Consider the following 57671-nt stretch of genomic DNA (forward strand, 5'->3'; position numbering starts at 1 on the left):
TAAAGTTTATTTAATAAATTCATATTCTATTAAGTCTGATATATTTTGCCTAACGTTGATGTGTATGATTAGTGGCGTGTTTAAGCACCTAATTTAGCAAATAAAAACAGAATAGAAAATCCGCTAGGATTTTCGTAAGCAAGCCAAAACTAGCCATTAATTACACACGGTGTTGGCAACAGTTTTTATTTTTCTATAATTTTTCATTCAAATCTTGCCTACCAACAATCGCCATAATTTCAATAACATTCTCATTTACTTTGAAGTAAATACTATCAATCCCGCAAACACAGCGTCTATAATCTTTTTTTATATAATCAACGGATTCGAAAGAATAGGGTCTTTGAGCAATAATGTCAAAATATTCAAAAAATGATTCAAAGTATTTATCCGCTTGAGTCATCCCAAACTTTCTTACTCCGTAATGATGAATTCTTATCAAGTCATTTTTCGCTTCGTTACTTAATTTGTATTTAGTCATTAAGTAAAGACTTTGATTGAGCTAGAATTTCATTTTTCCTATCGCTTGTAAATCCACTGTTTTCAGCTTTTTCCAATTTAGCACGAACCCAATTAATTTCAACTTGTTGTTTTCGGGCTTGTCTGATTAAGTCATTTACGAGTTCACTCTTGCTAGAATATTCTTTTTTGTCCACTTGAGTTTTTAGCCATTCATCGTTTGGTTTTGTGAATGATATGCTTTGTCTTGCCATAATTTAATTATTTGATGTAAATATACACCAAATACGCATCTTTTCCAAATGTCTTGTCCTGAAATATGGCTACAGGTTAAAATTGATTTTTAAGCTGATAATTTATATACCATATTAGGTGTTTTATAGTCTAAAGATAAATGTAATCTTATTTCGTTGTATAAATTAATTGCATTTTTTGCAGCTCTCTGAGCGTGTGCTACGTTATCAAAGGTTTGGTCGAGATAGAACTCATCTTTTAAGATGCCGTTTACACGTTCGGCCATGGCATTTTCATAACAATGATTTTCTTCAGTCATGCTAATATCTATCTTATTTCTTTTTAATGTTTGTGTGTATACATTGCTACAATATTGTATACCTCTATCCGAATGATGGATAAGATGTTTAATGTCTTTAGCTTGATAAATAGCCTTATTAAGTGCTCTGACACATCCATTAAGTTCTAGGCTATCACTTAGGTCGTATCCTACGATTTTACGAGAATACATGTCTGTAATAAGCGCGAGATAGCAAAACCCTTTTATGGTTCGGATATAGGTAATATCAGATACCCAAACTTGGTTTGGTCCAGTAACTTCCATGTCTTTTATGAGGTTATTATACTTATAAAAACGATGATGTGAATTGGTTGTTCTAGCACTAGTTTTCTTTCTAAGTGTAAGCATATTGTATTTTCTAAGCACGTTAAACAAGGTGTCTCTACCAACTTTAAGATTGGCTTTAGTAAATTCATTATCCAATGATTTTACAAGTTTACGAACCCCTTCTCTAGGAAGGGATTTACGTTTTTTACCGACTATGTTTATAATCTGTTGTTCTAGTTTTAAACACTTATCAGCTCTAGATTTGTATTTATAATACGCATCACGTTTAAGTCCAAAACAATGAGTTATAGTCTGTAAAGAAGCAAATCCCTTAGATTTTTCTTTAGCTTTAATTAAGGCTTTATACTTAACTTTTTTTTTAGTTCAGCCACAGATTTATAGCCAAGATCTTCAGCAGCTACTTCCAGGTATGAATCTAATACCATAGCATCGAGATCCTTTTTAAGTAACAGTTTTTTTAGCTGTTCAATCTCTTTTTGAAGCGCTTTAATTCTAGATATTTCGTCTTTTGTTTCCACTTTTACTCTGGTGTTCATTAAGTCTTTACGATTGTACTTTTTAATCCACTCATTTACAGTTGTAGGTGCGATAGAGTAGAGTTTACAAAGTTCGCTCTTTGTGTGCTTTCCGGTTGTAAGTTCGGCTAAAATTTTTAATTTAAAAGGTTCTGAATACCGTCTAATTACTTTGTCATTTCTGTACATAATGTTTAAAATTATGTAGCCTTTATTCAGGACGGGTCATAATTGGCTATAACGTTGATGTATATGGTTTGTTGCGTGGTTAAGCACCTAATTTAGCAAATAAAAACCGAATAGAAAATCCGCGAGGATTTTCGTAAGTAGGCTAGAACTAGCAATAAATTATATACGGTGTTAGCCTTTCGTTATTTTTAATTCCTTAATATTTGCTCAGTGTTTTTTGAATACTTGTTATAAGTTCATCTGAAATACAAAAGTTTGGTAAAGTCATTATAGGACGAATTGCTAAAGTAGAATTTTGGCCAATCCATTTTTAATATTCAAGACAATAAAGTTAATATTAGATTTTGATTTGTCCCTTTTTACTTCAGTTTGAGCTTCTTTGTATTGTGACTTTTTAGTTTCAGAACTGTGAGAAACTACTAGATTTGCTAGCGTAGAATAAAATTTATTTCGTTGTTTGTGCGTTTTATTAAGGATGCTTATTTTAATATCTGTATAATCCACTTTTAAATCAATTGTGGAGTTATTTTTATTGCCAGAAATTGTATAGTATAATTTTTTAAACTCCCCAGACATCACCGTATTAAGATTAGGAGTACAGAAGGTATTTATCTCGTTTAAATCTAAAGCATCTATCTCTGATTTAAAAGTGAAGTTGTCATTTTGGTTGTAGAGGTCAAAGTTCCATTCTGCCGTAACGGGAAATTTACCATAAAAGTTAGAGTGAATATTTATTTTTAAAGGACTAATACTATCTATATTGGTTAAGTTTTGAATATTGATATTACTATTTGTAAAAATCAATTCACCGCCTGAGTTATAAGAGTGTACACGTTCTTTATAACGTACTCCCGCATTTTTAATATTAAAACTGTCAATTTTGAATCTTAAAGGAATATTCCTAATCATTTCACTAATCATGGGTTTATTAGTTAAATCATCAGAAACTAGTTTATCTCTGTAAATTTTTAAATTTGGATTAATTAGATCTAAAACATGAAGATTTATAGTTGGCTGATCTAAATTCAAATCTAATGCAATATGCGCTAGACTAATGGTGTCAATTCCGAGGTCATAATGATCGCGCTCAGTTGAAATATGGTGGTGTAATTCTTGTGGCTTATATTTTGTCTTTAATTCAACCTCACTTAATATGGTATTTAAATGTGTTCCTTTAATTTGTTTAATTTTTAGGTTCTCAAAAGGACCTAACTTCATTAAAATAGAATCAGAGTTTATCGTATAGCTTTTATATATAAGTCCTGGGTTCGTACTGATGTCAGATATGCTAATGTCATCTACTTTTAGGTTGAAATTAGTTGCAGAAAGTTTTAGCGAATCTTTGGTGTCATCAATTAGTTTTAAGTTAGCATTTTCAATAATAAAATGGTTTAATGTAATAGCTTCAATGATCTTATCATCATTTGAAATAGTCGTGTTTTTATCATCTCTTAGATTGAAATTATTATGAATAAAACCTTTTGGTGTGTTTAGTAAAATAGTGTTGAAAGAAATATTCTTATTAAAAATATAATCAATAAGACCAAAATTCTTGATAGCGATTTCTTTTATTGTAATAGCCCCTACAATAATATGTCCAGTAGTGTCCGTTAATTGTAAGTTAGGCTCATTGATGGTAAAAGATCGTGCAAAGGTGTTTAGGCTAATGTCTTTGTATTTTAAATGTATTTGTTGGGGTAGTTTTTCAGACAGCGTTGCTTCAATTTCACTAATTATAAAGCTTTTTGAGACCAAAGCTGCAAGACATAAAGTTACAATAATGATTAAAGCGAATTTGATAATTTTTGACAGTGAAATTTTCATAACGAAATTTACAAAAAATTATTAATGAAAATAACGTTGCGTTAATTTACTTGTTTTAAGATTGGTTAAAGGTCATTCAAAATGTCTTGTCCTGAAATATGGCTACAGGTTAAAATTGATTTTTTAATAATTTTAATTTTTAACTCTAGTAACTTCTTTTACGTCGACGCTTTTTAAATTTACGAACCATTTTACTAATTAGGCTATATACAAAATGATTGGTTTTTGCATAATGGAAAGATATAAAGCAAACAACAATCATGAAAATTAATGCACCTAAAACAGCTTCCAAAGGTTCTAATGATTTATTAAAATAACGTTTAAGGCCATATCCAGTATAGCTTCCGTAAAGTAAAACAAAATGAATTACATAGATAGAAAGTGTTTTTTCTCCAATTTTTGTTATTAATGATTGTTTTAAAAAGCGTTCTAAGCCATAAAATATACCAAACAAAATAAACACATTACCAAGTCTGATAAACAAATAATTAAAATCTGCGCTTAACTGAAATAATTCAATATTTGTAATTTTTGAAAGAAAAATTAATAATGGAGTTGATACATAAATTAAAAGCAAACCAACTACAAAAAATGTGGTGACTGTTATGTTTTTAAAATGGTATTTATTTGAGTGCCTAAAAAATATAGTTGATAAAAAAGCGCCAAAGGCAGAGTAACCAAACCATGGTAAAATTGTAAAAACAGACCCATTGGCTTTGGATATGTAATTAGCAAAAAATGAAGGCACATCTTCTATAACTAAAGCTCTATAAAGTGGTTCAGTTACAAAACATAAGCATCCAATGGTAAAAAGTACTATTGAGAAAATATAACTGTGTTTTTTAAATAGACTATGTAATAGTACCAGCAATAAAAGGGACAAGCCAATACATTGCAAAACATCAACCACCAAAAAGTACGAACTAAAATAACCATCTAACCAGCTTAAAAGATTGATGCGCAAACTATACCCAATAACAAGGAGCAACAAACCTCTAAAAATGCCTTTTTTCATTCTTTCTTTATCAGCACCTTTAGCATAAGCACGCAATAATAAATAAGCAAAAACTAACCCCGAAATAGTAAAAAAAACAGGAGCCGTAATACCTCTAAAGTAACTCCAAATATTATAAATTGTGTAGTTAGGATTTCTGTAAACGGGATTTAAAAGGGTATCTATAAAATGCCCTTGAAGCATCATTAAAATAGCAAATGCTCTAACAGCATCTATGAAGTATAAACGATTAGTTTGCAAGATTAGTTAGTTTATTAAGTATAAATATAGTTTTAAATATTAAAAGTTTATGTTGGTTATATGATATATTTATAAAATTAAAACTTAAAACGACACTATTGATGAATGAGCTTATTAAAACCTTTTCAGATTTAGCTTGGGGGATACCATTAGTAATTTTGTTAATAGGAGGCGGTTTATATCTTTTAATACTATCTAGATTTTTACCTTTCAGGTATTTGGGGCATGCTATTCAAGTGTTACGCGGTAAGTATGATAATGTATACGATGCAGGAGAGATTAGTCATTTTAAAGCCTTAACTACCGCATTATCTTCCACTATTGGTATGGGAAATATTGCAGGTGTAGCAGTAGCTATTTCTGTTGGCGGACCAGGAGCCATGTTTTGGATGTGGGTAAGTGCCATAGTTGGTATGTCCACTAAATTTTTTACTTGCACACTAGCCATTATGTATCGTGGTAAAGATAGTGCTGGTTATTTGCAAGGCGGACCCATGTATTTTATAATGGAAGGTTTAGGTAAATCTTGGAAACCATTGGCAGCTATGTTTTGTTTATTTGGCATGCTAGGTGCTTTACCAGTTGTTAATGTTAATCAACTAACACAGGCCATAAACGACATTATCTTAATCCCTAATGGTGTAGAAGTAGGTTTTAAATCGAATCTTATTTTTGCATTTATATTGGTTATTTTAACGGCTTCAATTATTTTGGGAGGCTTAAAACGAATAAGTCATACAGCTTCTAAAATGGTGCCGAGTATGGTAATACTATATTTTGCTTTGGTAGTCTTTATTTTGATATCAAATTATGAAGTAGTTCCAAAATATTTCATGATGATTTTTACGGATGCTTTTTCTGCTGAAAACTATAAAGGCGATTCTTTTTACGGAGGTATTTTGGGAGCTTTAATTTTATTAGGTATCCGAAGAGGTGCTTTTTCAAACGAGGCAGGAATTGGTACAGCACCCATGGCGCATGGTGCAGCTAAAACAAACGAACCTATTCGCGAAGGCTTAGTAGCCATGTTAGGACCTGCTATTGATACATTAGTAGTTTGTACACTAACTGCTTTAGCCATTTTAGTTACAGGCGTTTGGGAAACGACTTCAGATAATGGTGTAAGTTTAACAGCTGCTGCATTTACACATACGATGCCTTTATATGGTAAATACTTGTTAATGGTTTGTGTTGCTATTTTTAGTATTTCTTCATTGTTTTCTTATTCGTATTATGGAACCAAGTGTCTTTCTTTTTTAATAGGAGACCATAACAAACACTATTACAATTACATCTATATCATCAGCATTATTTTGGCAGCAACCACACCATTCAGTATGATGCTTAATTTAATTGATGGGGTATTTGCACTTATGGCTATTCCAACCATGTTATCCACAATTATATTAGCACCAAAAGTTATAAAAGAATTTAGAGCATATTTAAAACGAATTTGAAATTTTAGACCTAATACTACCTTGTTTTAGATGGATATACACCTCCTTAATTATATAAATTCTATTAATTTTGAATATTAAACACAAACAATAAAAATTTATTTACGATAGATTATGAAAAAAAATAACAACGCAAAGGCTTATTGGAAAGAAAATATAAGATACGTTCTTTTACTTTTGGTAATATGGTTTATAGTTTCTTACGGAGCTGGGATATTATTTAAAGATTACTTAAATCATTATAAACTAGGAGGATTTAAATTAGGGTTTTGGTTTGCGCAACAAGGGTCTATGTATGTGTTTGTTATACTCATATTTGTGTATGTTCGATTAATGAATAAACTTGATAAAAAATATGGGTATGATGAATAGTCTTTTTATCGTTGAGTCGTTCGGAGTTCAAAATTGGACTTATATTTTAGTAGGAATTACATTTACAATTTATATAGGGATTGCTATCTGGACACGCGCAGGTTCCACTAAAGAGTTTTATGTTGCTGGAGGTGGAGTTTCACCTTTGGCTAATGGAATGGCAACTGCAGCAGATTGGATGAGTGCTGCATCTTTTATATCTATGGCTGGAATTATTTCTTTTGATGGCTATGATGGCGCAGTTTATCTTATGGGTTGGACTGGCGGTTATGTACTTTTAGCTTTATTATTAGCGCCTTATTTACGAAAATTTGGAAAGTTTACGGTACCAGATTTTATTGGAGATCGATATTATTCAAATACGGCACGCTTAGTTGGAGTTATTTGTGCGCTTTTAGTGTCGTTTACTTATGTAGCAGGACAAATGCGAGGTGTAGGGCTTGTGTTTTCTCGTTTCTTAGAGGTTGATATAAACACAGGTGTTATCATAGGAATGCTTATCGTATTATTTTATGCTGTGCTAGGAGGTATGAAGGGTATCACATATACACAAGTTGCACAGTATTGTGTACTTATTTTTGCTTTTATGGTACCAGCAATTTTTATTTCTATTCAAATAACAGGAAATCCAATTCCGCAATTAGGTTTTGGTAGCACATTGGCCGATGGTTCTGGAACTTTTTTACTTGATAAATTAGATAGTTTAAGTACCGATCTTGGTTTTAATGAATATACAGAAGGGTCAAAATCTATGATAGATGTATTTGCAATTACATTAGCCCTTATGGTAGGTACGGCAGGTTTACCACATGTTATTGTACGTTTTTTTACAGTAAAGAGAGTGAAAGATGCTAGGAAATCTGCAGGTTTAGCACTATTACTAATAGTTATTTTATATACTACAGCGCCAGCGGTTTCTGTTTTTGCTAGAACTAATATGATTGAGACGGTATCTAATAAACCCTATGCAGAAGTACCTGTGTGGTTTAAAAAATGGGAGACTACAGGTTTAATTGTTTTTAACGATAAAAATAACGATGGACTTATACAATATGTTGCAGATGAAGCAAAAAACGAATTAGTTGTAGATAAAGATATCATGGTTTTAGCAAACCCAGAAATTGCAAAACTACCAGATTGGGTTATAGCTTTAGTTGCAGCTGGTGCATTGGCAGCAGCTCTATCAACAGCAGCTGGTTTACTTTTAGTTATTTCTGCTTCTGTTTCTCATGATTTAATTAAGAAAATGATGAACCCTAATATTTCAGAAAAAGGGGAGTTAATAGCAGCACGATTATCTGCAGTAGTTGCAGTGTGTGTTGCAGGATATTTTGGAATTAATCCGCCAGGTTTTGTAGCGGCAACCGTAGCTTTAGCATTTGGTTTAGCAGCAGCATCTTTTTTTCCTGCCATTATTTTAGGTATTTTTTATAAAAAAATGAATAAAGAAGGCGCTATTGCAGGAATGGTTGTTGGTATTTTATCCATGTTATTTTATATGACTAAATTTAAGTTTGGGTGGTTTGGTGGCGGCACTAAAGCCGATTGGTGGTTTGGTATTTCCCCTGAAGGATTTGGAACTGTAGCCATGTTTTTAAATTTTATAATTTCTGTAATTATTATGAAATTTACACCCGAACCACCACAAGATGTTCAAGAAATTGTAGAATTAATAAGAATACCAAGTGGAGCAGGAGAGGCTTCCAATCATTAATAGTATCCTCTAGAAAATTTATTTACTTTTAAATAAAATATTTTTAATCAAACATGAGTAATTATCACATCAAACATTTAGAAGAATATTATCAAGTTTATAGAAAATCCATAAGAGAACCTGAAAATTTTTGGGAAGAAGTTGCAGAAGAACACTTTATGTGGCGAAAAAAATGGGATGAGGTATTAAGTTGGGATTTCACAAAACCAGAAGTTAAATGGTTTGAAGGAGCTAAACTTAATATTACCGAAAATTGTATAGACAGGCATTTGGCAACCCGTGGTGATAAAACAGCCATTTTGTTTGAGCCTAACAATCCAGACGAAGCTTCAGAACATATAACTTACAGACAACTTTATAAACGTGTAAATAAATTTGCTAATGTTTTAAAAAATCAAGGTATTACAAAAGGAGATCGTGTTTGTATTTATTTACCCATGATTCCAGAATTAGCCATAGCTGTTTTAGCTTGTGCTCGAATTGGTGCGATACACTCTGTTGTATTTGCAGGATTTTCAGCTACGGCATTAGCAACCAGAATTAATGATAGTGATTGTAAAATGGTTATTACCAGTGATGGGTCTTATCGTGGTGCGAAAACTATCGATTTAAAAGGTATTGTTGATGATGCATTAGAAGATTGTACATGTGTTAAAACCGTATTAGTGGCAAAACGTATTCATTCAGAAATTTCAATGGAAGCTGGAAGAGATCATTGGTTACAACCACTTTTAGATGAGGCTTATGAAGATTGTAATATTGAGATTATGAATGCTGAAGATCCTCTTTTTATTCTTTACACCTCTGGTTCAACAGGAAAACCAAAGGGTATGGTGCACACAACCGCAGGCTATATGGTTTATACAGCATATACTTTTAAAAACGTATTTCAATATAAAGAAAATGATGTGTATTGGTGTACTGCTGATATAGGTTGGATTACGGGACATAGTTACATAGTTTATGGCCCATTACTAAATGGCGCTACCACAGTTTTGTTTGAAGGTGTACCTAGTTATCCAAATTTTGGTCGTTTTTGGGAGATTGTAGAAAAGCATAAAGTAAATCAGTTTTACACGGCACCTACAGCCATTCGTGCTTTAGCAAAAGAGGGCATTGAGTTAATTGAAAAACACGATTTATCATCCTTAAAAGTTTTAGGATCCGTTGGAGAGCCTATTAATGAAGAAGCATGGCATTGGTATAACGACAATATTGGTAAAAAGAAAAGCCCCATCGTTGATACGTGGTGGCAGACCGAAACTGGTGGTATCATGATAACCCCTATTCCTTTTGTTACGCCCACAAAACCAACCTATGCAACGTTACCTTTTATTGGTATACAACCAGCATTGATGGATGAAAATGGTAAAGAAATAAAAGGTAATTTGGTAGACGGACGCTTATGTATAAAATTCCCATGGCCCAGTATAGCTAGAACCATTTGGGGAAATCATGAGCGCTATCGAGATACTTATTTTTCAGCATATGAAAATAAGTATTTCACAGGTGATGGTGCTTTGCGCGATGAGGTTGGTTATTATAGAATTACTGGAAGAGTAGATGACGTTATTATTGTATCTGGCCATAATTTAGGAACAGCTCCTATTGAAGATGCTATTAATGAGCATCCTGCTGTTGCTGAAAGTGCCATAGTTGGTTTTCCGCATGATATTAAAGGGAACGCACTTTATGGCTATGTTATTTTAAAAGATGTAGGTGAAACTAGAGACCACAATAACCTACGCAAAGAAATCAATCAGATAATTACAGAGCATATAGGGCCCATTGCAAAACTTGACAAAATTCAGTTTACAAGCGGACTACCAAAAACAAGAAGTGGGAAAATAATGCGTCGAATATTACGTAAAATTGCTTGTAAAGAAACGAGTAATTTAGGAGATACAAGTACGCTTTTAAATCCAGAAGTTGTTCAAGAGATTATAGATAATGCTTTATAGTGTTAATTTTTAAACTAATTTAAAATCTAATTGTAGTTCGCCCTCTATAAAAGCTTGTAAATGGTCGCCTTTAAAATTTTGTCCTGCACCACTTGCCGGTGTGCCAGTAAAAATTAAGTCACCAGGCTCTAAAGTCATATAGTTTGAAACAAAAGCAATGATTTCATTAAAATTATAAATCATAAAGCTAGTGTTTCCAACTTGCTTTTCTTGTCCGTTTACTAGTAAACTAAAATGGATATTATTTAAATCGTTATATTTAGAAACAGCATTAAAACCAGAAACAGGAGACGCACCATCAAAGCTTTTTGCTAAAGCCCAAGGACCTTTGTTTTCGCGGCTTTTATTTAAAACATCTTTGGCAGTAAAATCTATTCCAACTCCAATTTCAGAAATATAACTTAAAGCTTCCTTTTCAGATATATTTTTTCCTTTTTTACCAATCTTTAAAACTAATTCAACTTCATAAAGCAGTTCATTAGTAATTTCAGGGAAAGTTATATTTTTATTATTAGAAACTAAAGTACTTTCAGCTTTTAAAAAAATAGTTTGATCACCATTTTTAATCGAATTAACTTCACTTGTATCGTTAACGTAATTTTTTCCTATTCCTATTATTTTCATTATTAAAATTAAATTTTGCCTGTAAAAGTAATAAAATAGATTATAATTATTTTTAGAACTTTAACTAATAATTGTATTTAAAATATTTAAATAATATTAAATTTATAAAGTAGATTTTTTAATGATAAAAAACAATAATATGATGAAAGTAAATGCTTATGCTGTTGATGAAGCTGGTGGTAAATTAAAAGAATTTCAATACAATTTACCTGAAATAGATAACGAACATGTTGATATTAAAGTGCATTATTGTGGTGTTTGTCATTCAGATTTAAGTATGATAAATAATGATTGGGGTATGTCTCAGTATCCATTAGTACCTGGGCATGAAATTGTTGGAGAAGTAGTAGCTATAGGTAGTGAGGTTAAAAATCTTAAAATTGGTGATAAAGTTGGTATGGGTTGGTATTCTGAATCTTGTATGCAATGTAACCAGTGTATAGGTGGAAATCAACATTTATGTGGTACTGTTGAAAGCACTATTGTTGGTCGTCATGGTGGTTTTGCAGACAAGGTTCGAGGGCATTGGTCTTGGGTAACTTTATTACCAAAAGGATTAGATATAGCTAAAGCTGGCCCTTTATTTTGTGGAGGTATTACTGTTTTTAATCCTATCGTTCTATCTGGTGTACAACCTACCGATAAAGTTGGTGTTATTGGAGTTGGTGGTTTAGGGCATATGGCTATTAAGTTTTTAAAAGCTTGGGGATGCGAGGTTACAGCCTTTAGTTCTAACCCAAACAAGAAAGCAGATATTTTAAAAATGGGAGCACACCATGTTGTTGATTCTACGAATCCGGAAGCTTTAGCTAGTATTGCTGGCTCTTTAAATTTTATTTTGAATACGACTAATGTGACTTTAGATTGGAATTCTTTTTTAACTACTTTAGCACCACAAGGTAAATTACATAGTGTAGGCGCTGTTTTAGAACCTATGGCTATTCCAGCATTTAGTTTGATTATGGGTGAAAAATCTGTTGGTGGAAGCTCCTTAGGAAGTGTGGCATTAACACGGAAAATGTTAGAATTTTGTGTAAGACATAATATTTACCCAACTGTTGAAGAGTTTGATATGAAAGATATCAATAAAGCAATTAAACATTTTGAAGATGGTAAAGCTCGATTTAGATTGGTACTAAAAGCATAATTTTAAATAAAAAACTAACTAAATTTACAAAACATGGCAAAATCTCAAGACGCAAAAAAGAATGTAAAAAAAGAAGCGGTTTTAACTCCAAAAGAAAAAAAAGCTGCAAAACTTGCTAAAAAAGCAAAAAGAACTTAGAAGCTTAGAAGAATTATTCCATTTTTCGATTTTAAAAAACCACTCAAAAAGAGTGGTTTTTAATTTTTAGATTGTATAGCTTATCTTACTATTATGAGTATTTTTACAAAGTGTTTCCAATAAAATTAATAATGCAGCATTTAAAATCATCAAAAAAAGATAAAGAGTTATTAAAACCTAAAGTAACAATGGCACAGGCCTTTAAAACTATTATTTGGCCGCGGAGAAATCTCGTTTTTATTGGCTTGATATTAATAGTTATTAAAAGTTTATCGGCATTAGTTTTACCTTGGCAAAGTAAGGTTTTGTTAGATGAGGTTGTCCCAAATAAAGATTATTCTCAATTATACTCATTAATAGCAATTGTTATTGGTGCTATTGCTATCCAAGCTGTAACTTCTTTTTTACTAACTCGTATTTTAAGTGTACAAGCGCAGTATCTAATTAGCGAATTACGTGCGCAGGTACAGAAAAAAGTATTAACTCTACCAATAAGTTTTTTTGATAACACAAAATCGGGAGCTTTGGTTTCAAGAATTATGACAGATGTTGAAGGTGTTAGGAATCTTATTGGTACTGGTTTAGTTCAATTAGTTGGAGGCTCCTTCACAGCTATTATTTCATTAGTTATTTTGATAAAATTGAATCCTTGGATGACACTTTTTGTATTTATCCCTCTTTCTATTTTTGGATACATCGCATTAAGAGCATTTAAATATATTCGCCCTATTTTTAGAGTTCGTGGAAAAATTAATGCAGAGGTAACTGGCAGACTTACAGAAACATTAGCAGGTGTTAGAGTAATTAAAGCTTTTAATGCAGAACAACAAGAAAATACAGTTTTTGAAAAAGGGGTTGAAAAACTTTATCAAAACGTCAAGAAAAGTCTAACTGCCACAGCATTTATGACAAGTTCATCTACATTTTTAATTGGTGTTGCTACTACCGGTATTATGGGTATTGGTGGTTACTATATGATTTTAGGTGAAATGACAACTGGAGACTTTTTATTTTTCACACTTATACTTGGTTTTATGATTGCACCTATTGTTCAAATGAGTAACATTGGTAGTCAATTAACCGAAGCTTTGGCAGGTTTGGATAGAACAGAAGAACTTATGAATATGACTGCCGAGGAAGAAGCGCAAGAACGCCACATTCAATTAGATAATCTTCAAGGTAATATTGAGTTTGATGATGTTTCCTTTTCATATGAAGAAGGAAAACAAGTATTACACAATATCAATTTTAAAGCACCAGCTGGTTCAGTAACTGCTTTAGTAGGGAGTTCTGGTTCTGGTAAATCTACCATAGCAGGCTTGTCTGCTACTTTTTTAACACCCAAAACAGGTAAAATTAGTATTGATAATCAAGATTTATCAAAAGTAAAATTGAGCAGCTATCGTAAGTTTTTGGGTGTGGTGTTACAAGATGAATTTCTATTTGAAGGAACCATTAAAGAAAATATTATGTTTCCAAGACCTAATGCCTCGGAAGCAGAATTACAAAACGCTGTAAAAGCCGCTTACGTAAACGAGTTTACAGATAGATTTGATGAAGGTTTGGATACTTTAATTGGAGAAAGAGGTGTGAAGCTTTCTGGAGGTCAGCGTCAACGTTTAGCTATTGCCAGAGCTATTTTAGCAAATCCGAAGGTGATTATTTTAGATGAAGCCACATCAAACTTAGATACTGAAAGTGAAGCACTGATACAGAAGAGTTTAAATGAATTAGTAAAAGACAGAACCACTATTGTTATTGCTCATCGTTTAAGTACTATAAGGAAAGCAGATCAGATATTAGTTATTGAAGCAGGCCATATAGTTGAACGTGGTACCCATGATGAATTGATTGCTAAACAAGGAAGATATTATGATTTGTATACGTACCAAGCTAAGATTTAGATATTTTATTAAACCTTATCTTAGTAATTGTGGCATTATTTTAAAATTATTATAATTTAATAATTAATTAAATTCTGTAATATACCTCATCAAAAGGTATTCTAAATCTAGGACCATAAATCCCTTTAAGCTCTCTTATTCCACAACTAATTACCATATTAATTTCTGCATGCCTTGGAAGTTTTAAAATTTGTTTTATTCTTAAAGTATCACTGCCTTCCATTGGGCATGTGTCATAACCAATTGCAGACATGCTTATCATAAAGTTTTCCGCGGCTAATCCAGCACTTTTATGAGCTACAATTCGCATGTCACTTAATCGCGTTTGTCTATAAACTGGTTTAAAAAAACCAATAATTTGAAATATTATAAATTTAATAAATCCTAATATCCCAAAAAAATCATTATAAATAGTAGGAATCAATTTACCGTAATAATTAATAGCCATTTTTTTTCGTTTTAATTCGCTATCAGTAAGTCCTTCTTTATCATAAATTTTTTTTAAAAATTCAATATTTGCTTTTGCTCTTTTTCTCCATAAATCTTTACGAACTACCACAACAACAAGTTGTTGTGCACTTTTTGCGGCGCTTTGGTTTAAACACGCTTCAGCTATTTTACTTGAAATTACTTCATTGGTAATGTGATAAAACTCCCAAAGCTGAAGATTACTGCTAGTTGGAGCCAAAGATGCATTTACTAAACATTGTTTAACCTTTTCAGAATCAATGGATTTGTTTTTATAAACTCTTACTGATCGTCTGTAAGCAATAGCTTCTGAAACTGTTTTTTCCATACTTTTATAAAATTAAATTTTAAAGTTTATTTTCAAACTAAGGTTTAAAAATTTATCGATTTATTAGTATAAATATAAGCTATTTTATAGTCATTTAAAGGTATGTAAATTAAACAGACACTAATTTACTTTTCTGTTTCAAAATAATAAAAACCAAAACAGATAAAACACCAAAAATTGAAAAACCAATAAAAAGTGGTAATACTGATGTTTTTACAAAACTACCAATGTAATTAGCTATAGGTACCGCCAAAACTGTAGAAAGAAACCCATTAATTGCAGCTCCTATACCTGCAATATGTCCTAAAGGCTGCATAGCCAGGGCTCTTAAATTTCCAAACATAAATCCAACTGCAAAAAATTGTAAAGCAAAAAAACTTACTAAAATATAAACACTAGGATTTTTACCTGATGAAAAAAGAATAACATACAAAACGGATATGATGGTATAGGCGATACAAGATACATAAGCCATTTTAAACATACCAAATTTTTCTACCAATCTGCTATTTAAAAAGGTAGCCAAACCTACTGAAATTGCTAAACTCGCAAAAATATAAGGAAACATATCTGCCAGTTTGTATTGCTCTTGAAAAATTTGTTGTGAGGTACTTAAATACACCATAAACGATCCGGTGATAAAACCAGATATGGCGGTAAAAGCTATCGCATCTTTGTATTTAAAAAACTCTTTAGTGCCATCAATAAATAAATGAGATGAAAATTTTATACGTTTTTCTTTTGCTAACGTTTCGGGTTGTCTCATCCAAAACCAAATCATTATAAAAACTCCAATAATTAGATTGAAATAAAAAACAGATTCCCAATTAAAAAAATGAATTAAAAACTGCCCTAAAGTAGGCGCAACAACAGGGACAAGTATAAAAAACATGACAACTATTGATATGATTTTTGCCATATAATTGCCACTATATTCATCTCTAATAATGGATAAACTAATGCTTCTTGGTGCAGATAAACCAATGCCTTGAAGAATTCTTGCAAAAACCATCACTTCAAAGTTTTTGGTTGTTACACAAATGATACTTGCTATAAAAAAAACGATAAATCCAAAATAAACTATGGGTTTTCTGCCAAAGCTATCTGATAAGGGTCCAAAAATGAGTTGACCAAAACCAATACCTAAAAAAATCATGGTAATTAGTAATTGATTATTTTCTGGATTGGTAACACCCAATGATTTTCCAATTTCTGGTAATGCAGGTAATAAGGCATCAATTGATAAAGCTACAATAGACATTAAAGAAGCCATTAACGCAATAAACTCTACCTTTATTTTTTTAATTTCTGGCATGCCGTAAAAGTATAATAATTTGATGGAGTAAATATTCATAAGCCATTTTAATAATTTAATAATATTATTATTAAATTTGATATATATGAAGGCTATTAAATGACTATTGAACCTCTTTTAAAATATATTAGTAATTATGTTACTTTAACTCCTGAAGAAGAAAGTTATTTAACTTCTAAAGTAGCTTATAGAAAATATTTGAAGGGTCAGTATGTTTTGCAACAAGGAGATATTTGTAAACACCACTGTTTCGTTATATCTGGTTGTACTAAAATGTTTCATCTAGATGATCATGGTCAGGAACATATTGTTTTATTTTCTATTGAAGATTGGTGGACATCTGATATGGGTAGTTTTATTTCACAAACACCTGCAGATTATAACATACAATGCATTGATAAAACAGAACTGATAATGTTTTCTGTGGATGTTATTGAAGATTTATATGCTAAAATACCTAAACTGGAACGCCTTTTCAGACAAATTATAGAGCGTGCTTTTGTAGCATCTCAAAAACGAATTGTGAGAAGTTTTAGTCTTTCATCAAAAGATAGATATCTCTATTTTAAAAATCAATATCCTAAAATTGAGCAAATTATACCGCAATATATGGTAGCTTCATATTTAGGTATCACAAAAGAATTTTTAAGTAAAATTAAAGCCCAATTAAATGCTGAAGAATAAATATTAACATAGATTAACAATTTTACTTAATCTATCTTATTTGATTTCGTAATTATTTTCATCAGTTTTGCAACACAATAAATTAAATCAATATTAAAAAAATTTAAAACATGAAAAATACAATTAAAAATTTATCACTTATAGCCATAGTTGCTTTAGCAACCTTATCATTCACAACTTTTAGTGGTGAAAAAAAAGAAGTTAAAGCAGAAAGTAGTAAAGTAATTTGGAAAGGTTATAAAGTTACAGGTTCTCATGAAGGTACCATAGCCATTGAGTCTGGATCCTTAGTTTTTGAAGAAGACCAATTAACTGGAGGTGAGTTTGTTATTGATATGACCACTATAAACACAACAGATTTAGAAGGTAATTCTAAAGGTAAATTGGATGGACATTTAAAATCTGATGATTTTTTTGGTGTTGAAAACCACCCAAAAGCATCTTTAGTTTTTACTGATGTTAAGGCTTCTGGAAAGAATTCTTACAATGTTACTGGAGATTTAACTATTAAAGGAAAAACAAATCCTGTAAGTTTTATAATTTCAGTTTATGGAAATAAAGCAACAGCATCTTTAAAAGTTGATAGAACAAAATATGATGTTCGTTATGGTTCAACTAGCTTTTTTGATGGTTTAAAAGATAAAGCTATTTATGACGAATTCGATTTAGTAGCAGATTTAGAGTTTTAAGAAAAATAGAATTTATACAATTAAAGCGTTCAGAAATGAGCGCTTTTTTTTGTTTTTAAAACGATCTATTTAAGGATTTTGAAAACCTTATCTTTGTTATCCATATAAGAAATCATATTTATGTCATTTAAAAAGTTAATAGAGCCTCTTAAAGATACTCTTAACCACAAAGGTTTTACAAACCCATTACCGCTTCAAAAATTAATTTTATCAAAAATAAAAGCAGGTACGAGCTTGTTTGTAATAGCACCAATAAATTCTGGTAAAACTAGTAGCATGCTAATAAGTGTTGTTCAAAAATTAAAATATGCTTATGAGGATGCGCCTAGAGCTTTAATTTTTGTTAAAGACAAACAATCTGCTTTAGATCTAGAATTAGAATTTAATGTCTTTAAAAGATGTACAAATTTACGGGTATATTGTGCTTATGATGAACAAAATATAGATCATCAGCGAGACGAAATTTATATGGGTACAGATATTGTAATTGCAACACCTAAGCGCTTAAATAAACTATTTTATTTAAATGGTATTAATTTAAATAAACTACAAATATGTATTATTGAAGATGCCGAATTTTTATTTAGAAATAATAATTTAGCTGAAGTTACAAGAACACCAGAAAGTATTGGTAAATGCCAATATTTAGTTTTTACCGATAAATTTGATGCTAGATTTGAGCGTTGGCAAGACACTTTTATGTTTAATGCTGAAGTTGTTGAAATGGATTAATTTTTTTTAAAAACTTCAGATTTTTAACCAATAATAACTGTTACAATGGAATGTTACCATGCTTTCGTTTAGGAATATCTATTTTTTTGTTTTCTAACATGGAAAAAGCTTTAACCAATTTTCGTCTAGTATCTTTTGGCAAAATAACTTCATCAATAAAACCACGATTTGCTGCTTTGTAAGGATTTGCAAATTTTTCAGCATACTCAGTTTCTTTTTCAGCGAGTTTTTCTTTAGGATTGTTAGAGTCTGAAATTTCTTTTTTGAAGATGATTTCGCTAGCACCTTTTGCACCCATAACTGCAATTTCAGCAGAAGGCCATGCGTAATTTAAATCTGCACCTATATGTTTAGAATTCATTACGTCATAAGCACCTCCGTAGGCTTTTCTTGTAATAACAGTAACTCTTGGCACGGTTGCTTCGCTTAAAGCATATAAGAGTTTAGCTCCATGTACAATTATACCATTCCATTCTTGATCAGTTCCAGGTAAAAAACCGGGAACATCAACTAAAACTAACAGGGGAATATTAAAACAATCACAAAAACGTGTAAATCGTGCTGCTTTTTTTGAACTATTTACATCTAAAACACCTGCTAAAAACATAGGTTGATTTGCAATAACACCTACACTTCGTCCTCCTAATCTGGCAAAACCTACTATGATATTTTCAGCATAGTCTTTATGAATTTCATAAAATGAATTTTCATCTATTATCCCAGAAATAATATCATGCATATCATAAGGCTTATTTGGATTATCAGGAATAATATTTGATAATACATCTCTAACTTCATCTTTAATATTAAACTTAAGTTTTTTTGGTTTTTCGGTATTATTTTGAGGTAAGTAGCTCAATAATATTTTTAAATCTTCTAAACATGCTACATCATTAGCCGACGTTTTATGAGCCACCCCAGATTTTGAAGCATGTGTATGAGCACCACCTAATTCTTCGCTTGTAACTTCTTCATTAGTAACCGTTTTTACAACATTTGGACCCGTTACAAACATATAACTAGTGTTTTCTACCATTATTGTAAAATCTGTCATTGCAGGCGAGTATACAGCACCACCAGCACAAGGCCCCATAATTGCAGAAATTTGAGGTACAACGCCAGAGGCTTGCACATTTCTAAAAAATATATCCGCATAACCCCCAAGAGAGCGAACCCCTTCCTGAATTCGAGCACCACCAGAGTCATTTAATCCTATGATTGGGGCTCCAACTTTCACAGCCATATCCATTATTTTACATATTTTTTCAGCTTGAGTTTCAGACAATGCACCTCCAAAAACTGTAAAATCTTGAGCATAAATATAAATCAATCGTCCGTTTACTGTACCATAACCAGTAATTACACCATCGCCATAATACATATCGTTTTCCATACCAAAATCAGTGGTTCTATGGGTTACTAAAATCCCAATTTCCTCAAACGATCCTTCATCTAATAAATAATTAACACGCTCTCTAGCTGTTAATTTTTTCTTTTCATGTTGTTTGTCAATACGTTTTTGTCCGCCACCTAAATTAGCTAAAGCTATGTGTTCGTTTAATTTTTCTATTTTAGAATCCATAATATTTTTAATTAGGTAACCTAAGTAGTTTTTGGTCTTTTAAGTATTCTTTAACAGTTATTAAAGCGGCAATTCTAGCTTCTAATTCTGTTTGATTTTTTAAAGATTCTGGCGAATAATATTTTTTCACAAAATGGGTGTCAAAATTCCCTGAACGAAAAGCATCATGTTCGCAAACAAATTTTCCAAAAGCGAGTGTAGTTTGAACGCCTTCAACATGGTAATTATCTATCGCTTTAATCATTAACTGGATAGCCTCTTCACGAGTTTTTCCATAGGTAATTAATTTAGATAACATGGGGTCATAATATATTGGAATGTCCATGCCTTCTTCAAATCCGTTATCAACGCGGATATTATCACCTTCGGGTAATTTATAAATATCTAGATGCCCAACACTCGGAAGAAAATCATTTAATGGATCCTCAGCATAAACCCTTAGTTCTAAAGCATGGCCTTTAATTTTTAAATCATCCTGTTTCATTTCAAGAGCTTCACCACGAGCTATTTTAATTTGTAACTCAACTAAATCATATCCAGAAATTAATTCAGAGACAGGATGTTCTACTTGCAATCGGGTATTCATTTCAAGAAAATAGAAGTTAAGATTGTCATCAAGTAAAAACTCAACAGTACCTGCACCTAAATAATCACAAGCTTTAGCTACTTTAATAGCAGCTTCTCCCATTTGGGATCTTAGTTTTGGATTTAAAACCGAAGAAGGTGCTTCTTCAACTACCTTTTGATGGCGTCTTTGAATACTGCATTCTCTTTCAAAAAAATGTAAAATATTACCATGGCTATCTGCCACAATCTGTATTTCAATGTGGCGAGGAGAGGAAACATATTTTTCAATAAACACAGAGCCATCTCCAAAAGCAGAAGTTGCTTCACTAATAGCACGATTCATTTGCGACTCTAAATCGCTTTCTTTTTCAACAATTCGCATGCCTTTTCCCCCACCACCAGCAGAGGCTTTAATTAAAATAGGGAATCCAATTTTTTTGGCTACTGCTTTAGCTTTAGTGACATCTGATATGGCTTCGTCTATACCCGGAACCATTGGAATATTATAGTGTTTAACAGCTTCTTTAGCAGCTAATTTACTACCCATTATTTTTATGGCTTTTGATTTTGGACCAATAAAAATGATATTGTTTTCTTCGCATAATTCAGCAAAAGAAGCATTTTCACTTAAAAAACCATAACCTGGGTGAATGGCATCAACGTTTAAGTTTTTAGCAACTTCTATAATTTTATCACCCCTTAAATAGGATTGGCTTGAAGGTGGTTCTCCAATGCAAACTGCTTCATCGGCAAATTTAACATGAGGGGCATTTCTATCAGCAGTTGAAAAAATAGCAACCGTTTTTATTCCCATTTTTTGGGCAGTTTTCATTACTCGAATCGCAATTTCACCACGATTTGCAACCAATATTTTTTTCATAGTTTATTCGAATTCGATTAATAACTGATTTTTCTCTACAGCATCGCCTTTTTTTATCGCAATTGATTTTATAATTCCATCTCTTGGCGAAGTAATAATATTCTCCATTTTCATTGCTTCTAATATTAAAAGAGTATCATTTTCTTTAATATCTTGTCCAATTTTAATATCCACTTCTAATATTAAACCTGGCATAGGCGCTTTTATAGAATTTACATGTTTTGTACTACTAGTTGTAAAACCCATTTCTTTTATCAAGATATCTAAATCATTTAAAATAGTGACGTTGTAGTTGTTATTGTTGATTTTAATCTGATACGATTTGTTATTAAAATCCTGATTAATGATTTCTGCTTTAAAAGATTGATTATTATGAAGAATATGATATTCAGTTTCTGAAATTTGTAAAGCATCCATATTTGAAATATCTACGGCATTTAAATCAAAATCGAAAGAGTTATTTACCTTAGCCTTAAAATTTATACTCATAGCTGAAAAGTTTAGTGGTTAGTAAATATACTAAATATAACCAACTGGTTTAATTAGGATAAACCATTCAAATGTTAAAATCTATTTAAATTTTGATGCTTTTTATTGCATTGAGTACACATTCATAATATGATTTATTAGAAGCAATAAAATGATTGTTATCATCATTAATAACGTCTAAATAGTGTTGAAATTTTTTAAAAGATATAAGTTTTAAAGCTTCAACTTCTTCTTCTTGTGGTGTTAATTCTGAAAGTTCTGCTTTTAATTCAACTATAAAGGTGTTGTGAAATTCGTTGTCTTGTATATCGTTTCCGTGAGATTGAAAACATTTAAAAACGCCTATTTCTATTAAATCATTTTCAGAAATATCTAAACCAATTTCTTCTTTAGTTTCTCTAATTGCAGCTTGTTTTGGAGTTTCACCACTATCTATATGTCCAGCAACAGAAACGTCCCATAATAGTGGGCAAATTATTTTTTTTGCAGAGCGTTGCGAGAGTAATATCTGGTCCTCTTTATTGTAAAACCATATGTGCGCCGTGTGGTGGTAATATCCTTTTTGATGAATAACTGATTTTAACTCAGCGTCTCCAGTTTGATTACCTTCGGCATCTACAATATCTATATATTCGTCCATAAGTACAAAAAAAGCCTCAAAAATGAGGCTTAAGTTTTATTCAAAATAACTAAAGGTTTCTCCAGCTTTTATATTAAGTAATGTTTCATAAATTAATTTTATAACATTTTCAACATCACTTTTATGAACCATTTCTACGGTTGTATGCATGTAACGAAGCGGTAATGAAATTAAAGCAGATGCTACACCACCGTTACTGTAAGCAAAAGCATCGGTATCAGTTCCTGTAGCTCTTGATAAAGCAGAACGTTGGAAAGGTATTTTTTTAGCTTCTGCTGTTTCTGTAATTAAATCTCGCAGTTTTTGTTGTACCGCTGGTGCATAGGCAACCACAGGACCCAGCCCAATTTCTAAATGACCTTCTTTTTTTCTATCAATCATTGGTGTAGTGGTATCATGCGTTACATCTGTTACTATAGCCACATTGGGTTTAATAGTATGTGTAATCATCTCAGCACCACGTAAACCAATTTCTTCTTGTACTGAATTTGTTATATAAAGCCCAAACGGTAGTTTCTTTTTGTTTTCTTTTAATAATCTTGCAACTTCTGCAATCATAAAACCACCCATACGGTTATCTAGTGCACGACATACAAATTTATCACCGTTTAGAATATGAAATTCATCAGGATAGGTAATTACACATCCTACATGAATTCCCATTTTTTCTACTTCTTCTTTATGTTTTGCACCAACATCAACGGTAATGTTTTCTGGTTTTGGTGGTTCTTCTTTTGCACGATCTCTAGTGTGTATTGCTGGCCATCCAAAAACGCCTTTTACAATACCTTTTTTGGTATGGATATTTACAATTTTACTAGGTGCAATTTGATGATCACTACCACCGTTTCTAATCACATAAATTAAACCATCATCGGATATAAAATTAACATACCACGAAATTTCATCAGCATGGCCTTCAATAACAACCTTGTATTTAGCTTTTGGGTTTATAATGCCTACAGCAGTTCCGTAAGTATCTGTTATAAATTCATCTACATAAGGTTTTAAATAATCCATCCAAAGTTTTTGCCCATTCCATTCGTAGCCTGTTGGCGCTGCATTATTTAAATATTTTTCTAAAAAGTCCATTGACTTTTTGTTAAGAATGCTCTTGTTTGTCATTTATAAAAAGTTTTGCACTAAAATAATAATATAAATATAAAAAAATGGTTAAGAGAGTGTAAATTAGTAATTTTGATTGGTAATATGTATCCTAGTTTTTTATGAACCTTTTTAAATATCTATTCATACTAACTCCTTTGTTTTTATCAGCTCAAGTAAAAGAGGTTGAACAAGATTCTACTGTAGTTGAATATCTGATAATTGAAGGCGATTCGATACCTAGAACAACAATTAATTTAGACGAAGTGATGCTTTTGCATAAGCTTAAATTTAATAATAAAGAAGATCGTATACGCTATTTAATTTTAAGAAGAAAAACCATTAAAGTGTATCCTTATGCCAAATTAGCTGCTGATAGGTTAGACTCCATGAATACCAGAATGGCCAGCTTAAAAAAAGCTAGAGATAAAAAACGTTATACCAAACGAGTACAAAAATATATTGAAGGTGAGTTTTCGGATGAATTGAAAAAGTTAACTCGTACTGAAGGACAAATTTTAGTCAAATTAATTCACCGGCAAACCGGAACTACTGCTTTCGATTTAATAAAAGAACTGAGAAGTGGTTGGAGAGCATTTTGGTATAATACCACAGCTAGCATGTTCGACATTTCTTTAAAACGATCGTTTGATCCTGTTAACGTTAAAGAAGATTATTTAATTGAAGATATATTGCAACGTAATTTTCAAAGTGGTATTTTACAAGAACAAAAATCTGCTATTGAATTTGACTTTTACGATTTGACTAACAAATGGATTTATTCCAAAGAAATTAAAAGAGATTGATGCGTTTACAAACAAATTTTGAAGAAAAGTTAAACGCCATCTCCCATGCTTTTGGTGCTTTATTTGGCATAATAGCTTTAGTTTTATTAATTATGTATAACTCAAATAAAACTGATTGGAGTTTGTTTGGTGTTATAGTTTATGGTTTATCCATCATTATTTTATTTAGTGCTTCTACTTTTTACCATGCAGTGAAAAGGGAGAAGCGTAAACACTATTTTAGGATAGTAGATCACATCAGTATTTATTTTTTAATTGCTGGGACATATACACCAGTTTGTTTAATTTCTTTAGTTGAAAGCAAGGGTTCGATGCTTTTTTTTACGGTATGGGGTATTGCCACTTTTGGGATAGTTTTAAAGTTGTTTTTTACTGGAAAATTCGAAATTTTCTCAACTCTATTGTATCTAGTTATGGGTTGGCTCATTGTTTTTGATTTTTCAAACTTATCTCATGCTATTGGTACAAATGGTGTTTTGTTATTATTTGCTGGTGGTTTAGCATATACTTTAGGTATTGTATTTTATGTGATTCAAAAAATACCATTCAATCATGTTATATGGCATCTTTTTGTTTTGGTAGGTGCTATATGTCATTTTTTTATGATTTTCTTTTATGTAATTTAATATGATAGATATATTTCAAGCAAACAATCAGAAAGACTTTTTTCGCATTGAGCAATTGGCAAATATAGTTTGGCACGAACATTATATTACCATTATCAGTTTAGAGCAAATTGATTACATGCTTAAAAAGTATAATTCTGTTAAAGCAATTGAAGAAAGAGCACAAGTTGGTGTTTTGTTTTTTTTAATGACTTTTAACGCAATACCTGTTGGTTATTTATCTTTAGAACTTAAAACAGATTTTTTGTATATCAGTAAATTATATGTTTTAAAAGAATTTAGAGAAAAAAAAATAGCAAAACAGGCCATGTTTTATTCTGAATCATTTGCCAAAGAGCACGCTTTTTCAATAATTAAACTTCATGTAAATAAATATAATACTAATGCTATTTTAGTTTATGAAAAAATGGGGTTTATTAAAGAAGCCGATGTTATTACGGACATTGGGAATGGCTTTATTATGGATGATTATTTGATGATGAAATTTCTTAAAAATTAGTTAGCTAAGAAATTTTTATAAGTAGTTGCCCAATTATTATTGTTGGTGTTATTTTCCAAACCATCATCAGTTAATAAAGCATTCTGATCGTTTGTGTTTCTATTAAATAGCCAAGCCATGGTGATTGTTTTAGTTTGTGTAACTGCAGATAAAAAATTATCTACGGGCATTAATACACTAGCGTTTATAACACCAACCTCTCCAAAAACAAATGAGAATCCTGACTGGTTTACGGTTTCAATTCGAGATTTTATTTGAGTTTCGGTGGTATTTATTAACCATTTTTCATAAGCGTGAATATCAAAAACAATATTATCTCTATTAATTAATAAATTATTGCCTTGTTCTAGAACTGCAATTTCTGATTGTCCTTGCTCATTACCAGGTACCACAATAATATTGGTAAAACCATCAATAGATCTTAAATTATCAATCATTTCTCCCATATCACTTAACCATAAAAAGTGGCTATATCCATTTTCATTATTAAAATGGTAAGGCTCATTCCAAACTTCAATCCAAACATCTGGTTGTTCTTTAAAGTGCTCAGCTATAGCTCTCATTTTAGTTTTATAGTTTCCAAAAAACGATTGAGATTTTGGGTTTAAACCTGTAAAAAGAGTTTGTTTTCCTCGGGTATCAACCCATCCAAATGGACATAAAATAGTAACTAATCCGTTATTCCTGTTACTGTCTACGATATTTTGTAAAGCGTGTAAAAAACTCCCGTTACTAGCTTGAATTGCAAAACCTTCAATAGGTTGTTCTCTTAAATTACCTATAAATTCTCTTACTATTTTAATATTCCAATCACTAATTAATTCATGGTTTGAAATCCCAAAAGTGTTTAAAGTATTTACACCATTTGCATTAAATTCTACACCCTCTTTATAAATTATAGATGCTTCAACTTGGTAAAATAAATTAGTATCTGAGTTATCATTGGTTTCAGTTTTTTCGTTAGTACACGATACTATTGAGCCAAGTAAAAGGATGATTATTATAAGGGGTTTGATTTTGATAGCAATCATTTCAAAGTTAATCTATTAAAATATCTCGGTATTCTTCAAAAAAAGCTTCAAATAAACTCATGTTTTCATTAAAAAAAACCATCACCTCTTGCCAAGTATTTTTATCGTGTATGGATACTTTTTTATCTAAAAGCACGTATATTCTCGAGATTTCTTTTTCATTATCTAAAAAAAAAACCTCGTCAAAAACAGCATTAGGTAGGTAGTCATTTAAAATGATAGCTCTTAAAGATAGAAGTTTTTCCCAATAATTTATGCGGTTTTCTAAGTTGTCTTCCAAATCTAAAGTCACTAGTGCCGTTTTATTATCAAAATGGAATTTAAAACTAAAACCTTTTATTTTGGTATTGTATAAAATCCATTTTCTTGGAAACGATTTACCAAAACTAGTCCAGAACTCTTGTCGTAATAATCGAGATTCTTCTTTTGAAAACACTTTTTTTCTAATTTTAAAGTTAGATACTACTTTTTTCTGATTGATAAATGTTTTGATATTTTTTATAATCTATATGATATAAGCAATTACAACACCTAAAATAATAGCTACAAATTTTCTTAAATTAAATTTATGCCCTTCGCCACTTTCAAATAAAATAGTAGTAGAAATATGAAAAAAGATACCAATAACAATTGCATTTATACTGTTAGCTAAAGACAAACTTAAGTTAACAGTATTAGAAATAAGGGTTCCTAAAGGTGTCATAGAAGCAAAAACGACTAAAAATAAACCGATTTTAAATTTGTTAAAACTAGATTGAAATAAAAACATGCTTATTAAAGTTGCAATTGGTATTTTGTGGACTAACACCCCATAAACCATATCGTTGTGTTCGTGTATTGGAAAACCTTCCAAAAAACTATGTATACATAAACTTATAAATAACATCCATGGGAAATCTTTTTCATCTTTATGGATATGTACATGCCCATGCTCAGCCCCTTTTGAGAATAATTCTAAAACAATTTGTAATAATATACCGCACATGATAAACAAACCTGTACGTTTTGCTTCTATATGTTCATAAACTTCTGGTAATAGCTCAAAAAGGGTTAGTGCTAATAAAAAAGCACCACTAAAAGATAATAAAAGCTTGGTGTTTAAGGTTTTTTTATTTTTAGAAAACATAGCAATAACAACGCCTAAAAAAACTGCCAGTATAGGAAATAAAAACTTAATCATTCATAAAATATTTAGCCAACAGGTAAGCATAAAAAGCACCTATTAAAACTTTATTTAAAAATCATCACTAAACGTTCTGATGTTTTGTTATTAAACTTTCGTAATTTATAATCACCAAAAATATCTAATAAAAATACATCGGCTTGTTCAAAAAGTGTTACAAAATCATTTAAAGTAAACGCTCTAACGCGTTCTTGAAAATAATAGTCTTCACCGTCGGCAGTAAAAGTAATATCTTTTATAATATATCCATTATCTTCATATCGTTTTAAATGGAATGTTATATCATCAACCGTTTTTGTTTCTTCAGGTATTAAATTATTAATTACAAACTCGCTATTCATAAAATCTATTACAGCAAAACCATCCTCACTCAAATTCTCTTTAATTGCTTTTATGGTTTTTAAGTTATCTTCATCATGCGAAAAATATCCAAAACTAGTAAACAAATTAAAAACCGCATCAAACTGTTTACCAAACGGCTTACACATATCGTGTACTACAAAATGTAATCGGTGGTTTTCAAAATCTTTCGCAAAAGCAATACTATTTTCGCTCAAATCAGCACCTGTAACATCAAACCCAATTTTATTAAGGTAACGTGCATGCCTACCTTTACCACAAGCCAAATCTAAAATAGTTCCATTTTCAGGCATATTTAAATACTCGGTAAGTGTATCCATAAAAGCATGTGCTTCGCTATCGTTTCTATCTTTATATAATGTATGGTAATAAGGCGTGTCAAACCACGAAGTAAACCATTTTGTTTTATCTTTAGTCATATGCATTTTATGGGGTTTCACCAAAACTATGTTTTGGGGTCAGGCTTTATACTATATCTTTTTTGATAAAGTTTTACTAAATTGTCAATAACAAATTTGTATTCAGAAAACAAAAAAGGATGCCGCTTCAATCCTTAACCCTTATTATCAATAAACTTAACGTTTCAAGCAAAATTACATTATTTTTGCAATCTATTCGATGCAAAAAATGGAAGAAAATTTTAACATGGTAGCCAAAACACTTTTTGGCTTTGAAGATTTATTGGCTAATGAACTTACACAACTAGGTGCACAACACGTAAAATCAGGTACACGAAACGTATCTTTTACAGGTGATAAAGGCTTTATGTACAAAGCTAACTTAGCGTTACGTACCGCTGTTAAAATTTTAAAACCTATACATACATTTACTGTAAATAGTGAAAAAGATCTTTACGATAAAATTTATGCAATGGACTGGTCTCAATATTTAAAACCTTCTGGAACTCTAGCTATTGATGCAACCATTCACTCAGATTTGTTTTCACACTCGCTTTACATCGCACAAAAAACCAAAGATGCAATTGTTGATAAATTTAGAGATACAGATGGGCAACGTCCAAATGTAGATTTAAAATTTCCAGATATTAAAGTTAATGTGCATATTGATAGACGCCAATGTACTATTTCTCTAGATTCATCTGGAGATTCCTTACATAAACGAGGTTATAAAACAGCAACTAATATTGCACCTATAAATGAGGTGTTAGCTGCAGGTTTAATTATGCTATCTGGATGGGACGGACAAACAGATTTTATGGATCCGATGTGTGGTTCTGGCACCATGTTAATTGAGGCTGCTATGATAGCTTGTAATATACCACCAAACTTAATGCGCAAAGAGTTTGCCTTTGAGCGATGGCAAGATTGGGATGTTGATTTATTTGAAAAAATAGAAGAATCTCTACTGGGGAAAACACGTGATTTTCATCATAAAATAATAGGATATGACAAGGCTCCTAGTGCCGTTCTTAAAGCTAAAGAAAATGTAAAAAATGCTCAATTAGAGGATTTTATTGAAATTAAACACGAAGATTTTTTTAAAACTCAAAAAGGTGGAGATTCAAAATTACACATGGTTTTTAACCCTCCATATGGTGAGCGTTTAAATATAGATATGCAAGAATTTTATAAAAGCATTGGCGATACGCTTAAGCAAAGTTATCCTAATACAGATGCTTGGTTTATTACATCAAACCTTGATGCGCTAAAGTATGTTGGTTTGCGGCCTTCACGAAAAATTCAACTTTTTAATGCCAAATTAGAAGCGCGTTTAGTTAAATATGTGATGTACGAAGGGAGTAAAAAAGGTAAGTATATGAATTGATTTTCTAGATTATTTAAACTTTATTCTTTAATTAATCTAATACCTGCTCCAATTTGTATAGCTGCATCGTCAAATAACATGGCATTTTCGTTAAACAGTTGAACTAAAACTCTTCTTTGAGAAAGCAAATTATCTCCAATTACATTTGAGGTAGCCCATGTACAAATACCTTGACCTAAAGTAGGAGTTCCAAACGCACTAACATATCCATTTGGTAAGCCGTTAAAACCATATAAATTAGTGCCACCACCAAAACCTGGTAACCATCCTGTTTCAGTTTTCAAAACTGTTGCTTCAATTCCAGTATGCCCCTCACTAGCTAAAAAACTTTCTAACTCTCTAAAATCAGCTTCAGTTGGTATTCGCCAACCTTCTGGTGCTAACTTGCCACTTTCAATTGCAAAATGGTTATACATAGCACCATAATAATCAAATGGTAATTCTTCATCAAAAACATTATTTAAATCTTCAGTTGATGCCCATTGGTAAAACGCCTCTTGTTTGTCTAAACTACCCCAGTTATTTCGGTGTTCTTCAAAAGTGTATAGGGTAATTGGTGTACCATCATTGTATTTGGTTGTTTTTAGGTTTTCCAACATCCAAATTTGATTTCCCATTTTAATGGTATTGTATACATTACCGTCAGCATCTGTTAAAGTCAATTCAGATTCTATGTTGTTAGTATCATCAGAACATCCAAAAGTTAAAAAAGCTAATAAAAAAATTAAGTTGATTCTCATTGTAGTTTTTATGATTGTTTTATTATACAACAACCTTATTTACTTTTTTCCTGAAATAAAACACAATCAAATATTATTTAAATTGAAAAATTTATTTTTTTGGCTGATTTTTATATTGCTAGAAGTTTTTTTAATTCTATTTAATATCTGGAATTTTATCTTTAAAAACCTCCATATTTATATATCAAAAAGAATATTGTACTATAAAACAAAATCAAATTTATTGTAATAAAAATAAATCGTTTTATTTTAGTTAACTCAAAAGCTTTAGAATTCCAGATCAAAATTAATAAATGATATGGTATAAAAAATAGTTCCTCAATAGCATTGTTATTTACTATTAAGTTTAAAATAATTGAAATTGGCACGAAAATAATAGTCCATAAACATACATTGTAAATATTTAATACAAGATGTTAAAAAATATTTTTATTGAACTTGAAATAAACTAACCAACTAATTACAGTTAAAAGTATTATATTGGTTATTAGTATTACAAATTGAGAAGGCATAGTACTCGATACTACAATACCTAAAAAATCATTAGCAAACACATAATGTAATAATAGGAATAGAGATGCTATTGTGAAGAATTTTCCTGGGCTAAAATAAAACTTCCTAAAACCTTCTAAATAATTAATAGGCAGTGTTTTTGGTTGACTTATTCCTGTTTTTATATTTCTTAAAAAAGATTTTTCTAATGAAAAAATACTGTCAAATAGATCTACAAATATGGTTGACATAGTAACTCTGCTGTCTTTGAAATACTGACCACAATTTGAACAATAATTCATTTTAATTTCATTAGAGCAAACAGAACATTTCATATAATATTAATCATTATTATTTTCGTTTGGCTATTTTTCCAAAATCTTGTATGTTGTTTAATTACCTAATTAATAAATAATAACCAAAAATAAAATCTTTGTGAATTATGTAACTTAAATATAACACTATTATTGATAATTCTTTGTTTTTAAACAGCTATTATATTTTCATCATCTTTTCTTATTAATACCCTGTTATAGGTTATCTTTAAATAATAAGTAACATTTTAAACTAAAATAATTAATGAAGCTCTATATTAAATACATGGTAAGTTTAAGATGTAAAATCATGGTTAAGTTAGAATTAGAAAAACTTGACTTGAATATTATGAGTATTGAACTTGGTATGATAGAAATTAAAGAAGACCTTACTAATAAATTAAAACAAAAACTTAAATCAAATTTGGCTATTTCTGGATTAGAATTATTAGACGACCAGAAAAGTATACTTGTAGATAAAATAAAAAATGTCATTATTGAAATGATTCACTATTCTGATGAGATTCCTAAAGTTAACTATTCAGATTTTATTAGTGAAAAATTGGGTTATGATTACACATATTTGTCCAATCTGTTTTCTGAAGTTAAAGGAATCGATATTCAACATTTTATTATCAATCATAAAATAGAAAGAGCCAAAGAACTTATACTTTATGATGAACTAAATCTTACTGAAATCGCCTATAGATTGCATTATAGTAGTGTAGCTCATTTGTCAAATCAATTTAAAAAAGTAACTGGGCAATGTCCTTCATTCTACAAAAAAATAGGAAAAAAACGAAAAAGAAATTTAGAGAATCTGTGATATATGTAACCCTTTTTAATTACAATGTAACTTATTTCAGATATAATTAATCACCTTTGAATTAAGAGATTAGTTAAGAAATTTCTGAACGAAAATACCGTTTGGCAGTTAAAAGCAGACTCTCTTAAGTTTGCTTTTTTTTAGTATCTCAAATAAAATATAAGGTTTAGATTTTTTAACAATTTAGAATATAAAGAAATGAGAAGTTTATTATACGTTTTTGCAGTTGTACTTGTAATAGGCTGGTTATTAGGTTTTTTTATATATAATGCTGGTGGACTAATACACATATTATTAGTTATAGCAGTTATTGCTATCTTATTACGATTGATTGGTGGAAAAAGAATTTAACAAGCAAAAAAGTTTATTAGATAATTAAAATTTAAAATCATGAAAACATTAAAGTTTAAAATCATATTATGCACTTTATGCATCGTATTAATATCATGTAAAGATGCTAAAAGGAAAGTAGCTAAACAAAACGTAGCTGATTATTCTAACTACGTAGACTCCATATCTAAATTAGATTTTGCAGAAGCGAATACTAGTTGGGAAAACATTGAAAAGGGCTACAATAGAAATAAAACTATTGCTAACGAAAACTTAATTGGTATTAAAGAAAATGATGATTTCAAAAAAGATATTGATGTTGCCACACAAAAATTTGAAGACTTTAAAGAAGAGATAGCAGAAAGCAAACGTCAAGAAATTAAAACTCAAAAAAATAACTTTAGAATATCTCTTTTAGGAATAAATCATGAAAATGATGATATGATGTTTGAGTGGATTAACAAAGCAAATATATTAACCGTTTACCAAAACTTTGTTGATACTGTTGAAGCTAATAAAGATAGCTATACGAGAGAAGATTGGGATGAAATTAAATTATTATATGAAGCTATAGACACTAGAAAAAACACCGTTGAAAATGAAGGTTTAACCAATGCGGATAATTTAAAAATAGCAGGTTTAAAACTAAAGTTTGCACCCATGTATACTTTTAATAGAATGGGAGCAAAATCAGAAGAAAATGTGAAAGCAAAGCAATAATATAAATTATAAGAACATGAAAAATAGAATAATTACTAGCATAATTGTCTTAGTAATTGGATTTACTCTGAATGCTCAAGATATTTCAAAAAATGCTTTAGGTTTAAGATTAGGAGACAGCGATGGTTTTGGTGCGGAATTATCATATCAAAGAGACTTATCCAAAAACAATCGTTTAGAGTTTGATCTAGGTTGGAGAGATGGTAAAAATTATGACGGATTTAAGCTTGCTGGTTTATACCAATGGGTTTGGAATATTGACTCGGGTTTTAATTGGTATGCAGGATTTGGTGGAGGTATAGGTTCCTATAGTTTTAATAATAATAATGGTAATGATTTTAAAGACACTTTTGTGTTTGCAGCAGGAGATATTGGTATTGAATATAATTTTAATATTCCGCTATTACTTTCATTAGATTTTAGACCAGAAATAGGTTTTGGTGATGAAACTTACGATAATAACGATTTAGATTTTGATATTGCCTTTGGGATTAGATATCAATTTTAAAATATTTAAGCTTAAATTAAAGGGTGTTTTAGCCAATGAATACTAGAAATTATGTTAAGATGGTCAATGGTATTAATAATTATTGCAATAGTAGTCGCAATCATAGGATTTTCGGGTATCACAGTGTTTTCATTTTTTTTAACAGAAATCACATTCCTTATATGTATAGTCTTATTTTTATTATCACTTGTAATAGATCATTTTTTTTCAAATTCTTAACCACTTTTTATTGATATAAGTTAGTTAGTGAAAGTCCAAATGAGTCATATCATAAGGCAGTAAAAGCAGACTCTTTGTCTGCTTTTTTTATGTTCTAAACTGTGATATCTGTAATGTATTGTAATTGTATTGTAACCAATACCATATTAATTTAGTTAGCTTATGCATAGTTAATAATTTACAATTTTAGAGATTATGTCAAAAGGAAAAAAAAATACCAAATCAGAATACGTAGTTAAAAAAATTGAGACACTAAAGAATGAAACTTTTATCGTCCTAGAGATTATTGAGTATAAACCAAATTCAGTTGTAATCAAAACAATAGAAAAAACTACTGGAAATGTAACGTACTCTTATATTTATTCTGGGCAAGCTTTAACTGAAAAAACATCACCTTTTGACATTTTTATACAGGTAATTGATGGAAAAGCTGACATTTTTATAAATAGACAATCGCATATGCTTAACAAAGGCGAATCAATTATTATTCCTGCTCATGCGAGTCATATTATCCAAGGTAAGCTTAAGTTTAAAATTATTTCAACCGGTATTAAAAGTGGCTAAGAAAACGCATCAATTTACTCAAGTTAAGATAGTTTACAAATTAAAAAAGAGTCGTTTAGTTAATTTCTAAATAAGTCACAGATTGTATATTCCTAGAGAACTCATCAGTCAGCATTTAACTTTGCAATTATACATGGTATTCATAGAGGTGATATTTGTCCGCCTATCTTCGTTTATTCTCAAGATTTTCAATTGCCTTGACTATTTTTTCTGCTTTTTGCTTATAAGTTTCAACAGTACAGATTTCTTTAAGAATTTCGGTTTGTTGTATTTTGTCCAAATGCTCAAAAATTCCTAAAACTTGTGCATCTTTAAAACATTCTAAAATCTCAGAACTATCATTATTTTCGGTTTGATTTTCTAGATATAAAGTTACAATTACAGAATCTCCTCCATGTTTATTTATTGCTTTTCTAATTTCTGAATTTATAGACATTTTTTTATCAGAATTTTTTACTGGACCTAAATGCTTGTTTTTTATTTTATAACCATCAATAGTTCCAGATACTTTTAAGTCGCCCCATTTTCCCTTAATATCTTTTGTGTTTGGGATTATTAATTGATATGTCCAAGCTCCATTTCCAGGGATATATTGAAGCGTCAATTCTTCATTTTTAATAATGTATTTCATTCGTTTTATAATCTTTAAATGGTTATTAAATATCGATTTGGTCGTTTCTATACATTATTGTTATCTACTTAAAAATAAATTATATATGTGTTTTTTGTGGTTTATTAATTTAGATATGTTAACTTTTTTATTGTATTGATAAGACTTTTCAATTTTATAGATAGCATTCATTAAAAAGACATTAAATGTTTAATAACAACTTTTTTTAAAATATTAATAAAATAGTACGATTATTATTTTTATGCCTTTGAACCATTAAAGAATAACATAATTCAAGGTAATTTTTAAGATTTTGAATGTAAGTTTGCTGGATGTAGGTTTTAAAGCGTAGGTCTAATGTCTACAGCAACTTTCATTTTGCTTCTACCAGTACTATAAATAACGCCTTTTAAAGGCGGAACATCATAATAATCTCTTCCATAGGACACCACGATATGTTGGTTTTGAGGTATTTGATTATTTGTTGGATCAAAATCTACCCATCCAAAGCTAGGTATATAAACAGAAAACCAAGCATGAGAGGCATCGGTACCAATTAATTTATCTTTACCTGGAGGTGGCAATGTTTCTATATACCCACTAACATATCTGGCTGGTATACCAACTGCTCGCACACAGGCTATGGCAATTTGAGCAAAATCTTGACAAACGCCTTTTTTCTGTTGCATCACTTCATATATTGGAGTTGCTACGTTTGTAACCTTGGTATTAAACTCAAAATCTGTATAAATGCGTTGCATTAACTCAAAAGAGGCCTCAAAAACGGATCGGTTTGGTTTAAAAGAAACTTCAGCGTATGCCTTTATTTCAGGTGTGATTTTTGCAATTAAAATAGATTCTAAAATAAATTGTTTTATATCTATAAATTCTGATCTTGATTTTTTTAAAGCTTGTAAAGCTTGTTCTAAAGTGATGTTTTTAGCTTCAAAATTATGAGATATTTTTGGATTTAAATTACTGTTTTTTAGTATTTTACTATATGCAGTTACCCTTAGTTCCTTGTGATGTTTTTGTATTGAAAATCTAGTGACGGTATTTCCAAAAAAATCTATTTTTTCTGAAACCTCATTGGGTTCTGGACTTATTTCTAAATAATAATCTACCACGGTTTGTCCCAACATGTTTTTGGGCTTTAAGGTGGCTATATTATGGCAAAAAGTTACCCCGTTTTCGTAAATATAACTTGTAGTATGTGATAATTGATACAGCATTTTTATGACAAGTTGAAGTTTTGATTTACTAGTTGTTTTTGTTGATATGAGTGATTAAAATAGGTATCTGAAATAGCTAGAGATGTTTCATGAAGCAAATCACTCAATTCGGATAAAGCATCGTCAAGGTTTTCTCTTAAAGTGTTATCATGATTTATCTTGATAAGATTTTCTATTTTTAAACTCTCCATTTTAGAGTTGGCTAACGCAATTTTTTCTTTACAAATTGAAACCGTATTTTCTAATTCTGTATTTGGTAAATTATCAACATCTTTTTTAATACGTTTTATTTGATAATTTAACGATTTAGAATATTCAGTATCTAACAAAATCAAATTAATAACATTTTCTAAGCTTAAATAAGAGCGATAACTGTATCTGTAAATATTTAAACTTTCATGACTTGTAAGTAACGATTCTAATATTTCATATTGTAAATTTTCATCGTAATTAAATACTAAAAGCGATCTGCACTTCGCAATATTCATCATAGCCTGTTCGGTTTGTAAACCTATAAAGTATAATAACAACCCTTGGTTAACTAAAATGCTTTCTTCAATTAAACCCATAAAAGCAATTAAGCGAGTGATAATTCGATCTAATAATTTTGATAGTTCAGTTACCGAATAATTATGATCCTCTTTAAATTTTCGCCATTGTTTTTTAATACCATCAAAAACGCGCCACATATCTTTAGACCACAGGCTTCGTAACGAATAATAGGAATTATTAAAACTAGACATAGTTTGTGCAAAGCTTCCAATACGCTTTTCATCCATCAACAAAGAAATAATTTCTTCTAGAGGATTTTTTAAAAGTTCTTCAGAACCTTCACCAACAAAACCAGGAAATGTTGATGTGATATTTGTTATGGATTGAAATAGATAAATTAAACTTTCACTTTCAGATTTTCTGCTGTTATATTGAATTTGGTTCATTCTATTCAAAACCATTCTAAGGTAACGGGCTGTTACTAATGCGCGCCCTAAATACCTTCCAGACCAGTATAAGTTTTCGGCTGTATTACTAGGTAAATCATTTATATCTGAAATATAAATTCGGCAAGAACTATCCCAAGAATAATTTTGAATATTAGTTTGAGGCTCATCAGTTACAATCCAGAAATCTTTACTAACGCCACCACGTTGGTTTGATACAAATAGGTTTTCTCTTTCTGCAGCTACACGAACTAAACCACCTGGCATCACGGTATAACTGTCTTGTTTTGCGATGGCGAAGGTTCTGCACATCACTTTTCGAGGTTCTAGTGTGCCCTCAGTAAAATCTGGCGCTGTAGAAAATGAAATTTTTTCTTGTGCTACAAACTTATATGGGCTAGCTAAAATATCTTTTTTAAGTTTTTTAATGGCATTAGCATCTAAAAATTCACAGAAAAAAATATATTCTCTATTCGAACGATCTATGCGTTTAACAACTAAATCTTTAATGTTGTTAAGCACGTATTGACATTCTTTTTCTTGTCCGCACCACCAAGACGCTATTTGAGGCAGGATTAAATCCTCTTTCAGGAAATAATTGCAAATAGTATTCATAAACGGTATTAAACCTGAATTTTCTAAAACACCACTGCCAACAGGATTTACAATAGTAACTTTTTGTTCTCTAATAACATCTAATAATCCTGCAACGCCCAAATATGAATCCTCTTTTAATTCTAATGGATCCATAAAGACATCATCAACACGTTTTAAAACAACATCTACTTGCTTTAGTTGCTTTAAAGTTTTCATCCAAAGCTTACCATTTCTAACAACTAAATCGTTTCCCGTAACTAATGGATATCCTAAAAATGATGCCATATAAGCATGTTCAAAATAAGTTTCGTTTAATGGTCCGGGTGTTAGTATAACAATGTTAGGATTGTTTTTGTTTTGTGGAGCACAATTAATAAGCATTTGATTAAATTCGTAAAAGAATTGTGATGGTTGCTTAACATTGATATCTTTATATATATTTGGTAAAACTCTGCTGGTTGAATATCTGTTTTCTAAAGCATAACCCATTCCAGAAGGCGCTTGTGTTCTATCATTTACCACCCACATTCTACCATCTGGTCCTCTGGCTAAATCTGCTGAATAAATAAGTAAGTTTTTGGCAGTTTTGTATTGAATTTGATCACATTGTCTTAAAAACCCTCGGTGTGCATATATAACTTCTTGAGGTATAATACCATTTTTAATAAGTTCTCGACCTCCGTATATATCCTTTAAAATAAGATTTAATAATTCTGCTCTTTGAGTGATACCTTTTTCAATGTTTGTCCACTCATTTTGATGAATTAAAAAAGGAACAATGTTTAAATCCCACGATCGATTCATGCCTTTTGGGTCGTTGTAAACATTATAGGTTACACCGTTTTCGTCCATCAACCAATTAATTTCGTTTTGTTTAGCTGATATAGCTTCTGTACCCATTTGGATTAAGTTATTTAATAACTTTTCCCAATTAGGATTGATAGACATATTAGATTTTAGTACCTCATCATAATTCCTAAAGTCGGAAAAATAATTTTGAAATATTGTATTTGAATCTAAGGGCATATACATTTATTTTTTTCTTAAATCTAGAGTGTTTGGAAACTCAAAATTTATAGTAAGTTCTTTATATTTAAACTTTTTACTACTTGTTTTTTTCTTAATATTTTGAAATTCTTTTTTAGAGATAACATCTACATTATCAGGAAGAATATCACCTTGTGTGTGATTAAAAGTCCAAAAACGATTGATTCTTCTAGATTCTGCCTCTAAACTATTTATAGGATAGGTTTCATAAGAACGACCACCTGGATGCGCTACAAAATAAGTGCAACCGCCAATAGAGTGTTTATTCCAAGTATCTACAATATCAAAAACTAGAGGCGCATCAACTCCAATAGTTGGGTGCAATGCCGAGTAGGGATTCCATGCTTTATAGCGTATGCCAGCAACATAAGCTCCTTTAACTCCCGTAGGTTTTAATGGTACTTTAATACCGTTGCAAGTTACAATATATCTTTCGTTAACAAAGTTAGAAACTTTAATTTGTAAACGCTCAAGTGAAGAATCTACATATCTAGCCGTACCACCGCCGGTCATCTCTTCGCCTAATACATTCCATGGTTCAATAGCAGCTCTTAATTCTAAATGCATCTGATTAATATCTACCATGCCGTGAAGCGGAAATCTGAATTCGAAAAAAGGATCAAACCAATCTTCTTTAAAGTCATAACCTGCTTTATTAAGCTGTTTTACAATGTCTTTAATATCTTCTCTAACAAAATGTTCTATTAAGAACTTGTCATGCAATTCTGTCCCCCAACGAACTAAATCATGCTCGTAAGGTGTTTTCCAAAACCAAGTTACTAAAGTTCTAACTAACAAGTTTTGCATTAAACTCATTTGAGGGTGCGGGGGCATGTCAAAAGCACGAAGTTCTAAAATACCTAATCGTCCTGTTGAGGAGTCGGGAGAATATAATTTATCTACACAAAATTCAGCTCGGTGTGTGTTGCCTGTTAAATCTGTTAATAAATGTCTAAATAACCTATCGGTTAACCAAAATGGTACTTCGTCATTTTTAGGGATTTTACTAAATGCAATTTCTAATTCATATAAATTTTCCATTCTAGCTTCATCAATACGAGGTGCCTGACTTGTGGCTCCAATAAAAGCTCCAGAAAATAAATATGATAAACCAGGATGGTGTTGCCAAAAGGTTAATAAACTTCTTAGTAAACTGGGTTTTCTTAAAAGCGGACTATCCGCAGGGGTGGCGCCACCAAGGGTTACGTGATTTCCGCCGCCTGTACCAGTATGTTTTCCATCTAGCATGAATTTTTCAGTACCTAAGCGTGATTTTTTTGCATGCTCATATATAACAAACGTGTTGTTTGTGAGTTCTTTCCAGTTTTTTGCTGGTTGTACATTAACCTCTATAACACCTGGATCTGGCGTTATTTTCATAGATTCTAAACGGTTATCATGTGGTGGATTGTAGCCTTCAAATATAACAGGTATATTTAGTTTTTTTGATGTAGCTTCAATAGATGCAATTAAATCCAAATAAAACTCGGCTGCATCCAATGGTGGAAGAAATAAATATAGTTTATTATCTCTCACTTCAGCACACAAGGCAGTTCTAATAAAAAACTCTGGCTCTGTTTTTTTAATACTTTTAGTTTTTGTTTTTTCAAAACGTTTTGAAACAAATTCTGAATAATTTGTGAGTTCGTTTTGTTTTGAGAACTGGTCTGGTTGAAAAACAGGAAACTCTTGTTGTTTTGGTTTTTGAATAAGAGAATTAAGTGGTAAACGCAGTCCAATCGGTGAATTACCAGGCACTAAAAAGATGTTTTTTCTTCTAAATTCCCAATTGCAACTAAACCAATTATTTTCAGAATTATTTAAAGGTAAAACATAGCCAACAGGTTTTGATGTACCATCTTTTAAAATTTCTTTTAATTTATCTTTAACTAATAAATTGCCGTTTTCTTTGGTAGGATCAATGTCAATTGGCATTTGCCCTTCTTGCCAAAGGAAATAAAAACTATCTTCATAAGCAGGTTTTATAGTGTTATCTGAAATTCCTAAATATGTGGTTAATGTTTTTAAGAATGTTTTATCAGCATCTTTTGGTAAAATCGGATTATCAGAAAACAAGGATAACAACGATTTATTATTCCAAATTGGCTTTCCATCTTTTCTCCAGCAAATTTCGATAGACCAACGTGGAAGTGGTTCTCCTGGGTACCATTTGCCTTGCGCTTGGTGTAATACACCTCCTTTACCAAACTCATCATACAATCTTGCAGCCAAATTTTTGGATAATTCACGTTTATGGTCGCCATCTGCATCTGTATTCCATTCTGGAGATTCCATATCATCAATGGATACAAAGGTTGGTTCGCCACCCATTGTTAATCTTACATCACCTTTTTCAAGTTCTTCTTCAACTTTAAAACCTAAATTATAAATGGCATCCCATTGCTCATCAGTATATGGTTTTGTTACCCTTGGAGATTCTAAAATACGTTTTACAGAGTTTTCAAAAAAGAACTCAGTTTCACATCTATCAGTCATTCCAGAAACAGGAGCCGCACTTTCAAAGGACGGTGTACAAGCTAAGGGGATATGACCTTCTCCGGCTAATAAACCTGAAGTTGCATCAAAACCAATCCAACCAGCACCGGGAATATAAACTTCTGCCCAAGCATGTAAATCTGTGAAATCTTCTTCTGGACCTGAAGGACCATCTAGTGATTTTTCATCAGATTTTAGTTGAACTAAATAGCCCGAAACAAATCGGGCACCAAAACCTAAATGGCGCATAACTTGCACAAATAACCAGGCATAATCTCTACAAGACCCATTTTTTTGGCCCAGAGTAATCTCACAGGTTTGCACTCCTGGATCCATTCTTATGTTGTAGTTTAAATACTCGTAAATTTTCCTATTTATGTCAATTAAAAAGTAAATGGTTTTTCTTTGGGTTAAATCAATTGTTCTAAGAAAGTCCATTAAAAGCGGACCATTATCTATAATTTCTAAATAGGGTAGAAGCTCCTTTTTTGTAGTTTCTAAGTATTTAAAAGGATAATCTTCTGCATATTTTTCAACAAAAAAATCGAAAGGATTAATCGTCTTTAAATCTGCTATAATTTCAACATCTATAGATAGTTCTTTTGTTTTATCGGGAAACGTTAATCGCGCAAGATAATTTCCAAAAGGATCTTGTTGCCAATTAAAAAAATGATTTGCTGGTTTTATTTTAATGGAATAAGCTTCAATGGGAGTTCTGCTATGAGGAGCAGGTCGCAATCTAAAAATATGAGGCGATAAGGAAACTGAACGATCGTATTTGTATACAGTTTTGTGAGAAATAACAATTTTTAAAGCCATTAATAATAGATTTTATAAAAATACAAATTAAACGTTTTTTAAATTTAAAGTAAGGAATTTAAAGAGATATGTGGCAATGACCCGATGTGCTTTTGTTTTTTTTATTAAAACAACATTTTTGAATATTTAAAATGTAAAATATCTTTTTTAAGTGGCTAAAATTGAGAAAATTTTATTGCTTATAATTATCTATTTAATCTTTCTAAAACATTATAACTAAAAATAGACATAACTTAATCAATTAAGATATAATTTATATCCCTTTATAGTGAATCAAACTTCTGTGAATGTGTTTATTTTTTTAATAATTAAATCATCTTAAATTATTCAATATAATCTCAAATGTTTAAAATGAATATTTGTAAAACTCGAGTTTTTAGAAGTTTTAAATTCTAAAAATAATATAGAAAATTTTAAAACTTAAATAAGCGGAATACTTTTGTTAATTAACTTATTTATGGATATGTTTGTTTAAACGTACTTTTTTAATGAGTTCTCTCCAGAAGTTTTATCAATCAATTACAATGAAAAAAAAATTAACTTTTTTTATTTTAATTTCTATCTCCACAATACTTATTGCAGGCGTATTATTAATTGAAAAAATAATTAATATTGAAACTGCTGGTATTATCATCCTGATATTATCTATTATTCAGGTTTTTGTTTTACAGTATTTTTTAAAAAATCAATTAAAAAACAATGTCGTTAAGCAACGACAAGACCAACAAATAGAAGATTTTGAAAGTAAATTAGAAAATTCAGAACGCTTAGCAGATCATAAATCATTTTATTTAGCTAATATGAGTTATGAGGTTAGAACACCTTTAAACACCATTTTAGGTATGTTGAAAATGCTAAAAGATTCGGATTTAGATGAAGAACAAGATTTAAAATTAGAAATTGCCGAATACTCATCAAAGCATTTATTACAGTTATTTAATATGATTATTAATAATGCAGAAATTGAGATTAATGAGTTTAAACTTAATTTATCCACTATAGATTTAAAATCTGATTTATTAAAACTTTTTAAAGTTTTTGAATATCAAGCTTGGGAAAGAGATTTAGAATTTGAGTATAAATTTTTATCTGAAAAAAGTAGAGATAAATTTTTAGTGTTAGCAGATTCAGAAAGAATTCAATTAGTATTAATTAATTTGATTAATAATGCTATAAAATTTACGGATACTGGTAAGATATCAATAATTGTAGATCAAACTATTGAAATAGATGATCATCAAATAGTTACTTTTTACATAAAGGATACAGGTTCTGGAATGAAACAGGATGAGATTAAACACTTTTTTGATAATTCGATGGAAGATTTTTCTAGTAAGTTTATATTAAGTGATTACAGAGGTTGGGGTGTGGGTTTATCTATATCTTATCAATTAGTTAAAAACATGGGTGGTGATTTAAAATTAGAAAGTAAAGAAAATGAAGGCTCTACTTTTTATTTTAGTTTACAGTTAAAGAAAACTTTAAATATTAAATCTAAAGATGAAAGTTTAAAACCTTTACTATTTGATAATTGTCATGTTTTAGTAGCAGAAGATAATAGGATGAATCAAAAAGTAATCAAGTTTTTATTGGAACAACAAGGTGTTGATTGCTCATTTGCTAAAAACGGACTTGAAGCTATTGAGCTTTATAAAACGTCGGATTTTGATATGATTTTTATGGATATTTATATGCCAGACATGAATGGTTATCAAGCTACTAAGTTTATTCAGGAAACTGATAAATATAATAATAATAACACACCAATTATTGCCGTTTCAGCAAGTGCTTTTGAAGAGGATATTAAAAAGGCTAAATTAGCAGGTATTGATGATTTTTTAGCCAAACCTATTGAGGTATTAAAGCTTAAAGCACTACTCAAAAAACATCTAAAGATTAAAACTACACTTTAAAAATAATGGTTTATTTTATTGAAATCATACTAATTTCAACATTCACATTTTTAGGTAATCTAGCTACTTGTACAGTTTCTCTTGCGGGTGCATTAGCTTCATCAAAATAGCTTCCGTAAACCTCGTTAATTAAAGCAAAATCATCCATATTACTTATAAAAATTGAAGTTTTAACAACGTTGTCGAAAGTCATATTAGCCGCAAGTAAAACCGCTTTTAAATTTTCCATTACTTGTTTTGTTTCTGTTTTAACATCATCTAAAACTAACTCATTTGTTTTTGGATTAAAGGCTATTTGTCCAGAAGTATATAGTGTATTGCCTGATAAAACAGCTTGGTTGTATGGGCCAATAGGCGCAGGAGCATTTTTAGTAGTAATTATAGTTTTCATGTGTTTATATTTAGTTTTAAATAGTTAATATTTTTCTTAAATGTAACATTAAATTTAAGCAGTTTTAAAATTAAGGTGTTATTTTATGAAAGTTATAACCTAAGGTCTGGTTGTCTTCTTTGTTCGTATTTCAAGTCTTTTAAGATACTAGATTTAATTCCTATAAAGAAATTCCAAGAGGTTCTAGTACTAAAAGGAATCCAACTAAAATTCATACGCCAACTTAATAAATCACGTTCAAATCTAAGTTGTGTATAGGTAAAACCAGCATTTTTCAAATCGTAACCAGAAGAAGCTCCAACCGACCATTTTTTGGACAATTCAATATCTCCTGAAAACATAAGTGAGTGTGATGATATTTCATTTTGCCTTCTTGAATTAGAGTAGTTTAGAGCATATGCAATTCTCATACTCCAAGGTATTTTAAAATTGTAAAACTCACTAGGTTCTTCTTCTCCTTCTTTATCTTTTCTATTTATTTGTTGGTTAGCAAAATCTTCTGAAACACCAAATAAATCATCATCTCTACCGCCACTTCTAATATTTTCATCAATTCCCTCTTCTTTATCATCATCTTTTTTGTCACCTTTTTTACTAGCAAGTGACCAACTAGCAGTAAAGTTAGCATTTGTTAATCTAAAAAGGCTTCCGCCATTATCAATATTAAATTTATCAATTCTGTTGTTGTTACTATCTAGTGCATAAGGATCTAAAGTTGCTCCAAAATTGATACTCATTTTATTGTTGAAAAGTTGAGTGCCACCAGTCATTCTAACTGGGCTCCATTGTAACGAATCGCCAGCAAAATTATAAGATGTTGCAAAATTTAGGTTATTAAGTAAAATGATTTTTTTAGGTTCGGTAGCTGTGCTGTCTCTGTCTTTAACTTTTGCTTCAAAATTATTGGAAACAGAAATGCCCATCGAACTGGAGAAATTTTGGTTGGGAGTTCCAAAAATTCCTTGTTCAAATCTGCTGTATTCTACATCAGATGTAGTTAAGCCATCGGCACTAACAACTTCGTAAGAATCGTAATAATTATCAAAAGCAGGATTTATATTATAGCTTATCGAGGGTCTGATGATATGGCGTATCTTTTGTATTTTAGGATCTTTTCCTTCTTTTTCAAAATTAAACATCCCATAAATAGTGGTACCGATACTGGTACTAAAATTATAAGTTCTAAAAGTGTCAAATCCGTTAACGGTTTCAGTAACTACTTGTCTATTGATATCATCAAAAGTTCTATTAATGGTTTTAAAAGTCCAGACTTCATTAAAGTTAGTACTAGCACTCATACTAAAATATTTAAACACTTTAAAGTTGGTGTTTAAGGGTATGGTGTGTTGAAAACCAGCTTTAGCATCATCAAACATTTCTTTTTTGAAGAATAAAGAATCGGTTGTTTGTATTCTGTTCTCACCACGTAGGTTATATTGTAAGTTAATATTTTGAATGATGCCTTTTTTAGAACCCGTTTTTGAGGCAAAAGGATATATTCTACTAACACTTCCCTGAAATGTAGGTAAGGTCATGTTTATAGTTTCTGTGTTGGTGTTTTGAGAGTGAGTTGCTGTAACACTAAAATTTACTTGTGGCTCACCTTGAAATGTTTTTGAATACGAAACAGATGAAGCCAAAGTGTTATTTAAAAAGGCTCCAGAGTTTACTTGATTTACCGAATTTCTATAATAAGTACTACTGCCTAAGTTTACAGAAGCAGAGAATCTTGAACTTGGATTTGCTTTTGAATCTTGACTATGAGACCAACGTAAATTATAAATTGTATTTCTTGCATAATCAGGGAAACCACGTTCGCTGGTAATTAAATTTTCGTACCTAAAACCTATATTTCCTCTAAACCGGTATCGTTTTGCATAGGTGCTTTCTAATCTTGTGCCATAACTTCCGTTTGTAAAATAATCACCTAAGACTTTTAAATCAATATAATCACTAATAGCAAAATAATACCCACCGTTTTGTAAAAAGAAACCGCGATCGTTTTGTTCTCCAAAAGACGGGATAATTACTCCTGAAGTTTGTTTTTCACTTTGTGGAAAAAAACCAAATGGTAAGCCTAATGGGGTAGGTACATCGTAAATAAATAAGTTTGCTAAGCCTGTTACAATTTTTTTGCCAGGTACAATTTTAGCTTTTCTAAGTTTTATATAATATTCAGGGTCTTCAAGATTTTCTGCTGTTGTATATTTTGCATTTTTAAGAAAGTAAACTGAATCGTTCTCTTTTTTTGTTAATGAAGCTATAACCGTTCCTTCGCCTTGTGCAGTTTTGGAGTTATAAATAAGTGCTTTTTTAGTGTCGGTATTAAAAACGATCGAGTCTGGTTCAACTACATTACTACCTTGAGTAAAAATAGGTTTTTGTGTGTAACCTTCTATAGAGTCTGTAATTCCTTTGGCATAAACAGTATTTTTATTGTAGTCTATAACAATACTTCCAGCTGCTATATTCATATCGCCATAATCAATTTTCGCTTGGTTATACAGATACAGTTTTTGGTTTTTTTGGCTAAATTTTGTATAATCTTCTGCGTGATATTTTACAATATTTTCTAAAAGATCTTTATTAGGTTTAATAGAATCTGTTAACGTAGAATCTTGTTTTTTTTCAGAAATAATAGGAATTGACAAACTATCTTTTTTAATAATTAACGTGTCTTTTACACTTCGTTCGATAGTTTTTCCTTTTTCACGAATGTCTTGAGCAAAGCTAAACATGTTAATAAACACTGTAAAACTTAATGCAAAAAGTATTTTAAAGTTGTTTGTGCGCAACGCTTTTAAATGTATTTTTGTAATAGTATGGCTCGGTTTTTGAAAAGCCAAAATTACATATATTTTTCTGGGATTGATTTAATATTCAATTAAAAATTTAAATTTAAAATTATACTCAAATATAGTTGTGTAATAAACTAAGTTTTTTTATCGTTAGTTGCTTACAAAATTGATTTTTTTAACAATTTCAAAAAAATGCACATAATAAAATATGAGTTTGATTAATAACAAGAATATTTATTTCTTAAAAACGAAAGGCTTCTATGTTTTCGTATCTTCTATAATAGTATTAACATTTTCTTCTTTTATAAAAATTGATTTAAATCAATCTTCAAAAAAGTTTGTAGTTGTTTTAGATGCAGGACATGGTGGTAAAGATCCCGGAAATTTAGGCAATGGATTTAAAGAAAAAGATATTGCTTTAAAAATAGCTTTAGAAGTTGGTGAAATATTAGAAAAGAATCCTAACATAAAAGTAGTATACACAAGAAAAACAGATGTTTTTATTGAATTGATTGATAGACCAAAAATAGCTAACAATGCAGATGCGGATTTGTTTGTTTCTATACACTGCGATTCTCATACAAGTCAAGCTTATGGTGCTGGAACATTTGTTATGTCTATTAGTAAAATTTCTCAAAATCTTCGTGTAGCAAAACAGGAAAACTCGGTTATTTTTCTAGAAGATAATTATCAAGAAAAATATTCTGGATTCGACCCAAACTCACCCGAATCTATAATTGGCTCTTCTATAGCTGTTGAAGAGTACTTAGATCAAAGTATATTGGCAGCTAGTCTTATTCAAAAAAATTTAGTTAATAATTTGAATCGAAAAGACAGAAAAGTTAAGCAAGATGTTTTTTGGGTACTTCATGCTACAGTTATGCCAAGTGTTTTAGTAGAAACCGGTTTTTTAACTAATAAAAGTGAAGGAAGTTATCTTAATTCTAAAACTGGACAAATAGAAATGGCTACTCAAATAGCTCAAGGTATTCTGGATTATAAAAAGCGAATTGATAACATTACTGGAGATTTTAATATAGTCGATCAAATAGATAATTCTGTTCAAGAAAAAGAAGTTTCAGAATCTAACACAAATGCTATTACTTTTAAAATTCAAATAGCTGCAAGTGCAAGCGAATTAGACACCAAACCTTATAACTTTAAAGGTTTGCAAAATATTTCAAGAATAAAACAAGGAGGTTTATATAAATATTTTTACGGAAGCACCAATAATTATAAAGACACCAAACTACTTGAAGATGAAGCTAAAAGAAAAGGTTATAACTCTTGTTTTGTGGTAGCATTTAAGGATGGTGAAAAAATAGACTTATCTGAGGCTTTAAAATCGACTACTAATTAGAACGTTTCTTCTTAAATTTATATTAAATTTGTTAATCAACATATTTATTTTGAAATTTACATAAATTACTTTTTTATGTTAATAGCAACTTATCTATTTAAGCAAAAAGCAAAATTATAGATGAAATTATCAAAAGAAATTAAAACTGGCATACTGGTATTACTCGGAATTATCCTTTTTATTTTTGGGTTTAACTATTTAAAGGGGATGAACCTTTTTGAATCTACTAATGTTTTTTACACCGAGTTTAATTACAATGCATTAAGCAAATCTTCAATAGTTACTGTTAAAGGTAATCCTGTTGGAAAGATTACAGATATAAGTTACAATTACGAAACTGGAAAAACTAGAGTTGCTTTTTTTGTTAGTGAGGAATTTAAATTCTCTAAAGAAAGTTTAGTTAGAATGTACGAAACAGGACTTATGGGTGGTAATGGTTTAGCAATTATTGTAAGTAATGAAGGAGAATTAGCAAAAGCAGGCGATGTTTTACAATCTGAGGTTGAGGTAGGTTTGGTAACCAGTCTTTCAAAAAATTTCTCAGGATTAAGTATGGATATTAACTCAACTTTAAAATCAACAGACTCATTGATTAAGAGTTTAAACAAAGTTGTGAATGATCAAACTGATAAAGGGTTAAAACATACCGTAGAACAATTAAATCAAACGTTAAAATCTTTTGAGAATACTTCAAATACCGTTAACAAAGTTATCTCTAAAAACGATGAAAATATAGCAGCAACATTAGCTAGTTTTAAAAAAACAAGCGAGGATTTTTCTTCTATAGCAGCCGAATTAAAAGAGGCTCAAATTGGGACAACGGTTGAAACTTTAAACAAAACACTTTCTAGTTTAAACAGCGTTCTTTCAAAGGTAGACAATGGTGAAGGCTCATTAGGTAAACTTTTAAAAGATGAAGGGTTGTATAATAATATAGAAGGCTCTATTAAAGAAATGGAAGCTTTACTAAAAGATATAAAATTACATCCAAAAAGGTATTTTAGAATTTTATCTAAAAAAGAAATTCCTTACGAAGAAGAAACATCTAATTAATAATTAATGCAGTACATTGGCAGTATACTTTTCGTTATAATACTAGTTTTAGGTATTGGGTTTTTTACAAAAAATGTAAAAAAGTTAATGCGTAACATAAGATTAGGTAAAGATCAAAATATTAACGACAATAAATCGCAACGTTGGAAAAATATGGCGATGATTGCCTTGGGACAAAGTAAAATGGTGCGTCGCCCAGTATCTGGAGTTTTACACATTGTAGTTTACATTGGTTTTGTAATTATTAATATTGAAGTTTTAGAAATTTTAATAGATGGTGTTTTTGGAACTCACAGAATAGGTTTAAGTATTTTGCCAAAATCTATTTACGGATTTTTAATTGGCACTTTTGAGGTTTTAGCCGTTTTAGTTTTTATTTCTGTGATATTTTTCTGGATACGAAGAAACATTATAAAATTAGCCCGTTTTTGGAAAAGTGAAATGACGAGTTGGCCCAAAAACGACGGAAATTACATTCTTTATTTTGAGATGGTTTTAATGACCTTATTTTTGATAATGAATGCTACTGATACTTCATTTCAACAGATGAATTTCGGCAACATCATATCACAATACATAGCGCTATTATTTTCAAGTATCCCAGAAACCACCTTACATTTTATAGAAAGAGGCGCTTGGTGGTTACATATTATTGGTATTCTAATATTCCTAAACTACTTATACTATTCTAAACACCTTCATATTTTATTAGCCTTTCCAAATACCTATTTCGGTAGTTTAACACCAAAAGGACAATTTAATAACCTAGATGCTGTAACCAAAGAAGTTAAAATGATGATGGATCCAAACGTAGATCCATTTGCTGCACCAGCCGAAGGAATAGAAGGAGACATGCCAGCAAAATTTGGTGCTAGCGATGTAGAAGATTTAAGTTGGGTAAATTTATTAAACGCCTATACATGTACAGAATGTGGACGTTGTACAAGCGAATGTCCTGCAAATCAAACAGGAAAAAAGTTATCACCGCGTAAAATAATGATGGATACTAGAGATCGTCTGGAAGAAGTTGGTAATAACATTGATTCCAATAATGGCGAGTTTAAAGACGATGGAAAACAGCTTTTAGATAACTACATCACAAGAGAAGAATTATGGGCTTGTACAACCTGTAACGCTTGTGCGGAGGCATGTCCTGTAAGCATCGATCCACTTTCAATTATTTTAGAAATGCGTCGTTATCTGGTCATGGAGCAATCATCAGCACCAGTAGAGCTAAATAACATGATGACAAATATTGAAAACAACGGTGCACCATGGCCATACAACCAAATGGATAGGTTAAACTGGAAAAACGAGTAAATAAATAATTTGGGCGTTACCCTTTGGGGTCGGGCTTTCGGCAGTCGCTTTTTTTAATAAAAACAAAAAAGAGCTCCAATAATGCCTCAATCCCTAACGCAAAAATAAAACAACTTAATAAATGAGCGACTTACTAAAAGTGCCAACAATGGCAGAATTTATGGCTCAAGGCAAACAACCCGAAGTATTATTTTGGGTAGGTTGTGCTGGAAGTTTTGATGATAGAGCAAAAAAAATAACTAAAGCATTTGTAAAACTTTTAAATAAAGCAAATGTTGAGTTTGCAGTACTCGGAACCGAAGAAAGTTGTACGGGAGATCCTGCAAAGCGTGCTGGAAATGAGTTTTTGTTTCAAATGCAAGCGGTAACTAATATAGAAGTTTTAAATGCTTACGAAGTAAAAAAAATAGTTACAGCATGTCCGCATTGCTTTAATACCATAAAAAATGAGTATCCAGAATTAGGCGGTAATTATGAGGTGATGCACCATACTCAGTTTTTAAAAACCTTGCTTGATGAAGGCAGATTAACCATTGAAGGTGGGAAGTTTAAAGGTAAGCGCATCACATTTCACGATCCTTGTTACCTAGGTCGTGCCAATAATGTTTACGAAGCACCACGAGAGTTAATTCAGAAATTAGAAGCTGAATTAGTAGAAATGAAAAACTGCCGCCGTAACGGACTTTGTTGTGGTGCAGGAGGCGCACAAATGTTTAAAGATGCCGAAAAAGGTGATAAAGAAGTAAATATCGAGCGTACTGAACAGGCGTTAGAAATTAAACCAGATATTATCGCAGCAGGTTGTCCATTTTGTAATACCATGATGACAGATGGTATAAAAGCAAAAGAGAAAGAAGCAGAGGTAACGATAATGGATGTAGCAGAGTTAATTGCAAATGCTGAAGACTTGTAATGTCAAGAAAACAAAGTAACAAAAGTATTTTACCTTATTGTTTTTGCGTTAGGTATGGCTTACATTATTTGTCATAAATATTTGACTTCATGTTTTTTAATAACCAGATAGAAATAAACCATTTGCCTAAAATTGAAAATGTTCAATTGATACAAATAGACAAGCGCTATTTTAAAATTATTTTATTCAACTTAATTTTTACGTTTTCTATTACAATTGGTGTTGCAACCATTTTGAAATTTATTATGGTAAATGAAATTTATAAAGCTACATTATATTGGTACGTACTAATTGGACTCATAATTTTGTTTATAATTCAATTAGTAATTTACAAGCTTAGTTTTAATTTGCGTCGCTATGCTATTAGAGATAAAGATATCATATATTCTCAAGGTTTATTAACTAATACAATCTCCACCTTACCATTTAATCGTATTCAGCATATCGAAATAGAGCGTTCTTTTTTATCAAGAAGATTAGGATTATCTAATCTTAAAATTTATTCAGCAGGAGAATCAGGTAGTGACTTGTCAATTAATGGTTTGCCTCATGAATCAGCTGAAAAAATAAATGCGTTTTTAATTAATTTATTAAATGAGCGCTTATAATTTTGAAAACCCTACACGACAATCGAAAAAAGGAATCATTGTCATTTTTGGATTAAATTTTTATGCAGGAACTAAACAATCTATTCTTTTTATATCTCTTTTTTTTCTGAGTTATTTAAAAAATCAATCCTATGCATCAAACCCTTATTTTTTGCTGAGTTGTTGTCTTTTTATTTTTTTTATGATACTTCATGCAGTATTAAAATATTATAATTTTAAATTTCATGTTACCGAAGAGTATTTTATTTTAAATCAGGGTATTTTAAATAAGGAAAAAATATCCATTTCAAAAACCAAAATTCAGAATGTTTACATTAAACAAAATCTCATTCAGCAAGTTATAAATGTCGTATCATTATCAATTGAAACAGCAGGAGATGAGGATACAGAAATAGAAATACATGCCCTTTCTGCAGATTCAGCAATTGAATTAAAAAAAGTATTGCTTAAAAAAAGTGTAGCGTTTGGTTTTCACTCGGAAATAAATTATCCCGAAAAGGTCTCAATTTATCATAAGGCCTCAATAAAAAAATTGTTGCTTGAAGGTATTTCGGAAAATCATTATAAAAGTTTTATCCTTATTTTATTTTTCCTCTCTGCTACTTATTACGATTTAAAAGATTTTCTCGATCCATTAATATTAACCAAAACAGATTCTATTTTTTTTAATTTAAATATGTATCAATTCTCCCGGGATATTATATTTAATTGTCTTTTAATTTTTTCGTTATTTATTTTGGTAGTTCTGTTTTCGGTTGTTAAAACTTTTATTGAAAATTTTGATTTGACAGTCTCAAATAATACAAATGGTTTAGAGATTTCTAAAGGATTATTTAATAAAATAAATTTAGGACTTTTACCAAGTCGCATACAAAACACAACCATAATAACTAATAGACTAAAGCAGTTTTTTGGATTGTATAAGTTAACATTTACTCAAGCAATGGTTAATAAAAAACAACGAAAAAACTTAAAAATTATTGGTTTAAATGAGTTTCAGGTTAGTGAGTTGTTACTGAAGTTTTATCCTAAAATATTTGATGTAATTGAAAAAAGAAAGCCAGAAAGCTACTTTATTTATAAAAGTCTTATGTACTATTTGGTTTTAATTTTGATAGTTAATTTGGTTTTTTTCTTTTTACCATACATGTTTTGTTTTATTAATATTCCTGTGATTTTTCTTTTTGTTTTAAACATAATTTATGGTTACAAAAAGTCTTACTATTCTATAGATGATAGTTATTTAGTGTTAGGTAGTGGCAATTTTATAAATACTCAAAAAGATATTCTTGAATTACATAAAATACAAGCTGTTAGTTTAAAACAAACTATTTTTCAAAAAAGGAGAAGATTAGCATCTGTTGAAGTTTTTTCAGCTTCAAATAATTTAGAAATTCCACATATTAAATTGGAAGTAGCTAAACAAATTGTAAATTACATGTTATATAAAGTTGAATCTACTCCAAAAGATTGGATGTAAATCTTACTTTTGTAAAATAAAAATTATATCAAATAATGCTAGTAGACTTTAATACATTACCTGAAGAATCACGTGTTTGGATTTATCAATCAAATCGATCTTTTTCTGATGAAGAAATTGAACAAATTAAATTCAAATTAGATACCTTTATTGAAAATTGGACTGCACATGGTAGCGATTTACAGTGTGGATATACTATAAAATATAAACGTTTTATTATAATCGGATTAAATCAAAAATTAAATGCCGCAACAGGTTGCTCTATTGATGCCTCTGTTCATTTTATTCAACAATTAGAAAATGAATACAACATTGATTTGATGGATAAAATGAATGTGTCTTATAAACAAGGTGAGTTTATTGCTTACAAAACTTTAACTGATTTTAAGCAAATGGCAAAAGATAAAGCGGTATCAAAAAATACCATAGTTTTTAATAATTTAGTTAACACTATTATGGAGTTTAACGAAAACTGGGAAGTACCTGCAAGCGATAGTTGGCACAATCGATTCTTAAAGTAATTTTACTTTCTTAGTAGTATTTATAAATATAATAACCCAGATTTATAAGAATTTTAATCTGGGTTATTTGCTATAGTGAAGAATAAAGAGTAAATTATTTACAAATAATTATTCATTTATTAGTAAGGGTGTTTTTCCATCCGTAATAATTACTTTGCTATTAGTAGATTGAGAAAGTTTGTTAAAAGCCTCAATACTTCTCAATTTAATAATTTCGCTTGTTAATCCTTCTGCAAGAATTTTTTGTGCATCCCGTTCAGCTTTAGCTTCAATAATTTTTCTCTCAGCTTCTAATTTTGCTTGTTGTATTATAAATTCCATTCGCATCGCATCTTGTTCTGCTTGTAGTTTTTGTTCAATGGAACTAGCTAAGCCCATTGGTAATTGAATACTCTTCATCAAAACTGCAATAAGCTCAATACCATTTGCTTGTTTTTCTAAGTTTATTAACATTTTAGATTTAATTTCTTCTTCTATTTTTGCACGCATTCCAGAGTGCATGTCTTTGGCATAAAATTGAGCGCATACATCAGAAGATGCGGATCTGAAAACACTAGTAATAATAGATTCATAATCCTGCCCCAGATTTTCTAATATAACCGGTATTTTTTTTAATTCTAATCTATATAATATAGATATTTCTGATTTCACACTTAGACCTTCTTTTGTTGGTAAATTTAAAATCAGCTTAATATTATTAGTTTTAGTAGATTCTTTAATAACCCTACTTGTAATTGGGTTATAAAATATAGTTCCTTGTGTAGAAATATTGCTAGAAAACTTTCCTAAAGTTTGTTTTACACCAGCTTCCCCTGGTCTAATTACAGCACAACTACTACAAGTTAAAATGATTCCTAGCAAATAAAGAAATTTTGTTTTCATAACATTTTTTTTGAAATTAATTTTTTTCTATAAAAATAAACAAGATTTAATATATAATTTTATTAATGTTTATAATGAATTTCATAATTAATTTTTATGATTTATAACTTTTTTTCATTATAATAGTGCTGTCAAATATCTCTTTTTAAGTATTGAATAAAATATTTATTTTGTTAAATAAGTTGTTTATAATCTAAGTTTTTTTAACTTCAAAAAGCTTTTGTATCTCGAATAGAATAATGATTTTTACAGCCTATTAAGTGGAATTATAAAATTATGGCTAACGAGATTTTCTTACTAAATATATCAGGTCAGGATAAACCTGGTTTAACATCAAGTTTAACAGGTGTTTTAGCACAATATGGGGCTAAAGTTTTGGATATTGGACAAGCAAATATTCATGATACATTATCACTTGGGATTTTGTTTGAAATTCAATCTGGTGAAAATTCCGCTGCTGTTTTAAAAGATTTACTCTTTAAATCATATGAGCTCGGTATTAAAGCGAAGTTCACACCAATTACACTTGATAATTACGAAAAATGGGTTAATCTTCAAGGTAAAGACAGGTATATTATTACCATTTTAGGAGAAAAATTATCCGCTGAACAAATATCAGAAGTTACTAAAGTGATTTCAGAGAAAAATTTGAATATCGATGCTATTAAAAGGTTAACAGGTCGTACTTCACTTGTTAAAGAGGAAGAATATCCAAGGGCATCTATTCAATTATCAATTAGAGGTAAAATTGATAATAAGTCTGAGTTTACCGAAAAATTCATGAAAATATCAAGAGAGATGGATGTAGATATAGCTTTCCAAGAAGATAATATTTACAGACGTAACAGACGTTTAGTTTGTTTTGATATGGACTCAACTTTAATACAAACTGAAGTTATTGACGAATTAGCTGAATTAGCAGGTGTTGGAGAAGAGGTTAAAGCCATTACAGAGTCTGCAATGCAAGGTGAAATAGATTTTAATGAAAGTTTTATTAGAAGAATGAAACTTTTAAAAGGCTTAAGTGAAGATGTTTTACATGATGTAGCTATTAATTTACCAATAACTAAAGGCGCTAGAAGACTAATAGATACTTTGAAAAGTTATGGTTTTAAAACAGCCATACTATCTGGTGGTTTTACTTATTTTGGTCATTATTTACAAAAAGAATTGGGTATAGATTATGTGTATGCTAATCAATTAGAAATAAAAGATGGTGCTTTAACTGGGAATTATATTGGAGAGATTGTAAATGGTGATAAAAAAGCAGAGTATTTAAAAGAAATAGCCATTAAAGAGGGTATTAATATAAGTCAAACTATAGCTGTTGGTGATGGTGCTAACGATTTACCAATGTTAAACTTAGCTGGTTTAGGAATAGCATTTCATGCAAAACCAACTGTAAAAGATAATGCACAAAGCTCTATTTCTAGTATTGGACTGGACGGTATATTATACTTATTAGGTTACCACGACAGACATATCGATTTGATTGAATAATTTAAAATTTCATTTATTTTTTGCAATTTGAAATTAATTTGCGGTTTTTTCGTTATAATATAATTAAGTAACATTTGTTACTAATTGATAATGTAAATTAATGTAAGTTTGATTTTTAAATTTAAATGAAAAATATTTTCACCTTTAGTTTATTGGTTTTATTCAGTTTATCAAGTTTTGCACAAGAGTGGAAAACTAATTTTGAGGAAGCTAAGAAAGAAGCCACAAATAATAACAAAAACATATTATTGGTTTTTCAAGGATCTGATTGGTGTGGACCTTGTATTAAAT

General features: G+C 30.3%; 55 protein-coding genes (1 of these 55 running past the window's edge). 28 read left to right on the forward strand and 27 right to left on the reverse strand.

What is annotated here, in order from left to right; genetic code table 11:
• Positions 1 to 193 precede the first annotated feature (193 nt).
• From AC1XJX_RS03725 to AC1XJX_RS03750, 6 genes are all read right to left on the reverse strand, one after another.
• On the reverse strand, positions 194 to 481 hold the full coding sequence (locus AC1XJX_RS03725) for a type II toxin-antitoxin system RelE/ParE family toxin (RefSeq protein ID WP_223439556.1): 288 nt from the start codon (positions 479 to 481) through the stop codon (positions 194 to 196).
• Positions 474 to 713, reverse strand: coding sequence for a ribbon-helix-helix domain-containing protein (locus AC1XJX_RS03730; protein WP_482002621.1), 240 nt, complete (start codon positions 711 to 713; stop codon positions 474 to 476). Before AC1XJX_RS03730 ends, AC1XJX_RS03725 begins: the two co-directional genes overlap by 8 nt.
• 89 nt (positions 714 to 802) lie before the next feature.
• Positions 803 to 1654, reverse strand: a complete 852-nt coding sequence (locus tag AC1XJX_RS03735) for an IS3 family transposase (RefSeq protein WP_482002814.1) — start codon at positions 1652 to 1654, stop codon at positions 803 to 805.
• Positions 1654 to 2025, reverse strand: coding sequence for a transposase (locus tag AC1XJX_RS03740; protein ID WP_109683531.1), 372 nt, complete (start codon positions 2023 to 2025; stop codon positions 1654 to 1656). Before AC1XJX_RS03740 ends, AC1XJX_RS03735 begins: the two co-directional genes overlap by 1 nt.
• A gap of 282 nt (positions 2026 to 2307) precedes the next feature.
• Positions 2308 to 3849, reverse strand: a complete 1542-nt coding sequence (locus AC1XJX_RS03745) for an AsmA family protein (protein WP_482002622.1) — start codon at positions 3847 to 3849, stop codon at positions 2308 to 2310.
• 145 nt (positions 3850 to 3994) lie between these two features.
• Positions 3995 to 5104: a heparan-alpha-glucosaminide N-acetyltransferase domain-containing protein gene (locus AC1XJX_RS03750; protein ID WP_482002623.1), complete on the reverse strand. Its 1110-nt coding sequence runs from the start codon at positions 5102 to 5104 to the stop codon at positions 3995 to 3997.
• 101 nt (positions 5105 to 5205) lie between these two features.
• Here AC1XJX_RS03750 and AC1XJX_RS03755 point away from each other — a divergent pair, with 101 nt between their 5' ends.
• The 4 genes from AC1XJX_RS03755 to acs all read left to right on the forward strand — a co-directional run bounded on the left by AC1XJX_RS03755 (position 5206) and on the right by acs (position 10608).
• Positions 5206 to 6561: an alanine/glycine:cation symporter family protein gene (locus AC1XJX_RS03755; protein WP_482002624.1), complete on the forward strand. Its 1356-nt coding sequence runs from the start codon at positions 5206 to 5208 to the stop codon at positions 6559 to 6561.
• A gap of 114 nt (positions 6562 to 6675) precedes the next feature.
• Positions 6676 to 6933: a DUF4212 domain-containing protein gene (locus tag AC1XJX_RS03760; protein WP_482002625.1), complete on the forward strand. Its 258-nt coding sequence runs from the start codon at positions 6676 to 6678 to the stop codon at positions 6931 to 6933.
• Positions 6926 to 8647, forward strand: a complete 1722-nt coding sequence (locus AC1XJX_RS03765; protein WP_482002815.1) for a sodium:solute symporter family protein — start codon at positions 6926 to 6928, stop codon at positions 8645 to 8647. The genes AC1XJX_RS03760 and AC1XJX_RS03765 overlap by 8 nt, the downstream gene beginning before the upstream one ends.
• Positions 8648 to 8700: 53 nt before the next feature.
• Positions 8701 to 10608 carry an acetate--CoA ligase gene (gene acs / locus AC1XJX_RS03770; RefSeq protein ID WP_482002626.1) on the forward strand — a complete coding sequence of 636 codons (1908 nt, stop codon included), beginning with the start codon at positions 8701 to 8703 and terminating at the stop codon, positions 10606 to 10608.
• A gap of 9 nt (positions 10609 to 10617) precedes the next feature.
• On the opposite strand, the gene AC1XJX_RS03775 is transcribed toward acs, so the two are convergent.
• Positions 10618 to 11232: a fumarylacetoacetate hydrolase family protein gene (locus tag AC1XJX_RS03775; RefSeq protein WP_482002627.1), complete on the reverse strand. Its 615-nt coding sequence runs from the start codon at positions 11230 to 11232 to the stop codon at positions 10618 to 10620.
• Between the two features lie 139 nt (positions 11233 to 11371).
• Here AC1XJX_RS03775 and ahr point away from each other — a divergent pair, with 139 nt between their 5' ends.
• Together ahr and AC1XJX_RS03785 are read left to right on the forward strand one after the other, a co-directional pair.
• Positions 11372 to 12379, forward strand: coding sequence for an NADPH-dependent aldehyde reductase Ahr (gene ahr, locus AC1XJX_RS03780; RefSeq protein WP_482002628.1), 1008 nt, complete (start codon positions 11372 to 11374; stop codon positions 12377 to 12379).
• A 269-nt stretch (positions 12380 to 12648) separates the two neighbouring features.
• Positions 12649 to 14421 (forward strand): ABC transporter ATP-binding protein, encoded by a 1773-nt coding sequence (locus AC1XJX_RS03785; RefSeq protein WP_482002629.1) that lies wholly within the window; start codon positions 12649 to 12651, stop codon positions 14419 to 14421.
• A gap of 67 nt (positions 14422 to 14488) precedes the next feature.
• Here the strand turns inward: AC1XJX_RS03785 and AC1XJX_RS03790 are convergent, their stop codons facing one another.
• Both AC1XJX_RS03790 and AC1XJX_RS03795 read right to left on the reverse strand, forming a co-directional pair.
• Positions 14489 to 15217: a nitroreductase family protein gene (locus tag AC1XJX_RS03790; protein WP_482002630.1), complete on the reverse strand. Its 729-nt coding sequence runs from the start codon at positions 15215 to 15217 to the stop codon at positions 14489 to 14491.
• Between the two features lie 109 nt (positions 15218 to 15326).
• Complete coding sequence (locus AC1XJX_RS03795) at positions 15327 to 16571, reverse strand: multidrug effflux MFS transporter (protein ID WP_482002631.1); 1245 nt, start codon at positions 16569 to 16571, stop codon at positions 15327 to 15329.
• A 60-nt stretch (positions 16572 to 16631) separates the two neighbouring features.
• On the opposite strand from AC1XJX_RS03795, the gene AC1XJX_RS03800 reads away from it, so the two are divergent.
• The 3 genes from AC1XJX_RS03800 (at position 16632) to AC1XJX_RS03810 (ending at position 18637) form a co-directional block, all read left to right on the forward strand.
• Complete coding sequence (locus AC1XJX_RS03800) at positions 16632 to 17216, forward strand: Crp/Fnr family transcriptional regulator (RefSeq protein WP_482002632.1); 585 nt, start codon at positions 16632 to 16634, stop codon at positions 17214 to 17216.
• Positions 17217 to 17326: 110 nt separating this feature from the next.
• The gene (locus tag AC1XJX_RS03805; protein WP_482002633.1) at positions 17327 to 17905 is read left to right on the forward strand and encodes a YceI family protein; all 579 of its coding nucleotides are present in this window, start codon (positions 17327 to 17329) and stop codon (positions 17903 to 17905) included.
• A gap of 120 nt (positions 17906 to 18025) precedes the next feature.
• Positions 18026 to 18637: a DEAD/DEAH box helicase gene (locus AC1XJX_RS03810; RefSeq protein WP_482002634.1), complete on the forward strand. Its 612-nt coding sequence runs from the start codon at positions 18026 to 18028 to the stop codon at positions 18635 to 18637.
• Between the two features lie 40 nt (positions 18638 to 18677).
• On the opposite strand, the gene AC1XJX_RS03815 is transcribed toward AC1XJX_RS03810, so the two are convergent.
• The 5 genes from AC1XJX_RS03815 to AC1XJX_RS03835 form a co-directional block, all read right to left on the reverse strand.
• Positions 18678 to 20219 carry an acyl-CoA carboxylase subunit beta gene (locus tag AC1XJX_RS03815; RefSeq protein ID WP_482002635.1) on the reverse strand — a complete coding sequence of 514 codons (1542 nt, stop codon included), beginning with the start codon at positions 20217 to 20219 and terminating at the stop codon, positions 18678 to 18680.
• A 7-nt stretch (positions 20220 to 20226) separates the two neighbouring features.
• Complete coding sequence (locus AC1XJX_RS03820; protein ID WP_482002636.1) at positions 20227 to 21666, reverse strand: acetyl-CoA carboxylase biotin carboxylase subunit; 1440 nt, start codon at positions 21664 to 21666, stop codon at positions 20227 to 20229.
• A gap of 3 nt (positions 21667 to 21669) precedes the next feature.
• Positions 21670 to 22155 (reverse strand): acyl-CoA carboxylase biotin carboxyl carrier protein subunit, encoded by a 486-nt coding sequence (locus tag AC1XJX_RS03825; protein WP_482002637.1) that lies wholly within the window; start codon positions 22153 to 22155, stop codon positions 21670 to 21672.
• Positions 22156 to 22240: 85 nt separating this feature from the next.
• Complete coding sequence (locus AC1XJX_RS03830; RefSeq protein ID WP_482002638.1) at positions 22241 to 22795, reverse strand: NUDIX hydrolase; 555 nt, start codon at positions 22793 to 22795, stop codon at positions 22241 to 22243.
• A 36-nt stretch (positions 22796 to 22831) separates the two neighbouring features.
• The gene (locus tag AC1XJX_RS03835; RefSeq protein WP_482002639.1) at positions 22832 to 23920 is read right to left on the reverse strand and encodes a M42 family metallopeptidase; all 1089 of its coding nucleotides are present in this window, start codon (positions 23918 to 23920) and stop codon (positions 22832 to 22834) included.
• Positions 23921 to 24021: 101 nt separating this feature from the next.
• Here AC1XJX_RS03835 and AC1XJX_RS03840 point away from each other — a divergent pair, with 101 nt between their 5' ends.
• The 3 genes from AC1XJX_RS03840 to AC1XJX_RS03850 are packed head-to-tail and all read left to right on the forward strand — an operon-like array spanning position 24022 to position 25830.
• Positions 24022 to 24705 (forward strand): DUF4294 domain-containing protein, encoded by a 684-nt coding sequence (locus AC1XJX_RS03840; RefSeq protein WP_482002640.1) that lies wholly within the window; start codon positions 24022 to 24024, stop codon positions 24703 to 24705.
• Positions 24705 to 25331: a PAQR family membrane homeostasis protein TrhA gene (gene trhA / locus AC1XJX_RS03845; protein WP_482002641.1), complete on the forward strand. Its 627-nt coding sequence runs from the start codon at positions 24705 to 24707 to the stop codon at positions 25329 to 25331. Before AC1XJX_RS03840 ends, trhA begins: the two co-directional genes overlap by 1 nt.
• A gap of 1 nt (position 25332) precedes the next feature.
• A complete protein-coding gene (locus AC1XJX_RS03850; protein ID WP_482002642.1) occupies positions 25333 to 25830 on the forward strand; it encodes a GNAT family N-acetyltransferase in 498 nt (165 codons plus the stop codon).
• On the opposite strand, the gene AC1XJX_RS03855 is transcribed toward AC1XJX_RS03850, so the two are convergent.
• The 4 genes from AC1XJX_RS03855 to AC1XJX_RS03870 form a co-directional block, all read right to left on the reverse strand.
• Positions 25827 to 26861 (reverse strand): cellulase family glycosylhydrolase, encoded by a 1035-nt coding sequence (locus AC1XJX_RS03855; RefSeq protein WP_482002643.1) that lies wholly within the window; start codon positions 26859 to 26861, stop codon positions 25827 to 25829. The genes AC1XJX_RS03850 and AC1XJX_RS03855 overlap by 4 nt on opposite strands.
• 7 nt (positions 26862 to 26868) lie before the next feature.
• A complete protein-coding gene (locus tag AC1XJX_RS03860; RefSeq protein ID WP_482002644.1) occupies positions 26869 to 27297 on the reverse strand; it encodes a DUF4268 domain-containing protein in 429 nt (142 codons plus the stop codon).
• Between the two features lie 69 nt (positions 27298 to 27366).
• Complete coding sequence (locus AC1XJX_RS03865) at positions 27367 to 28041, reverse strand: ZIP family metal transporter (protein ID WP_482002645.1); 675 nt, start codon at positions 28039 to 28041, stop codon at positions 27367 to 27369.
• A gap of 50 nt (positions 28042 to 28091) precedes the next feature.
• Complete coding sequence (locus tag AC1XJX_RS03870) at positions 28092 to 28823, reverse strand: class I SAM-dependent methyltransferase (protein ID WP_482002646.1); 732 nt, start codon at positions 28821 to 28823, stop codon at positions 28092 to 28094.
• Positions 28824 to 29031: 208 nt separating this feature from the next.
• Between AC1XJX_RS03870 and AC1XJX_RS03875 the strand changes: the two genes are divergently transcribed.
• Positions 29032 to 30189: a THUMP domain-containing class I SAM-dependent RNA methyltransferase gene (locus AC1XJX_RS03875; protein WP_482002647.1), complete on the forward strand. Its 1158-nt coding sequence runs from the start codon at positions 29032 to 29034 to the stop codon at positions 30187 to 30189.
• 20 nt (positions 30190 to 30209) lie between these two features.
• On the opposite strand, the gene AC1XJX_RS03880 is transcribed toward AC1XJX_RS03875, so the two are convergent.
• Together AC1XJX_RS03880 and AC1XJX_RS03885 are read right to left on the reverse strand one after the other, a co-directional pair.
• On the reverse strand, positions 30210 to 30929 hold the full coding sequence (locus AC1XJX_RS03880; RefSeq protein WP_482002648.1) for an FISUMP domain-containing protein: 720 nt from the start codon (positions 30927 to 30929) through the stop codon (positions 30210 to 30212).
• 416 nt (positions 30930 to 31345) lie between these two features.
• Entirely contained in the window at positions 31346 to 31672 is a 327-nt protein-coding gene (locus AC1XJX_RS03885) for a hypothetical protein (protein ID WP_482002649.1), read from the reverse strand.
• Positions 31673 to 32000: 328 nt separating this feature from the next.
• Between AC1XJX_RS03885 and AC1XJX_RS03890 the strand changes: the two genes are divergently transcribed.
• The 5 genes from AC1XJX_RS03890 to AC1XJX_RS03910 all read left to right on the forward strand — a co-directional run bounded on the left by AC1XJX_RS03890 (position 32001) and on the right by AC1XJX_RS03910 (position 34902).
• Complete coding sequence (locus AC1XJX_RS03890; protein WP_482002650.1) at positions 32001 to 32561, forward strand: helix-turn-helix domain-containing protein; 561 nt, start codon at positions 32001 to 32003, stop codon at positions 32559 to 32561.
• A gap of 198 nt (positions 32562 to 32759) precedes the next feature.
• Entirely contained in the window at positions 32760 to 32912 is a 153-nt protein-coding gene (locus AC1XJX_RS03895) for a lmo0937 family membrane protein (protein ID WP_482002651.1), read from the forward strand.
• Positions 32913 to 32951: 39 nt separating this feature from the next.
• On the forward strand, positions 32952 to 33611 hold the full coding sequence (locus tag AC1XJX_RS03900; protein WP_482002652.1) for a hypothetical protein: 660 nt from the start codon (positions 32952 to 32954) through the stop codon (positions 33609 to 33611).
• A 16-nt stretch (positions 33612 to 33627) separates the two neighbouring features.
• Positions 33628 to 34119: a hypothetical protein gene (locus tag AC1XJX_RS03905; protein WP_482002653.1), complete on the forward strand. Its 492-nt coding sequence runs from the start codon at positions 33628 to 33630 to the stop codon at positions 34117 to 34119.
• A 414-nt stretch (positions 34120 to 34533) separates the two neighbouring features.
• Entirely contained in the window at positions 34534 to 34902 is a 369-nt protein-coding gene (locus AC1XJX_RS03910) for a cupin domain-containing protein (protein WP_482002654.1), read from the forward strand.
• Positions 34903 to 35065: 163 nt separating this feature from the next.
• On the opposite strand, the gene AC1XJX_RS03915 is transcribed toward AC1XJX_RS03910, so the two are convergent.
• The 4 genes from AC1XJX_RS03915 to AC1XJX_RS03930 form a co-directional block, all read right to left on the reverse strand.
• Positions 35066 to 35533, reverse strand: coding sequence for a DUF1905 domain-containing protein (locus AC1XJX_RS03915; RefSeq protein ID WP_482002655.1), 468 nt, complete (start codon positions 35531 to 35533; stop codon positions 35066 to 35068).
• A 320-nt stretch (positions 35534 to 35853) separates the two neighbouring features.
• Positions 35854 to 36744 carry a transglutaminase family protein gene (locus AC1XJX_RS03920; protein WP_482002656.1) on the reverse strand — a complete coding sequence of 297 codons (891 nt, stop codon included), beginning with the start codon at positions 36742 to 36744 and terminating at the stop codon, positions 35854 to 35856.
• Between the two features lie 2 nt (positions 36745 to 36746).
• On the reverse strand, positions 36747 to 39305 hold the full coding sequence (locus AC1XJX_RS03925; protein ID WP_482002657.1) for a circularly permuted type 2 ATP-grasp protein: 2559 nt from the start codon (positions 39303 to 39305) through the stop codon (positions 36747 to 36749).
• A 6-nt stretch (positions 39306 to 39311) separates the two neighbouring features.
• Positions 39312 to 42641 (reverse strand): transglutaminase family protein, encoded by a 3330-nt coding sequence (locus AC1XJX_RS03930; RefSeq protein ID WP_482002658.1) that lies wholly within the window; start codon positions 42639 to 42641, stop codon positions 39312 to 39314.
• A gap of 524 nt (positions 42642 to 43165) precedes the next feature.
• On the opposite strand from AC1XJX_RS03930, the gene AC1XJX_RS03935 reads away from it, so the two are divergent.
• Positions 43166 to 44554, forward strand: coding sequence for a response regulator (locus AC1XJX_RS03935; protein ID WP_482002659.1), 1389 nt, complete (start codon positions 43166 to 43168; stop codon positions 44552 to 44554).
• A 10-nt stretch (positions 44555 to 44564) separates the two neighbouring features.
• On the opposite strand, the gene AC1XJX_RS03940 is transcribed toward AC1XJX_RS03935, so the two are convergent.
• Together AC1XJX_RS03940 and AC1XJX_RS03945 are read right to left on the reverse strand one after the other, a co-directional pair.
• Positions 44565 to 44945, reverse strand: a complete 381-nt coding sequence (locus AC1XJX_RS03940) for a RidA family protein (RefSeq protein ID WP_482002660.1) — start codon at positions 44943 to 44945, stop codon at positions 44565 to 44567.
• 92 nt (positions 44946 to 45037) lie between these two features.
• Positions 45038 to 47791 carry a putative LPS assembly protein LptD gene (locus AC1XJX_RS03945; protein WP_482002661.1) on the reverse strand — a complete coding sequence of 918 codons (2754 nt, stop codon included), beginning with the start codon at positions 47789 to 47791 and terminating at the stop codon, positions 45038 to 45040.
• Positions 47792 to 47951: 160 nt separating this feature from the next.
• Between AC1XJX_RS03945 and AC1XJX_RS03950 the strand changes: the two genes are divergently transcribed.
• The 7 genes from AC1XJX_RS03950 (at position 47952) to AC1XJX_RS03980 (ending at position 54998) form a co-directional block, all read left to right on the forward strand.
• Positions 47952 to 49103 (forward strand): N-acetylmuramoyl-L-alanine amidase family protein, encoded by a 1152-nt coding sequence (locus AC1XJX_RS03950; protein ID WP_482002662.1) that lies wholly within the window; start codon positions 47952 to 47954, stop codon positions 49101 to 49103.
• A gap of 120 nt (positions 49104 to 49223) precedes the next feature.
• Entirely contained in the window at positions 49224 to 50156 is a 933-nt protein-coding gene (locus AC1XJX_RS03955) for an MlaD family protein (protein ID WP_482002663.1), read from the forward strand.
• A 6-nt stretch (positions 50157 to 50162) separates the two neighbouring features.
• Positions 50163 to 51476: a 4Fe-4S dicluster domain-containing protein gene (locus AC1XJX_RS03960; protein ID WP_482002664.1), complete on the forward strand. Its 1314-nt coding sequence runs from the start codon at positions 50163 to 50165 to the stop codon at positions 51474 to 51476.
• 121 nt (positions 51477 to 51597) lie between these two features.
• Positions 51598 to 52389 carry a (Fe-S)-binding protein gene (locus AC1XJX_RS03965; protein ID WP_482002665.1) on the forward strand — a complete coding sequence of 264 codons (792 nt, stop codon included), beginning with the start codon at positions 51598 to 51600 and terminating at the stop codon, positions 52387 to 52389.
• 89 nt (positions 52390 to 52478) lie between these two features.
• On the forward strand, positions 52479 to 52997 hold the full coding sequence (locus AC1XJX_RS03970) for a PH domain-containing protein (protein WP_482002666.1): 519 nt from the start codon (positions 52479 to 52481) through the stop codon (positions 52995 to 52997).
• A 181-nt stretch (positions 52998 to 53178) separates the two neighbouring features.
• A complete protein-coding gene (locus AC1XJX_RS03975; RefSeq protein WP_482002667.1) occupies positions 53179 to 54477 on the forward strand; it encodes a PH domain-containing protein in 1299 nt (432 codons plus the stop codon).
• Positions 54478 to 54512: 35 nt separating this feature from the next.
• Complete coding sequence (locus tag AC1XJX_RS03980; RefSeq protein WP_482002668.1) at positions 54513 to 54998, forward strand: ABC transporter ATPase; 486 nt, start codon at positions 54513 to 54515, stop codon at positions 54996 to 54998.
• 108 nt (positions 54999 to 55106) lie between these two features.
• Here AC1XJX_RS03980 and AC1XJX_RS03985 read toward each other — a convergent pair whose 3' ends face one another.
• On the reverse strand, positions 55107 to 55880 hold the full coding sequence (locus AC1XJX_RS03985) for a prohibitin family protein (RefSeq protein ID WP_482002669.1): 774 nt from the start codon (positions 55878 to 55880) through the stop codon (positions 55107 to 55109).
• A gap of 276 nt (positions 55881 to 56156) precedes the next feature.
• Here AC1XJX_RS03985 and serB point away from each other — a divergent pair, with 276 nt between their 5' ends.
• Positions 56157 to 57380, forward strand: coding sequence for a phosphoserine phosphatase SerB (gene serB, locus AC1XJX_RS03990; RefSeq protein WP_482002670.1), 1224 nt, complete (start codon positions 56157 to 56159; stop codon positions 57378 to 57380).
• Positions 57381 to 57505: 125 nt separating this feature from the next.
• Positions 57506 to 57671, forward strand: the start of a protein-coding gene (locus AC1XJX_RS03995) for a thioredoxin family protein (RefSeq protein ID WP_482002671.1). 272 nt of this gene lie beyond the right edge of the window; the window shows 166 of its 438 coding nt (coding positions 1-166); it begins with the start codon at positions 57506 to 57508; its stop codon lies beyond the right edge, outside the window.

This window comes from Flaviramulus sp. (genome assembly GCF_982512915.1).

What these genes read in the sequence shown, in the direction of transcription:
- AC1XJX_RS03725 (WP_223439556.1), bottom strand. Translation starts at nt 481, where the DNA reads ATGACTAAATACAAATTAAGTAACGAAGCGAAAAATGACTTGATAAGA.
- AC1XJX_RS03730 (WP_482002621.1), bottom strand. Translation starts at nt 713, where the DNA reads ATGGCAAGACAAAGCATATCATTCACAAAACCAAACGATGAATGGCTA.
- AC1XJX_RS03740 (WP_109683531.1), bottom strand. Translation starts at nt 2,025, where the DNA reads ATGTACAGAAATGACAAAGTAATTAGACGGTATTCAGAACCTTTTAAA.
- AC1XJX_RS03745 (WP_482002622.1), bottom strand. Translation starts at nt 3,849, where the DNA reads ATGAAAATTTCACTGTCAAAAATTATCAAATTCGCTTTAATCATTATT.
- AC1XJX_RS03755 (WP_482002624.1), top strand. Translation starts at nt 5,206, where the DNA reads ATGAATGAGCTTATTAAAACCTTTTCAGATTTAGCTTGGGGGATACCA.
- AC1XJX_RS03760 (WP_482002625.1), top strand. Translation starts at nt 6,676, where the DNA reads ATGAAAAAAAATAACAACGCAAAGGCTTATTGGAAAGAAAATATAAGA.
- AC1XJX_RS03765 (WP_482002815.1), top strand. Translation starts at nt 6,926, where the DNA reads ATGAATAGTCTTTTTATCGTTGAGTCGTTCGGAGTTCAAAATTGGACT.
- acs (WP_482002626.1), top strand. Translation starts at nt 8,701, where the DNA reads ATGAGTAATTATCACATCAAACATTTAGAAGAATATTATCAAGTTTAT.
- AC1XJX_RS03775 (WP_482002627.1), bottom strand. Translation starts at nt 11,232, where the DNA reads ATGAAAATAATAGGAATAGGAAAAAATTACGTTAACGATACAAGTGAA.
- ahr (WP_482002628.1), top strand. Translation starts at nt 11,372, where the DNA reads ATGATGAAAGTAAATGCTTATGCTGTTGATGAAGCTGGTGGTAAATTA.
- AC1XJX_RS03785 (WP_482002629.1), top strand. Translation starts at nt 12,649, where the DNA reads ATGCAGCATTTAAAATCATCAAAAAAAGATAAAGAGTTATTAAAACCT.
- AC1XJX_RS03790 (WP_482002630.1), bottom strand. Translation starts at nt 15,217, where the DNA reads ATGGAAAAAACAGTTTCAGAAGCTATTGCTTACAGACGATCAGTAAGA.
- AC1XJX_RS03795 (WP_482002631.1), bottom strand. Translation starts at nt 16,571, where the DNA reads ATGAATATTTACTCCATCAAATTATTATACTTTTACGGCATGCCAGAA.
- AC1XJX_RS03800 (WP_482002632.1), top strand. Translation starts at nt 16,632, where the DNA reads ATGACTATTGAACCTCTTTTAAAATATATTAGTAATTATGTTACTTTA.
- AC1XJX_RS03805 (WP_482002633.1), top strand. Translation starts at nt 17,327, where the DNA reads ATGAAAAATACAATTAAAAATTTATCACTTATAGCCATAGTTGCTTTA.
- AC1XJX_RS03810 (WP_482002634.1), top strand. Translation starts at nt 18,026, where the DNA reads ATGTCATTTAAAAAGTTAATAGAGCCTCTTAAAGATACTCTTAACCAC.
- AC1XJX_RS03815 (WP_482002635.1), bottom strand. Translation starts at nt 20,219, where the DNA reads ATGGATTCTAAAATAGAAAAATTAAACGAACACATAGCTTTAGCTAAT.
- AC1XJX_RS03820 (WP_482002636.1), bottom strand. Translation starts at nt 21,666, where the DNA reads ATGAAAAAAATATTGGTTGCAAATCGTGGTGAAATTGCGATTCGAGTA.
- AC1XJX_RS03825 (WP_482002637.1), bottom strand. Translation starts at nt 22,155, where the DNA reads ATGAGTATAAATTTTAAGGCTAAGGTAAATAACTCTTTCGATTTTGAT.
- AC1XJX_RS03830 (WP_482002638.1), bottom strand. Translation starts at nt 22,795, where the DNA reads ATGGACGAATATATAGATATTGTAGATGCCGAAGGTAATCAAACTGGA.
- AC1XJX_RS03835 (WP_482002639.1), bottom strand. Translation starts at nt 23,920, where the DNA reads ATGACAAACAAGAGCATTCTTAACAAAAAGTCAATGGACTTTTTAGAA.
- AC1XJX_RS03840 (WP_482002640.1), top strand. Translation starts at nt 24,022, where the DNA reads ATGAACCTTTTTAAATATCTATTCATACTAACTCCTTTGTTTTTATCA.
- trhA (WP_482002641.1), top strand. Translation starts at nt 24,705, where the DNA reads ATGCGTTTACAAACAAATTTTGAAGAAAAGTTAAACGCCATCTCCCAT.
- AC1XJX_RS03850 (WP_482002642.1), top strand. Translation starts at nt 25,333, where the DNA reads ATGATAGATATATTTCAAGCAAACAATCAGAAAGACTTTTTTCGCATT.
- AC1XJX_RS03855 (WP_482002643.1), bottom strand. Translation starts at nt 26,861, where the DNA reads ATGATTGCTATCAAAATCAAACCCCTTATAATAATCATCCTTTTACTT.
- AC1XJX_RS03865 (WP_482002645.1), bottom strand. Translation starts at nt 28,041, where the DNA reads ATGATTAAGTTTTTATTTCCTATACTGGCAGTTTTTTTAGGCGTTGTT.
- AC1XJX_RS03870 (WP_482002646.1), bottom strand. Translation starts at nt 28,823, where the DNA reads ATGACTAAAGATAAAACAAAATGGTTTACTTCGTGGTTTGACACGCCT.
- AC1XJX_RS03875 (WP_482002647.1), top strand. Translation starts at nt 29,032, where the DNA reads ATGGAAGAAAATTTTAACATGGTAGCCAAAACACTTTTTGGCTTTGAA.
- AC1XJX_RS03880 (WP_482002648.1), bottom strand. Translation starts at nt 30,929, where the DNA reads ATGAGAATCAACTTAATTTTTTTATTAGCTTTTTTAACTTTTGGATGT.
- AC1XJX_RS03885 (WP_482002649.1), bottom strand. Translation starts at nt 31,672, where the DNA reads ATGTCAACCATATTTGTAGATCTATTTGACAGTATTTTTTCATTAGAA.
- AC1XJX_RS03890 (WP_482002650.1), top strand. Translation starts at nt 32,001, where the DNA reads ATGAAGCTCTATATTAAATACATGGTAAGTTTAAGATGTAAAATCATG.
- AC1XJX_RS03895 (WP_482002651.1), top strand. Translation starts at nt 32,760, where the DNA reads ATGAGAAGTTTATTATACGTTTTTGCAGTTGTACTTGTAATAGGCTGG.
- AC1XJX_RS03900 (WP_482002652.1), top strand. Translation starts at nt 32,952, where the DNA reads ATGAAAACATTAAAGTTTAAAATCATATTATGCACTTTATGCATCGTA.
- AC1XJX_RS03905 (WP_482002653.1), top strand. Translation starts at nt 33,628, where the DNA reads ATGAAAAATAGAATAATTACTAGCATAATTGTCTTAGTAATTGGATTT.
- AC1XJX_RS03910 (WP_482002654.1), top strand. Translation starts at nt 34,534, where the DNA reads ATGTCAAAAGGAAAAAAAAATACCAAATCAGAATACGTAGTTAAAAAA.
- AC1XJX_RS03915 (WP_482002655.1), bottom strand. Translation starts at nt 35,533, where the DNA reads ATGAAATACATTATTAAAAATGAAGAATTGACGCTTCAATATATCCCT.
- AC1XJX_RS03920 (WP_482002656.1), bottom strand. Translation starts at nt 36,744, where the DNA reads ATGCTGTATCAATTATCACATACTACAAGTTATATTTACGAAAACGGG.
- AC1XJX_RS03925 (WP_482002657.1), bottom strand. Translation starts at nt 39,305, where the DNA reads ATGCCCTTAGATTCAAATACAATATTTCAAAATTATTTTTCCGACTTT.
- AC1XJX_RS03930 (WP_482002658.1), bottom strand. Translation starts at nt 42,641, where the DNA reads ATGGCTTTAAAAATTGTTATTTCTCACAAAACTGTATACAAATACGAT.
- AC1XJX_RS03935 (WP_482002659.1), top strand. Translation starts at nt 43,166, where the DNA reads ATGAAAAAAAAATTAACTTTTTTTATTTTAATTTCTATCTCCACAATA.
- AC1XJX_RS03940 (WP_482002660.1), bottom strand. Translation starts at nt 44,945, where the DNA reads ATGAAAACTATAATTACTACTAAAAATGCTCCTGCGCCTATTGGCCCA.
- AC1XJX_RS03950 (WP_482002662.1), top strand. Translation starts at nt 47,952, where the DNA reads ATGAGTTTGATTAATAACAAGAATATTTATTTCTTAAAAACGAAAGGC.
- AC1XJX_RS03955 (WP_482002663.1), top strand. Translation starts at nt 49,224, where the DNA reads ATGAAATTATCAAAAGAAATTAAAACTGGCATACTGGTATTACTCGGA.
- AC1XJX_RS03960 (WP_482002664.1), top strand. Translation starts at nt 50,163, where the DNA reads ATGCAGTACATTGGCAGTATACTTTTCGTTATAATACTAGTTTTAGGT.
- AC1XJX_RS03965 (WP_482002665.1), top strand. Translation starts at nt 51,598, where the DNA reads ATGAGCGACTTACTAAAAGTGCCAACAATGGCAGAATTTATGGCTCAA.
- AC1XJX_RS03970 (WP_482002666.1), top strand. Translation starts at nt 52,479, where the DNA reads ATGTTTTTTAATAACCAGATAGAAATAAACCATTTGCCTAAAATTGAA.
- AC1XJX_RS03975 (WP_482002667.1), top strand. Translation starts at nt 53,179, where the DNA reads ATGATACTTCATGCAGTATTAAAATATTATAATTTTAAATTTCATGTT.
- AC1XJX_RS03980 (WP_482002668.1), top strand. Translation starts at nt 54,513, where the DNA reads ATGCTAGTAGACTTTAATACATTACCTGAAGAATCACGTGTTTGGATT.
- AC1XJX_RS03985 (WP_482002669.1), bottom strand. Translation starts at nt 55,880, where the DNA reads ATGAAAACAAAATTTCTTTATTTGCTAGGAATCATTTTAACTTGTAGT.
- serB (WP_482002670.1), top strand. Translation starts at nt 56,157, where the DNA reads ATGGCTAACGAGATTTTCTTACTAAATATATCAGGTCAGGATAAACCT.